At 66.8% G+C, this 57144-nt stretch carries 53 protein-coding genes (1 of these 53 only partly in view); 34 read left to right on the top strand and 19 right to left on the bottom strand.

Going from position 1 to position 57144, the window contains the following annotated elements:
- Both HB677_RS14400 and HB677_RS14395 read right to left on the bottom strand, forming a co-directional pair.
- Positions 1–1200, bottom strand: the 5' portion of a protein-coding gene (locus HB677_RS14400; RefSeq protein ID WP_213816427.1) for an ABC transporter substrate-binding protein. The gene continues 120 nt to the left of window position 1, outside the view; only the first 1200 of its 1320 coding nucleotides appear in the window; it begins with the start codon at positions 1198–1200; its stop codon lies beyond the left edge, outside the window.
- A 174-nt stretch (positions 1201–1374) separates the two neighbouring features.
- Positions 1375–2406 (bottom strand): LacI family DNA-binding transcriptional regulator, encoded by a 1032-nt coding sequence (locus HB677_RS14395; protein ID WP_307852609.1) that lies wholly within the window; start codon positions 2404–2406, stop codon positions 1375–1377.
- A gap of 274 nt (positions 2407–2680) precedes the next feature.
- Between HB677_RS14395 and HB677_RS14390 the strand changes: the two genes are divergently transcribed.
- Positions 2681–3580 carry an SMP-30/gluconolactonase/LRE family protein gene (locus tag HB677_RS14390; protein ID WP_307852608.1) on the top strand — a complete coding sequence of 300 codons (900 nt, stop codon included), beginning with the start codon at positions 2681–2683 and terminating at the stop codon, positions 3578–3580.
- Here the strand turns inward: HB677_RS14390 and HB677_RS14385 are convergent.
- Entirely contained in the window at positions 3577–3987 is a 411-nt protein-coding gene (locus HB677_RS14385) for a carboxymuconolactone decarboxylase family protein (protein ID WP_213816425.1), read from the bottom strand. The genes HB677_RS14390 and HB677_RS14385 overlap by 4 nt on opposite strands.
- A 15-nt stretch (positions 3988–4002) precedes the next feature.
- Complete coding sequence (locus HB677_RS14380) at positions 4003–4752, bottom strand: SDR family NAD(P)-dependent oxidoreductase (RefSeq protein WP_213816424.1); 750 nt, start codon at positions 4750–4752, stop codon at positions 4003–4005.
- Between the two features lie 273 nt (positions 4753–5025).
- Between HB677_RS14380 and HB677_RS14375 the strand changes: the two genes are divergently transcribed.
- From HB677_RS14375 to HB677_RS14330, 10 genes are all read left to right on the top strand, one after another.
- Positions 5026–6354 (top strand): extracellular solute-binding protein, encoded by a 1329-nt coding sequence (locus tag HB677_RS14375; RefSeq protein WP_307852607.1) that lies wholly within the window; start codon positions 5026–5028, stop codon positions 6352–6354.
- Between the two features lie 126 nt (positions 6355–6480).
- Entirely contained in the window at positions 6481–7365 is an 885-nt protein-coding gene (locus HB677_RS14370) for a carbohydrate ABC transporter permease (protein ID WP_213816423.1), read from the top strand.
- A 3-nt stretch (positions 7366–7368) separates the two neighbouring features.
- Positions 7369–8280 carry a carbohydrate ABC transporter permease gene (locus tag HB677_RS14365; RefSeq protein WP_213816422.1) on the top strand — a complete coding sequence of 304 codons (912 nt, stop codon included), beginning with the start codon at positions 7369–7371 and terminating at the stop codon, positions 8278–8280.
- A gap of 15 nt (positions 8281–8295) precedes the next feature.
- Complete coding sequence (locus HB677_RS14360; RefSeq protein ID WP_213816421.1) at positions 8296–9201, top strand: aldo/keto reductase; 906 nt, start codon at positions 8296–8298, stop codon at positions 9199–9201.
- 31 nt (positions 9202–9232) lie between these two features.
- Positions 9233–12262 carry a glycoside hydrolase family 2 TIM barrel-domain containing protein gene (locus HB677_RS14355; protein WP_213816420.1) on the top strand — a complete coding sequence of 1010 codons (3030 nt, stop codon included), beginning with the start codon at positions 9233–9235 and terminating at the stop codon, positions 12260–12262.
- Between the two features lie 107 nt (positions 12263–12369).
- Positions 12370–12585, top strand: a complete 216-nt coding sequence (locus HB677_RS14350; RefSeq protein WP_213816419.1) for a hypothetical protein — start codon at positions 12370–12372, stop codon at positions 12583–12585.
- A 158-nt stretch (positions 12586–12743) separates the two neighbouring features.
- A complete protein-coding gene (locus HB677_RS14345) occupies positions 12744–13361 on the top strand; it encodes a DedA family protein (RefSeq protein WP_213816418.1) in 618 nt (205 codons plus the stop codon).
- Between the two features lie 62 nt (positions 13362–13423).
- Positions 13424–14317, top strand: coding sequence for an ABC transporter ATP-binding protein (locus HB677_RS14340; protein WP_213816417.1), 894 nt, complete (start codon positions 13424–13426; stop codon positions 14315–14317).
- Positions 14314–15294 carry an iron-siderophore ABC transporter substrate-binding protein gene (locus HB677_RS14335; protein WP_213816416.1) on the top strand — a complete coding sequence of 327 codons (981 nt, stop codon included), beginning with the start codon at positions 14314–14316 and terminating at the stop codon, positions 15292–15294. The genes HB677_RS14340 and HB677_RS14335 overlap by 4 nt, the downstream gene beginning before the upstream one ends.
- Before the next feature lie 30 nt (positions 15295–15324).
- On the top strand, positions 15325–17397 hold the full coding sequence (locus HB677_RS14330; protein WP_213816415.1) for an iron ABC transporter permease: 2073 nt from the start codon (positions 15325–15327) through the stop codon (positions 17395–17397).
- A gap of 18 nt (positions 17398–17415) precedes the next feature.
- Here HB677_RS14330 and HB677_RS14325 read toward each other — a convergent pair whose 3' ends face one another.
- Positions 17416–17832, bottom strand: a complete 417-nt coding sequence (locus HB677_RS14325) for a hypothetical protein (protein WP_213816414.1) — start codon at positions 17830–17832, stop codon at positions 17416–17418.
- Positions 17833–18271: 439 nt separating this feature from the next.
- Here HB677_RS14325 and HB677_RS14320 point away from each other — a divergent pair, with 439 nt between their 5' ends.
- On the top strand, positions 18272–18721 hold the full coding sequence (locus tag HB677_RS14320; RefSeq protein ID WP_213816413.1) for a hypothetical protein: 450 nt from the start codon (positions 18272–18274) through the stop codon (positions 18719–18721).
- Positions 18718–19089 carry a transcriptional regulator gene (locus HB677_RS14315; RefSeq protein ID WP_213816412.1) on the top strand — a complete coding sequence of 124 codons (372 nt, stop codon included), beginning with the start codon at positions 18718–18720 and terminating at the stop codon, positions 19087–19089. The genes HB677_RS14320 and HB677_RS14315 overlap by 4 nt, the downstream gene beginning before the upstream one ends.
- Here the strand turns inward: HB677_RS14315 and HB677_RS14310 are convergent.
- The 5 genes from HB677_RS14310 to HB677_RS14290 form a co-directional block, all read right to left on the bottom strand.
- Positions 19086–19937 carry an NAD(P)-dependent oxidoreductase gene (locus tag HB677_RS14310; RefSeq protein ID WP_213816411.1) on the bottom strand — a complete coding sequence of 284 codons (852 nt, stop codon included), beginning with the start codon at positions 19935–19937 and terminating at the stop codon, positions 19086–19088. The two genes, HB677_RS14315 and HB677_RS14310, sit on opposite strands and share 4 nt — an antisense overlap.
- Positions 19938–19963: 26 nt before the next feature.
- Complete coding sequence (locus HB677_RS14305; protein WP_213816410.1) at positions 19964–20356, bottom strand: AraC family ligand binding domain-containing protein; 393 nt, start codon at positions 20354–20356, stop codon at positions 19964–19966.
- Positions 20356–20781 carry a cupin domain-containing protein gene (locus HB677_RS14300; protein WP_213816409.1) on the bottom strand — a complete coding sequence of 142 codons (426 nt, stop codon included), beginning with the start codon at positions 20779–20781 and terminating at the stop codon, positions 20356–20358. The genes HB677_RS14305 and HB677_RS14300 overlap by 1 nt, the downstream gene beginning before the upstream one ends.
- An 86-nt stretch (positions 20782–20867) precedes the next feature.
- Positions 20868–21698: a phosphoenolpyruvate hydrolase family protein gene (locus tag HB677_RS14295; protein WP_213816408.1), complete on the bottom strand. Its 831-nt coding sequence runs from the start codon at positions 21696–21698 to the stop codon at positions 20868–20870.
- Positions 21695–22957: a Tm-1-like ATP-binding domain-containing protein gene (locus tag HB677_RS14290; protein WP_213816407.1), complete on the bottom strand. Its 1263-nt coding sequence runs from the start codon at positions 22955–22957 to the stop codon at positions 21695–21697. Before HB677_RS14290 ends, HB677_RS14295 begins: the two co-directional genes overlap by 4 nt.
- A 216-nt stretch (positions 22958–23173) precedes the next feature.
- Here HB677_RS14290 and HB677_RS14285 point away from each other — a divergent pair, with 216 nt between their 5' ends.
- From HB677_RS14285 to HB677_RS14235, 11 genes are all read left to right on the top strand, one after another.
- The gene (locus HB677_RS14285; RefSeq protein WP_213816406.1) at positions 23174–25801 is read left to right on the top strand and encodes a glycoside hydrolase family 78 protein; all 2628 of its coding nucleotides are present in this window, start codon (positions 23174–23176) and stop codon (positions 25799–25801) included.
- Between the two features lie 90 nt (positions 25802–25891).
- Entirely contained in the window at positions 25892–27469 is a 1578-nt protein-coding gene (locus HB677_RS14280; protein WP_213816405.1) for a sugar ABC transporter ATP-binding protein, read from the top strand.
- 5 nt (positions 27470–27474) lie between these two features.
- Entirely contained in the window at positions 27475–28461 is a 987-nt protein-coding gene (locus HB677_RS14275) for an ABC transporter permease (protein WP_218624727.1), read from the top strand.
- Positions 28454–29497, top strand: a complete 1044-nt coding sequence (locus tag HB677_RS14270) for an ABC transporter permease (protein ID WP_255546634.1) — start codon at positions 28454–28456, stop codon at positions 29495–29497. Before HB677_RS14275 ends, HB677_RS14270 begins: the two co-directional genes overlap by 8 nt.
- A 43-nt stretch (positions 29498–29540) precedes the next feature.
- On the top strand, positions 29541–30599 hold the full coding sequence (gene rhaS / locus HB677_RS14265; protein WP_213816402.1) for a rhamnose ABC transporter substrate-binding protein: 1059 nt from the start codon (positions 29541–29543) through the stop codon (positions 30597–30599).
- A 7-nt stretch (positions 30600–30606) separates the two neighbouring features.
- Positions 30607–30960 carry an L-rhamnose mutarotase gene (locus HB677_RS14260; RefSeq protein WP_307852606.1) on the top strand — a complete coding sequence of 118 codons (354 nt, stop codon included), beginning with the start codon at positions 30607–30609 and terminating at the stop codon, positions 30958–30960.
- A gap of 101 nt (positions 30961–31061) precedes the next feature.
- Entirely contained in the window at positions 31062–32228 is a 1167-nt protein-coding gene (gene rhaI, locus HB677_RS14255; RefSeq protein WP_213816401.1) for an L-rhamnose isomerase, read from the top strand.
- A 205-nt stretch (positions 32229–32433) separates the two neighbouring features.
- Positions 32434–34470, top strand: a complete 2037-nt coding sequence (locus HB677_RS14250; protein WP_213816400.1) for a bifunctional aldolase/short-chain dehydrogenase — start codon at positions 32434–32436, stop codon at positions 34468–34470.
- The gene (locus HB677_RS14245) at positions 34467–35951 is read left to right on the top strand and encodes a rhamnulokinase family protein (RefSeq protein WP_213816399.1); all 1485 of its coding nucleotides are present in this window, start codon (positions 34467–34469) and stop codon (positions 35949–35951) included. The genes HB677_RS14250 and HB677_RS14245 overlap by 4 nt, the downstream gene beginning before the upstream one ends.
- Before the next feature lie 2 nt (positions 35952–35953).
- Entirely contained in the window at positions 35954–36772 is an 819-nt protein-coding gene (locus tag HB677_RS14240; RefSeq protein ID WP_213816398.1) for a nucleotidyltransferase domain-containing protein, read from the top strand.
- 139 nt (positions 36773–36911) lie between these two features.
- Positions 36912–37652 (top strand): SDR family oxidoreductase, encoded by a 741-nt coding sequence (locus tag HB677_RS14235; RefSeq protein ID WP_213816397.1) that lies wholly within the window; start codon positions 36912–36914, stop codon positions 37650–37652.
- 18 nt (positions 37653–37670) lie between these two features.
- On the opposite strand, the gene HB677_RS14230 is transcribed toward HB677_RS14235, so the two are convergent.
- The 3 genes from HB677_RS14230 to HB677_RS14220 are packed head-to-tail and all read right to left on the bottom strand — an operon-like array spanning position 37671 to position 40397.
- Complete coding sequence (locus tag HB677_RS14230; protein ID WP_213816396.1) at positions 37671–38726, bottom strand: aldo/keto reductase; 1056 nt, start codon at positions 38724–38726, stop codon at positions 37671–37673.
- 30 nt (positions 38727–38756) lie between these two features.
- A complete protein-coding gene (locus tag HB677_RS14225) occupies positions 38757–39518 on the bottom strand; it encodes an SDR family NAD(P)-dependent oxidoreductase (protein WP_213816395.1) in 762 nt (253 codons plus the stop codon).
- 39 nt (positions 39519–39557) lie between these two features.
- Positions 39558–40397: an SDR family NAD(P)-dependent oxidoreductase gene (locus HB677_RS14220; RefSeq protein WP_213816394.1), complete on the bottom strand. Its 840-nt coding sequence runs from the start codon at positions 40395–40397 to the stop codon at positions 39558–39560.
- A 121-nt stretch (positions 40398–40518) separates the two neighbouring features.
- On the opposite strand from HB677_RS14220, the gene HB677_RS14215 reads away from it, so the two are divergent.
- The gene (locus tag HB677_RS14215; RefSeq protein WP_213816393.1) at positions 40519–41427 is read left to right on the top strand and encodes a helix-turn-helix domain-containing protein; all 909 of its coding nucleotides are present in this window, start codon (positions 40519–40521) and stop codon (positions 41425–41427) included.
- A gap of 10 nt (positions 41428–41437) precedes the next feature.
- Here HB677_RS14215 and HB677_RS14210 read toward each other — a convergent pair whose 3' ends face one another.
- Positions 41438–41782 carry a cupin domain-containing protein gene (locus HB677_RS14210; RefSeq protein WP_213816392.1) on the bottom strand — a complete coding sequence of 115 codons (345 nt, stop codon included), beginning with the start codon at positions 41780–41782 and terminating at the stop codon, positions 41438–41440.
- Between the two features lie 46 nt (positions 41783–41828).
- A complete protein-coding gene (locus tag HB677_RS14205) occupies positions 41829–42419 on the bottom strand; it encodes a TetR/AcrR family transcriptional regulator (RefSeq protein WP_213816391.1) in 591 nt (196 codons plus the stop codon).
- A gap of 79 nt (positions 42420–42498) precedes the next feature.
- Here HB677_RS14205 and HB677_RS14200 point away from each other — a divergent pair, with 79 nt between their 5' ends.
- Entirely contained in the window at positions 42499–43323 is an 825-nt protein-coding gene (locus HB677_RS14200) for an alpha/beta fold hydrolase (protein WP_213816390.1), read from the top strand.
- Positions 43324–43387: 64 nt separating this feature from the next.
- On the opposite strand, the gene HB677_RS14195 is transcribed toward HB677_RS14200, so the two are convergent.
- On the bottom strand, positions 43388–44167 hold the full coding sequence (locus HB677_RS14195; protein ID WP_213816389.1) for an SDR family oxidoreductase: 780 nt from the start codon (positions 44165–44167) through the stop codon (positions 43388–43390).
- Between the two features lie 156 nt (positions 44168–44323).
- Between HB677_RS14195 and HB677_RS14190 the strand changes: the two genes are divergently transcribed.
- Positions 44324–44998 carry a TetR family transcriptional regulator gene (locus HB677_RS14190; RefSeq protein WP_213816388.1) on the top strand — a complete coding sequence of 225 codons (675 nt, stop codon included), beginning with the start codon at positions 44324–44326 and terminating at the stop codon, positions 44996–44998.
- 91 nt (positions 44999–45089) lie between these two features.
- The gene (locus HB677_RS14185) at positions 45090–45512 is read left to right on the top strand and encodes an organic hydroperoxide resistance protein (protein WP_213816387.1); all 423 of its coding nucleotides are present in this window, start codon (positions 45090–45092) and stop codon (positions 45510–45512) included.
- Between the two features lie 50 nt (positions 45513–45562).
- Here HB677_RS14185 and HB677_RS14180 read toward each other — a convergent pair whose 3' ends face one another.
- Complete coding sequence (locus HB677_RS14180; RefSeq protein ID WP_213816386.1) at positions 45563–46024, bottom strand: iron chaperone; 462 nt, start codon at positions 46022–46024, stop codon at positions 45563–45565.
- 188 nt (positions 46025–46212) lie between these two features.
- Between HB677_RS14180 and HB677_RS14175 the strand changes: the two genes are divergently transcribed.
- Complete coding sequence (locus tag HB677_RS14175; RefSeq protein ID WP_213816385.1) at positions 46213–49056, top strand: alpha-L-rhamnosidase; 2844 nt, start codon at positions 46213–46215, stop codon at positions 49054–49056.
- A gap of 96 nt (positions 49057–49152) precedes the next feature.
- Here the strand turns inward: HB677_RS14175 and HB677_RS14170 are convergent, their stop codons facing one another.
- Positions 49153–49800, bottom strand: a complete 648-nt coding sequence (locus tag HB677_RS14170; protein ID WP_213816384.1) for a TetR/AcrR family transcriptional regulator — start codon at positions 49798–49800, stop codon at positions 49153–49155.
- Positions 49801–49918: 118 nt separating this feature from the next.
- On the opposite strand from HB677_RS14170, the gene HB677_RS14165 reads away from it, so the two are divergent.
- The 4 genes from HB677_RS14165 (at position 49919) to HB677_RS14150 (ending at position 54192) form a co-directional block, all read left to right on the top strand.
- Positions 49919–51412, top strand: coding sequence for a DHA2 family efflux MFS transporter permease subunit (locus tag HB677_RS14165; protein ID WP_213816383.1), 1494 nt, complete (start codon positions 49919–49921; stop codon positions 51410–51412).
- Positions 51413–51668: 256 nt separating this feature from the next.
- Positions 51669–52343 carry a GntR family transcriptional regulator gene (locus tag HB677_RS14160; RefSeq protein ID WP_213816382.1) on the top strand — a complete coding sequence of 225 codons (675 nt, stop codon included), beginning with the start codon at positions 51669–51671 and terminating at the stop codon, positions 52341–52343.
- Between the two features lie 10 nt (positions 52344–52353).
- Positions 52354–53586, top strand: coding sequence for an alpha-hydroxy acid oxidase (locus tag HB677_RS14155; RefSeq protein ID WP_275950912.1), 1233 nt, complete (start codon positions 52354–52356; stop codon positions 53584–53586).
- 204 nt (positions 53587–53790) lie between these two features.
- Positions 53791–54192, top strand: a complete 402-nt coding sequence (locus HB677_RS14150) for a hypothetical protein (RefSeq protein WP_213816380.1) — start codon at positions 53791–53793, stop codon at positions 54190–54192.
- A 24-nt stretch (positions 54193–54216) separates the two neighbouring features.
- On the opposite strand, the gene HB677_RS14145 is transcribed toward HB677_RS14150, so the two are convergent.
- Positions 54217–55422, bottom strand: coding sequence for a low temperature requirement protein A (locus HB677_RS14145; RefSeq protein WP_213816379.1), 1206 nt, complete (start codon positions 55420–55422; stop codon positions 54217–54219).
- Between the two features lie 136 nt (positions 55423–55558).
- On the opposite strand from HB677_RS14145, the gene HB677_RS14140 reads away from it, so the two are divergent.
- The gene (locus tag HB677_RS14140) at positions 55559–57082 is read left to right on the top strand and encodes an HNH endonuclease signature motif containing protein (RefSeq protein WP_213816378.1); all 1524 of its coding nucleotides are present in this window, start codon (positions 55559–55561) and stop codon (positions 57080–57082) included.
- Positions 57083–57144: the final 62 nt, after the last annotated feature.

The following is a 57144-nucleotide window of genomic DNA, read 5'->3' as shown; positions in this document are numbered from 1 at the left end:
CGGTCCCTTGATGGGGCTGAGGAATTCGAGCGCCGGCTGCGTGCCGCCATCCTTGTTGAAGTACGGAAGCAGGTCACCGACGTAGGCCGGGACGTCGGCGGGAAGGTCGCAGCCCTTGATCAGGTACGGACCGGTGACGCCGATCGCCTTGGTCTCGGAGTCGCAGCCCTTGGTGCTGGCGGCGAAGGCGATGAACTCCTTGGCGGCGTCAACGTTCTTCGACGCGGCCGGCACGTACAGGCCGTTCGGGAACCAGGTGGTCAGGGCGCTGCCGGCGGGGTCATCGCCGGGGGTGGCGAACACTCCGATGTCCTGTGCTGCGTCGGGGTAGTCAGCGATGATGGATGCCGCGGCGGAGGTCAGCATCGGATAGTGCACGCCCTCGCCTGTGGCCAGGATGCGCAGACCGTCGGTGTTCGTGGCCGAACCGAAGTCCTTGTTGTAGTACCCCTTGTCGAAGCCCTCCTGGAGGTGCTCGAAGCCTGCCATCGCCACCGGGTCGGTCGCGTACTTGGCCTTGTTCTCGGTGTACTTCGTCGCCCAGTCGGGGTCGGAGGCGAGCACGTTGGCGAAGTCACCCAGCACGTCAAGCTGCGACGTCCAGGTGTCCTTGTAGGTCTGGATGATCGCGGTCTTTCCGGCCGCCTTGATCTTGTCGTTGTTGGCGTTGTACTGGTCCCAGGTGAGCGGAACCGTCAGGCCGAGGTCCTTGTAGACCTTCTTGTTGTAGAGGATGGCACCGGCGAAGGCACCACCAACGGGAACGCCGTAGAGCTTGTCCTTGACCGAGACGACGGGCTTCATGCTGTCCATCACGTTGTCGGCGAACGACTCGTTAGTGAAGTCCACGAGGTTCTTCTCGGGAGCGATCGCCTGGAAGAGCGAGCCCGAGTTGTAGAGGAAGATATCGGTCATCTCGCCCGTGGCCAGGCGCGTCTTGATGATGTTGTCGCCGTCGGATCCGCCGGGACGCGTCTCCACCTTGACGGTGATCTTGTCCTGGGAGGCGTTGAAGTCCTTGGCAAGTCCCTCGGCGAGCGACACGTTGGCCGGAGCGTTGTCAGTCAGGAAGCTCAGCGCGACCTTGCCGTCCGCGGTGGTGCTTCCGCCGCTGTTGCTGCACCCGGTGAGCACGAGCGCGAGTGCGCCGATGCTCGCGGTGAGGGCGATCGCCGTCCGGCGTTTTCCGTGTAAAAGCATTCTCTCTTTACCTCTCTGTAAAGGGGAACAGCAACGTCTCTGTTGCCGATCGTCATTGAAACGGTTCAACGTAGGGCAAAACTAAGGCCGCACCCCGCGGCCTGTCAAACACAAATGGTAACGATCAGGTAACGGGTGGGGGCGATCGCCGGCTTCGAGGTGGGACCCCGCGAACTACGCCCGGGGTGCACCGATCGTTCCGCCCGAGCTCTCCCTGACCACGAGGATGGGCTCAAACACGACCTGCTTGCTTCCGGCGGCGGGGGTCTCCGCCAGCTCATTAATCAACAGCTCGACGGCGGCGATACCGAACTCTTCGTGGGGCGCGCGCACGGACGTCAGCGGAATGATCGACGCCTCACCGAACTCGATGTCGTCGTATCCGACGAGGGCAATCTCGCGGGGTACCTCGATTGACTGCTCGTTGACGAGGGTCTGCAGAATGCCCAGCGCGAGCAGGTCGTTCACCGCGAAGATGGCATCCGGCCGGGTCTCCGGGGAGCGCCGCGCGATGACCCGTGCGATGTCGCGCCCGTCGACGATCGTGCGGTCGGGCACGTTCAGCACCTCCAGGGTCACGTCATCGGCCTCGCGGATGGCATTGCTTGCCCCCTCCAGGCGATCGGCGACCTGCCGGATACCGAGCGGACCACCGACAAACGCGATGCGCTTGCGACCGTGCTCGATGAGATGCTTCGCCGCCAGGTAGCCACCCCGCACGTCATCGATGGAGACGGAGGGCTGGTCGGGGGATGCCCCACGCTGGCCCACGAGCACGATGGGCGTGCCCCGCTGCCGGATCGACTCGAGGCGTTCCTCGATCGGATCGTGCGAGGCGACGAGCATGCCCTGCACCCGGTGCGCCTCGAACATCTCCAGATAGGCGTCCTCGCGCTGCCGGCTCCGGTTGGAGTTCGCGATGAACACCGACAGCCCCGCGGCGGCCGCCTGCTGCTCCACGCCCTCGGCGATGGTGGCGAAGAACGGGTTGCTGACATCCGGCGCAATGTAGGCGATCGCGGCGCTGCGACCGAGGCGCAGCTGGTAGGCGGCGTTGTTGCGCACAAAGCCCAGCTGCTCGATGGCCCGCTGGATGCGCTCGCGCTTTTCCGGCGAGACCCGCGCGGGGTGGTTGATGTAGTGGGAGACGGTGCCCATGGACACTTCCGCCAGCGTTGCGACCTCGCGAATTCCTACCCGTGCCACCGCGTACCCGCCTTTTTTATGATTACGTCACCGTGTACCCGTGGGTACACCGTGTGGGAGCCGACACTACCTGTTGCGCCCCGGGAGGCAACCCCGTGCCCGTTTCCGCGGTGTCCGTTGTTGCCGGTACTGAAACGTATCAAACTGCGGGCCGTGCAACGAGCGGGGACGGGGCGGATGACCCGAGCCGATCCGAATCATGTCGACTCGGGTCATCCGCTTCCCCGGTCATTTTATCGTTTCATTTGTGCACGCCGTCTGGCATGCTTGGCCGGTGAACTCCCTTCTGGCACCCGGCGCGACCCTCGAGAAGCTCTTCACCGGAACCGCGTGGGGCGAGGGACCGGCCTGGATCGCCGGGGCGGGGGCGCTGCGGTGGAGTGACATCCCGAACAACCGGATCCTCGAGTTCGACGCGGCGACGGGGCTCACCCGGGTGCATCGCGAGGACGTCGAGTTCGCCAACGGACGCACCATCGACCTCGCCGGGCGTGTGGTGCAGTGCACGCACGGGCGCCGCAGCGTCGAGCGCGAGGTCGACGGCGAGGTCACGACGCTGGTCGACAGGTTCGGGACGGCGCGGCTGAACTCCCCGAACGATGTGGTGGTCGCCTCCGACGGCTCGATCTGGTTCACGGACCCGCCCTATGGCCTGCATCCGAGCGGGCGCGAGGGCTACCCGGGGCCGCAGGAGTATGACGGCTGCTTCGTGTTCCGGTTCGACGAGGTCACCGGCGAGCTGGTGCCGGTGATTACCGACATGGTGCATCCGAACGGGCTCGCGTTCTCCCCGGACGAGTCGCTGCTGTACGTGTCAGACACCGGCTTCTACGGGGACGCGGCGCACGGGCCGCGGCACCTGCGCGTGTATGAGGTGGATGTCGCGGCGGGAACCACGAGCAACGGCCGGGTATTCGCGGAGGTCGCGCCCGAGGCATCCGATGGATTCCGCATCGACATCGAGGGACGCATCTGGACGTCGAGCGGGGACTCCGTGCAGGTGTACTCACCGGAGGGCGAGCTGCTGGAGAAGGTGCCGGTTCCGGAGAAGGTGGCCAACGTCGCGTTCGGCGGGGCCGACGGACACGACCTCTACATCACGGCGTCGACCAGCCTGTACCGGATCCGCACGGCGACGATGCAGGCCGGGCGGCCGGACGGACGCGTGAACTAGTCCGCGTCGGGCCCGAGGGCCGGCGGCACCTCCACGCCGTAGGCGATGAGCGCGTCCGTCACCACCCGAATGGCGTTGAGTGCCCGGGGAAATCCCGAGTACTGCACCGTGTGGATGACGGTCTCGATGATTTCGGTGGGGGTGCATCCGACGTTGATGGCTCCGCGGGTGTGACCCTGCAGCTGCGGCTCGAGGCCGCCCAGCGTCACCAGCGACGCGATGGTCAGCAACTCGCGCTGGGCGAGGGTCAGTCCCGGCCGCGCATAGATGTCGCCGAAGTTGAACTCGATGCCGTAGCGGGCGAGATCCTGGGCGAGTCCGGTCTGCATTTCGACCAGGCCGTCGGCCTTTCCCTCGCCGTAGACCTCGTTGAACTTCGCCTTGCCCTTGTCGAGACGTGCGCTCATGGTGTGCCTTCGTTTCTAGATCGAGTGTCCGCCGTCGAGCGGCAAGATCAGTCCGGTGATGTTGACGGATTCGGGGGCGGCCAGGAAGACGACTGTCTGGGCGAGGTGTTCCGGCTGGCCGAGCAGACGCGTGGGGATCTGGTCGAGCAGGGCCTCGCGACGCTCCGGGGTGTCGTTGTCGCGGCCCGGCGTCGCCTGCGCTCCGGGTGCCAGCACATTGACCGTGATGCCGCTCTCCGCAACCTCGATGGCGAGCGCCTTCGTGAGCCCGATGACGCCGGCCTTCGCGGCCGCGTACGCGGTCGCACCACGGACGAGCCGGCCACCGCTGACGGCGGCGATCGAGGCGATGTTGATGATGCGGCCGAAGTTCTGGTCGAGCATGGAGGGCAGCACCGCCCGCGTGACGTTGAAGACCGAGGTGAGGTTACGGTCGATCTGGGTCGTCCAGGTCTCGTAGGTCATCTCGTGGAAGAAGCTCACCGCTCCCCCGCCCGCCCCGTTGAGGAGGATGTCCACGCCGCCCCACTCGGCGATGACACCGGCGACGGCGTCCTGCACCGCGTCGAAGTCCGTGAGATCGGTGGCGGCCGAGTACGCACGAACCCCGTGGGACCGAACGAGGGCAGCGGTGTCCTCGAGTCCTGCCGCGTTGAGGTCGAGCCCCGCGACATCCGCCCCCTCCGCCGCCAACGCCTCGGCGATGACACGACCGAGCGCTCCCGCTGCTCCTGTGACGATGGCGCGTTTGCCCTGCAACCTCATGACGTATTCCTTAGCTCTGGGGGTCTGAGAACCACCGCAGTTCGTCTTCTTCGACAGAAGGAACTTTCATCCGACAATGGCTGACCGTTCCGCAATTCTGGACTTTGATTTGAAACGTGTCAACCTGACTCGCGACGGCGCGATCACCGGTCACGCGCTATTTTCTCCGCAGCGAAGGAACGTGCTTGACAGCCACAGGACTCGGGGTTAGCCTCGGCAATTGAAACGCTTCAACACCCGCTTCACACACAGCCACATCTTCAAGGAGGAAATGTGTCCACTGCATTCACCGGACGGCGGAAACGCGTCTTTGTGCAAGTCATCGCAGGAGCGGGTGCGGCAATGCTGCTGCTGTCCGCCTGCTCATCCAACTCCGGTTCGACCGGATCAACGGACTCGGTCACGGAGTTCTCGCTCCTGACACCCGCGGAAAACTCGATCATTCGCGATGAACTCGCCACCCTCTCCACCGACCAGTGCGCGGCCGAGAACAAGGCGCTCCCGCTCAAGAGCGAGACCGTCGCCCAGGCCGACGTCGTTCAGAAGATCACCCTCCTCGCCAGTCAGGACGCACTTCCCGTGATGTATGTCGCGGGCACCGCCCAGGTGAAGCCGGACGGCGACATCGGCAAGAACAACCTCGCCGTGGATTACGAGAAGATCCTCACCGACCTCGGCGTGTGGGACGACATCCTTCCCGCAGCGCAGTCGACGGTGAAGGCCGCGTACGGCGGAAACATGGCGTCGCTTCCCTTCCAGTACAACGTCGAGGGCATCTTCTACAACAAGAAGATCTTCGCTGACAACGACATCACGGCACCGACCACCTGGGCGGAGCTGACCGCGGCGACGACCAAGCTCAAGGCGGCCGGCGTCACCCCCATCACCGAGGCGGGCAAGGACGGCTGGCCCATCACCCGCCTGCTCGGCAACTACATCTTCCGCAGCGTCGGCCCCGACGCGATGGAGAAGGTACAGAAGGGTGAGGCCAAGCTGACCGACCCCGAGTACGTTGCGGCCGCCCAGGCCATCGCTGACCTCGGCAAGGCAGACGCGTTCGGCGCCGGCATCACGTCGCGCGATACCGACACCGCCTACGCGCAGTTCCTCACCGGCAAGGCCGCGATGATCTACAACGGTTCGTGGATGCTCGCCAACATCAACGACCCCGCGCAGACCACCATCGGCGCCGACAACGTGGGCTTCATGCCCTTCCCCGCCGTTGACGGCGGAGCGGGTAACGCAGACCAGTGGCCGGCCAACGCCGGTGCCGCCACGGCGACATCGACCAAGGCGTATGGCCCGAAGGTCGGCGACTGGCTCAAGTGCATCGCCGAGAACTACGGCTCGAGCGTCATGAAGAACCAGTCGGTCATCTCCGGCTTCAAGCTGAACACCCCGGTCACCGGCATCCCGCCGCTGACGGAGGAGCTTCAGGGCGTGGTCAGCAAGGCCACCGAGACGGTTCTCTGGTTCGAGGCCCTCATGGACGCCAAAACCACTTCGGATGCGCAGACCAACGTGTCGCTTCTGGTGACGGGTGCAACATCACCCGCCGACTACATGAAGCTCCTGCAGTCCGACCTCGATCAGGCCAAGTAACACCGAGGCCTGCGAGCAGCACACACCAGGTGGCGGGTCGGTCGCAAACCCCGACCCGCCATCTTTCTGCCGGCAGACGCCTGAGCCCGTGCCTCTACCGGCAGCCCCGTACCGAAAGGAAATACCGTGAACAGCGTTCTCGGCGATAAGAAAGCAATCCTGATCCTTCTGGGTCCGGCGCTGCTGGTTTACACCCTCATCAAGCTCGTTCCCGTCATGTGGTCGCTGGGGCTCACATTCTTTACGGGCAACCCGTTGAGCGGGTTCGAGTTCATCGGCATCGACAACTTCACCCGCTTCTTCGGTGACCCGCAGGCCATCGCCGCCCTCGGTTTCACCCTCAAGTACGCCGTCATCATCACGATCGCCCAGGTCGGACTCGGCTACGCCCTCGCTCTGATGTACGTCTTCGTCCTCAAGAACGCGTCAAGCTTCGTGCGCACTGTCGTGTTCTTCCCGACCGTTCTCCCCACGGTCGCGGTCGGACTGCTCTTCAGCAGCCTCTTCGCCGTCGGCGACCAGGAGGGCCCCGTCAACGCGGCACTCAACCTATTTGGCATCCCCTCCGTCGACTGGTTCTCGACCGGAGGCGGCACCTTTACGGTCGCCATCATCATGGAGCTGTGGCGCTCGATGGGATTCTTCGCCGTGCTTCTCTACGCCGGCCTGCTCGACATTCCCGAGGAGATGCTCGAGTCCGCCCGTCTGGACGGCGCCACCGGCTGGAAGCTCGTGCGCAGCATCGTCCTTCCCCTCTCCCTGCCCGTGTTGCTGTCGTCGCTGATCTTCAGCGCCAACAACTCCCTCAAGGTGTTCGACACCGTGCTCGCTCTTAACAACGGCGGGCCGGGCGGCGAGACCACGCCCCTCACGCTCTACATGTTCCGCACGGTGTTCAGCTACTCCGACTACGGATACGGCAGCACCATCGCGTTTGTTCTGACGATCATGTGCTTCATCGTCACCCTCTTCATCTTCCGCTCAGCACGCCGCGACAACACGAAGGCCTAAGACATGGCAATCAACACCGCACCCGCGCTCCCCCGCACGTCGGCCAGTCCGACCCGTACCACTCCCTCGGCGCCCCGGGCGAGCACCAGCCGGCGCGTGAAGAAAATCATTTCCCGCACGCTCATCACCCTCCTGGTGATCGTCGAGATCTACCCACTCTTCTGGCTGGTGATGGGCTCGTTCAAGACCCAGAACGAGTTCTTCTCTGCCCCCACGTGGGCCCTGCCGCAGAGTCTCAACTTCGACAATTACGTGTCGGCGCTCACGACCGGCTCGATCGGGCAAAACCTCGTCAACAGCATCCTGGTTACGGTTCCATCGCTGTTCTTCATGATCGCTCTCGGCACCGCCGCCGCCTACGCCCTCGAAGTGCTCATCTGGCGCGGCCGCAACACGATCCTGCTCGTCTTCGTCGCCGGCATCATGATCCCCGGCCAGATGATTCTCGTGCCGTTGTTCACCGTGTACTTCAAGTCGGGGCTCACGAACACGCTCTGGCCGCTGATCATCACGTACACCGTCATGGGACTGCCCCTGACCGTCTTCCTGATGACCGCCTACTTCCGGGCCATCCCCCGCGAGATCTTCGAAGCGGCCGCCATCGACGGTTCCGGCATGATCAAGTCGTTCTTCCTCATTGGCGTTCCCATGATGCGCAACGCCATCGTCACCATCGCGCTCGTCGAGTTCTTCAGCGTCTGGAACGATCTGCTCATCGCCCTGACCTTCACCACCAAGTCCGAGCTCGCCACCGTGCAGGTCGGGCTGCTGAACTTCAGTGACGAATATGGTTCCACGCAGTACGGGCCACTCTTCGCCGCGATCAGCATCAACGTCATCGGCATGCTCGTTCTGTATCTGTTCCTCAACAAGCAGATCATGGCCGGGCTCGCGGCCGGTTCCCTCAAGGGCTGATCGGCGCGTGAAGCGATGACGCAGTCCCCGACCGAGCCAACTCCAGCGCGGCTCGGCCCGATCACGATTGGTACCTCCGGACTCGGATCGCGGGCGGATGCCCCGACTCTCGCCACGGCGATGCTGACGTCCCCCATCGGGCAGATCGACACGTCGAACACCTATGCCGGCGGCGAGAGCGAGCGCACGCTCGGGCGGGCGTTGCGCGCATTGGACGGGTTTCCGCACGGGACATCCATCTTCTCCAAGGCGGATGCCGACCCCGACACCGGTGTCTTCGACGGCGACCGGGTTCGACGGTCCTTTGCCGAGACGCTCGAACGGTTGGGAGTGGACAGCCTGCCGATCTACCACCTGCACGACCCGTACTCCCTGTCTGTCGCCGAGGCGTTCGCTCCCGGGGGCGCCGTCGAGGCGTTGACGGCGCTGCGGGACGAGGGCGCGGTGGGCGCCATCGGCATTGCCGCGGGACCGGTCGGCCTAATGACCGAGTACGTCTCGACCGGCGTCTTCGATGCCATGCTCACCCACAACCGGTACACACTGGCCGATCGCACGGCGCTTCCCCTGATCGAGTTGGCAGCGTCGAAGGGCATGACGGTGTTCAACGCGGCACCGTTCGGTGGTGGCATCCTCGCCGGGTCGACCGCGGGCCGCGACCGATACGCGTACCGGCCGGCGCCCGCGCCGCTGCTCGCCTACATCGACCGGGTACGGCAGCTCTGCGACGACGCGGGAGTGTCGGTGGCGGCGGCCGCGCTCAACTTCTCCACGGCGCATCCGCTCATCGACTCCACCGTCGTGGGTGTGTCCAGCCTTGCCTGGCTCGAGCAGCTCTCGGTGCTGGCATCGACCGCGATCCCCGGCGGCCTGCAGGACGCCATCGCGGCCCTCGGTGACCCGCCGCCCTCGACCACATGACGACCGCATAACCCCGAAGCAGGACGAAACCATGGCACCGTACTACGACGACTTCACTCCCGGCGAGGGCCGTCGCACACCGCGGGCCGACGCTCTCTCGGATGCGCCGCGCCTCAGCCTCAACGGCCACTGGCGCTTTCGGCTGTCACCGACCGCCAGTGGCACCGGCGACGCCTTCACCCACCCGGATTTCGACGACTCCGCCTGGGACACGATCCCCGTGCCCTCCCACTGGGTGCTCGAGGGCCACGGCCATCCGCTTTATACGAACACCGCGTTTCCGTTCCCGATCGATCCGCCGTACGTGCCGACCGACAATCCCACCGGTGAGTACCGGCTCGACTTCGAGCTGCCCGAGGGGTGGCGGGCGGATGACACGGTCCTCCGGTTCCAGGGTGTGGACTCCTGCGGAAAGGTGTGGCTGAACGGCCACGAGCTCGGTCACTCGAAGGGCAGCAGGTTGCCCTTCGAATTCGAGGTCGGTCAGCTGGTACATCCGGGGTCCAATTCTCTGGCGGTGCGGGTGCACCGGTGGTCCAGCGGAAGCTACCTCGAAGACCAGGACATGTGGTGGCTCCCCGGCATCTTCCGCGACGTCGAACTGCTCGCGCGCCCGGCCGCCGCGATCGACGATTACTTTGTACACGCCACCTACGACGCTGCGACGGGCATGGGCACGCTGGTTGTGGATGCCACGAGCCCGGGTGTCATCGACATTCCCGAGCTCGACGTTCGCGGCCTCACAACGGGCGACTCCGTCACCATTCCCGTCGCACCGTGGAGCGCAGAACTGCCCCGCCTATACCGCGGCACGCTGCGCGCGACGGGAGCGCAGGACTCCGAAACCATCGAGCTCGCCGTCGGCTTCCGCACGGTTTCCATCGTGGACGGGCGCCTCCTCGTGAACGGCGAGCCCGTGCTCTTTCGCGGGGTCAACCGGCACGAGCAGGACCCGGACGTGGGGCGCGCGCTGTCGGTCGACACCATGCGGCGGGACATCCTGCTCATGAAGCAGAACAACATCAACGCCGTGCGCACGAGCCACTACCCGCCGCACCCTGAGTTCCTGCGCCTGTGCGACGAGCTGGGCCTGTGGGTCGTCGAGGAATGCGACATCGAGACTCACGGCTTCATCTACGCGGGGTGGGAGGGCAACCCGCCCGCCGACCCGCGGTGGCGCGATGCACTGCTCGACCGCATTCGCCGCATGGTCGAACGCGACAAGAACAGGCCGAGCGTCGTGGTCTGGTCGATGGCCAACGAGAGCTGGACGGGCGACACGTTCGGCGAGCTCGAGCGATGGATCCGGGAGCGCGACGACAGCCGTCCGGTCTTCTACGAGCGTGACCCGAGCTACCAGAACTCCGACTTCTACAGCCTCATGTATCCCTCGCTCGAGGACCTCGAGGCGATCGGACGCCGCGAGGAGACGACCCCCGACGGCATCGAGGAGGGGTCGGCGCACGACATCCGCCGCCGCGCCCTCCCCTTTCTGCTCTGCGAATACGCGCACGCCATGGGCAACGGGCCGGGGTCGCTCGGCGACTACCAGCGCATCCTCGAGGCCCATGACCGCTTCTGCGGCGCATTCGTGTGGGAGTGGATCGACCACGGCTTCCGACGAGTGGATGCCTCGGGCCGGGAGTTCTTCGCGCACGGCGGCGACATCGACTTCCGCCCCAACGGCGGCCGCTACTGCCTCGACGGGCTGCTCTTTTCCGACCGCACGCCCTCGCCCGGGCTCGCGGAGTACAAGACCGCGATCCAGCCGGTGGGGATCACGATTAGTGTCGGCGCGACGGACGACGCAGGCAGGACGGACGACGCGGACGGGGCGGATGTCACGACCGCCGACATCCGCAACAAGCACGACTTCCGCGACCTCACGCACCTGACGTTCTCGTGGGTGCTCGAAACCGACGGACTGGCGGTATCGGGAGGCCCACTCGAGGTGCCACCCGTGGCAGCACGATCGACCGTGAGCATCACGATGCCGCAGGTCGCGGTGCCCGACGTCGGCGAGAGCTGGATCACGATCACCGCGACGCTCGCGGAGGCCACAGCGTGGGCGCCGGCCGGACATGCCGTGGCGTTCGGCCAGGCGCGGGTCGGCGATTCCGACGCGGTGGCCACCACGGGAACCGCGCCCATCCCAACCGCCCCGGCCGCCCCACACTCGCGCCCCGACGGCACGATCGTGCTCGGACGTGGCGTCTTCGACGGGTCATCCGGTCGCCTGCTGCGTCTCGGCGATCTCGACCTCGACGGTCCCCAGCTCGACATCTGGCGCGCGCCGACCGAGAACGATCGTGGGCAGGGTCCCCGCAACACGGTGGCGGCGACCTGGAAGGCCGTCGGTCTCGACCGGATGCTGCATCGAACCGATTCGATCGAGCTGTTGCCGGGGTCCCTTGTGGTGACGACGCGGAGCGCGCCCGCCGCGCACGGCCTTGGCTTGCGCGCGGTGTTCACCTGGACGCTCCGGCCCTCGGCAGATCGAGACGCCGACGCCGACGCGCTCCACCTCGCCGTGCACGTCATCCCCGAGGGCATCTGGACCAACACGCCCATCGGCAACCACACCGTCACCCTCCCCCGGCTCGGCCTGCGCCTCGGCCTGCCCGCCTCGTTCGACACGGCACAGTGGTTCGGCCTCGGCCCCGACGAGAGTTACTCCGACAGCCGCGACGCCGCCCGCGTCGGACGCTTCACCCGCACCATCGATGACCTACAGACGAACTATCCGGTGCCGGAGGAGAACGGCAATCACGTCGACACCCGTTGGCTGCGCCTGTCGGCGAGCGCGGGCCCCGGCCCCACACTCCGCGTGACGGGCGAGCCCGCGTTTGACTTCACCGCACGGCGCTGGACCAGCGAGGATCTCGAACGCGCGAGGCATCCATTCGACCTCATCGACACCGGACGCGTCTGGCTCAACCTCGACTACGCGCAGCGCGGCGTCGGTAGCGCGGCCTGCGGTCCGGCCCTGCCCGAGCGGTATGCAGTGCCGCCGATCGAAACGAGGTTCGGGATGACCCTGAGCCTGGCGAACTCCGACTAACGCGAGTTGCTCTCAGACCCACAAAATCCGCTCACAAGCAACCCACCGGACACACACAGGCAGCGCTTCTACGCTGGAGCCACGCAATCAAATGGAGGGAGCGTCACATGGGATTTCTAGACAACGCGAAGGATGCCGCCGAGGCCACCGGTAAGAAGATCGGTGAGTTCGTTGACGACACCAAGGAACGCATCTCCGACAAGGCTGACGAGCTTCACGCAGAGGCAGACGTCAAGAAGGCCGAAGCAGATGTGAAGCACGCGGAGGCGAACCGCGACGCCACCGAAGCAAAGAACGAGTACAAGGAAGACCTGCGTAACTAACGTCTTTCTCCTCGCGGGAGGGTCCGCAGCCGGGATGGCTGCGGACCCTTCTTGCGTTTCGCGACCGAATGTCCACCTTGAGGACGACGCGCGTTCACCCTCGCGACCGATGATGGCTGCATGGATGCTCCGTACCGTGGGTGTCGTGGAGGTACGCGATGGTTGAGGTACTGAACGACATTTTGATGTCGACCGCGTCATCCCCCTGGATCTACGCGGTGCTCTTCATCGTGTGCATCGCCGACGGGTTCTTCCCGCCGGTGCCGAGCGAGACGCTGATCGTCGCCGCCGTTGCGGTGGGCGCGAGCACCGGGCAACCGATGCTCTGGGGCGTCCTGGCGGTCGCCGCCGCGGGCGCGATCACCGGCGACAGCCTGTGTTACCTGCTCGGGCGCCGGGTGGGAATCACCCGATTTAAGTGGATGCGCCGGCCCTCCGCCGAACGTCTGTTCACCTGGGCCGCCCACGGGCTCGCGACACGACCGGCCAGCCTCATCCTGGTGGGACGGTACATTCCCGTGGGGCGCATCGCGGTCAATGTGATGGCGGGAGCGACTGGACTCCCCTTCCGCCGGTTCCTTCCGCTGACGATCCTCGCGGGCATCTGCTGGGCCGCCTATTCGACCATCATCGGCACCGTCGCCGCGGCGACGTTCCACAACAGTCCGCTGCTCGCGGCAGTGGTCGCGGTCATCGTCGCCCTGGCGCTCGGCGTCGTTGTCGACCGCGTCTCGCACCTCATCACCTCGCGACGGGGGCTTCGCCCGCGCGTCTAGCCGACGGTGCGCGGTCCACACAAGCACGGCCGGCCCCTTTCCGGTTAGGTTAGGCTTACCTCATGGTCGCCGCCGCCGCCCCCGACAACGCCCGCACTCCGGGGCGAGTTGCCCTCGGAGCGACGAACATCACCGTGGCCTACGACAACGTCGATGTTGTGCATGGAGCCGCTCTCGAACTGCACCCCGGGCAGGTCACCGCGCTCGTCGGCCCGAACGGCAGCGGCAAGTCCACGCTGCTGCGCACCCTTGCCCGGCTGCAGCGACCGCGCTCGGGCTCCATGACGATCGCCGCGGACCAGGCGGACGGACAGGCGGATGCCCCGGCCGACGTCAACGGTTTCGACCTGACGCTCAAGCACTTCGCGCGGCGCGTGGCACTGCTCACGCAGGGTCGGCCCACGCCCGGCGGACTGAGTGTGCGCGACGTCGTCGAATTCGGCCGGTTCCCGTATCGCGGCCGGTGGGGGCGGGCAGATCCGCACGGGTCATCCGCCATCGACCATTCCCTCATGATCACGGGACTCACCGAGTACGCCGACCGCGGCGTCGATCAGCTCTCGGGCGGCCAGCTGCAACGGGTCTGGCTGGCGAGCTGCCTCGCGCAGGAGACCGGCATCCTTCTGCTGGACGAACCGACCACCTACCTCGACCTTCGGTACCAGGTGGAGTTGCTCGACCTCATCCGCGATCTCGCCGACACACGCGACATCGCGATCGGGGTGGTGCTGCACGACCTCGACCAGGCGGCGGCCATTGCCGACCACGTTGCACTGCTCAGCTCCGGGCGGATCGTCTCCTACGGCACGCCCACGGAGGTGCTCGATGCCGGGCTCCTCAGCGACGTCTACGGAATCCGCATCGACGTGCACACCGACCCTACGAACGGCCAGATGCGCACCCACGCCGTCGGCCGCCACAACACCAGAACCGAAAGGCTCCACTCCTCATCATGAGACTCCGACTCCTTATAGCCACCGCCATCGTCGCGACGGCCGCACTGTCACTGACCGCTTGCGGCACCACCGAAGCGCCGTCCGGCGGTTCCAGCAGCAGCTCCGCCGCGATCACGCTGAAAGACGCGAGCGGAACCGAGATCACGCTCGATGGACCGGCCACCAAGGTCGTCGGAACCGAGTGGAACGTCGTGGAGAGCCTCGTCTCCCTGGGCGTTGACCCCGTCGGCGTCTCGGACGTGAAGGGGTACAACCTGTGGGACTCGGCCGTGCCGCTGACCAACACCCCGAAGGACATCGGAACGCGCGGTGAGCCCAGCCTCGACACCATCGCCGCCCTCGCGCCGGACCTGATCGTGGCGACGACCGACCTGACCCCGGCATCCGTGGCGCAGCTGCGCAAGATAGCCCCCGTGCTGCAGGTGACCTCCGCGGACGGCGCCGACCAGATCGGTCAGATGTTCACCAACCTCGACCTCATCGCCCAGGCGACCGGCACGGAGGACACGGCGAAGGATCTCAAGACCGAGTTCGACGCGAAGATCGCCTCGGGCAAGGCCGCGTTGGCAGATGCCGGACTCGCCGGAGCCAAGTTCGCCTTCGCCGACGGCTATTTCGACGCCAACCAGGTCACCATTCGTCCCTACACGAAGACGTCCCTCGTGGGCGCCGTCACCACAGAGCTCGGCCTCAGCGACGCGTGGACCATCGAGGGCGACGCCGCCTACGGCATGGGCAGCACGGATGTCGAAGCACTGACGAAGCTCGGCGATGTGCAGTTCCTCTACATCGCCAATGACGGCGACGGCGGAGACGTCTTCGTCGATCACCTCGCTACCAACCCCATCTGGAAGTCCCTCGCCTTCGTCAAGGCGGGCACCGTGCACCGCATCGACGATGGCATCTGGATGTTCGGCGGACCGGGCTCGATGATGGCGTACGTCGACTCCGTCGTCGCCGAACTCACCGCCAAGTAGCCACGCGGCCCAGGCAGCTCCGCGCACCCGATGACCGTCACCACCGCCGGCAGAGACACGGCTCCGTCTGCGGCGCGGCCCGCGCGCGCCGTGAGTCTCGCGGCGGTGACGGTGGGTCTCGTGGTGCTCATCGTGGTGCTGGGGCTCATCGATATCACCCAGGGCACGGCGGCCGTGGGACCGTCGCAGATCTGGAACGCTCTGACCGGACATGCCGGCGAGGGGGATGCCGCGGTGGTCGTGGCATCCCGTCTCCCCCGCATGTTCGCCGGAATCCTCGTGGGTGTCGCCCTGGGGTGTGCGGGGGCGGCAATGCAGCTGGTCAGCCGAAATGTTCTCGCCTCGCCGGACACCCTTGCCGTGAACGCGGGCGCGTACTTCTCGCTCACGCTCGTCGCGGTGACCGGCGTCTCATTCCCGGTGCTGGCGTCGTCGGGCGTTGCCTTTGTCGGAGGACTCGCCGCCGCGATCGTCGTCGTCACGCTGTCAGGTCTTGGCAGCGGCACGATCAGGTTGGTTCTGGCCGGCAGCGCCCTTGCGATCGGGATCGGCTCCATCACGGACGCGCTCATCATTCTGTTCCCGGAACGCACCGCCGGCCTCTACCAGTGGAGCGCCGGAAGCATCAGCCAGAGCAGTTCCGATGGTGTGAACCAGATGGCGCCGGTGATCGTGGTCGGGCTGATCGGCCTGCTCGTGCTCGCCCGGCGCATGGACGCGCTGCGGTTGGGCGATGATGCTGCGCGGAGCGTGGGCGTCAATGTTGCGACCACCCGCATCACCACCATCGTGTTCGCTGTGCTGCTGTCGGCGGTGGCCGTGACGATTGCCGGACCGATCGGCTTCGTCGGCCTCTCTGCACCGGCGCTGGTGCGCCCGCTCGCGCGGACATTCCCCGGGCTGATGCGGGCGAGGAGTTTCCTGCCGCTGTCGGGGCTCGTCGGCGTTGTGCTTGTGCTGGGCTCGGACGTTCTGCTGCGTGCGGTCGTCGGCGCGGACAGGTCCGTCGCCATCCCCACGGGGGTCATCACCACCCTCGTCGGAGCGATCTTCCTCATCGTCATGGCGCTTCGCTCGCGCGACTCGGGAGAGGTCGCACCCGCCGACCGCCAGCGCGTCGCGTCGCGCACCCGGTTCGTCGTCACCCTGCTCGCGCTGGTCGCCGCGGTCATCGCCGTGACCGTCGCGTCCATGCTGCTGGGCGACGCCAAGCTGCTGCTGGGGGATGTCACGAACTGGCTCACCGGGCACGCCGGGCGGGTCGTCTCGTTCGTTCTCGACACCCGCGTTCCCCGCGTTCTTGCCGCGCTGACGGCCGGGGCGGCGCTCGCGCTCGCGGGAACGCTCGTGCAGGCAGTCACCCGGAACCCGCTGGCCGAGCCCGGCATCCTCGGTGTCTCCGGGGGCGCCGCCCTTGGCGCCGTCATCCTGGTCACGACGGTGCCGGTGGTGCCGACCTGGGGGCTCGCCGGTGCAGCACTGGTGGGCGGCGCGGTGACGGCGGCGATCGTCTTCGGGCTCGCGGCGCGCGGCGGTTTTCGACAGAACCGGCTGGTGCTCGTCGGAGTGGGCATGTCTGCCGCGACGACCGCGGTCATCACGTTCCTCATCGCCCTGACCGACCCGTTCAACGCCACCAAGGCACTGACGTGGCTGTCTGGATCGACCTATGGGCGCGAGCTGTCGGACATCGCGCCCGTCGTGGTCGTTCTCGCGATCGGGGTGATCGTCGCGATCATGCGGCACCGCCAGATCGACCTGATCTCGATCGACGACGACACCCCGCGGCTCCTCGGGCTCCGGCTCGGGTCATCCCGTCTTCCGCTGCTGGTCGTGAGCGTGCTGCTGACGGCGACGGCGGTATCGGCGGTCGGAGTGATCGGGTTTGTCGGGCTTGTGGCCCCCCACGCCGCACGCGCGCTCGTCGGGCGGCGGCACGCCCGGGTCATCCCGATCGCCATGCTGCTTGGCGCGTTCCTGGTCTGCCTCGCCGACGTGCTGGGACGCACGGTGATTGCGCCCGGACAGCTGGGTGCTGGGCTGCTCACCGCGATCGTCGGAACGCCGTACTTCATCTGGCTGCTGTGGCGGTCCCGGCGCTGACCCGCGGGAGCCCGGACGCTAGGACGTGAGACCGAGGTTGGAGAGCGCCTTCGCCTCGAGCTGAAGCGCGAGCTCGTGCGGACGGTCGGCGGCGAGCGGGGCGATGGCGGTGCGGTCGAGGTTCTCCCGGCGGACCTTCACCACGCGGGCGACCGTGATTGCCATCTCGTTGTCCTCGCGCTTGGCCCACGGCACATTGATGAGCGACAGCAGCACGGACAGGCCCAGTTCTGAGTCGGCGTCATCGTTGCTGATCGCCTTTTCCGTAGCCCAGGAGAACCGCTGCCACCACTGGTCGCGTCCGACCCAGCTCTGCGTCTTGGCGGCGCTGGCACCGGTGACGATCACCCCGACGATGGCGGCGAGCGCGGCGACTACGGCGGCGGCGAGGGTGAACCATCCCTGGATGGTTCCGGCTTCTACGGTGGGGTCCACGTCAGAAACCTACTTCGGGGCGCCGCCGGAGGTCAGGCCTTGCGCTCGGGGTAGCTCGCTGCGCCGGCGCTGTGGCGGGTGTGCGCGCTGTGGCGGGTGTGCGCGCTGTGGCAGGTGAGCGCGCTGTGGCGGGCTGCTCGCGCTGTGGCGGGCTGCTCGCGCTGTGGCGGGCTGCTCGCGCTTCGAGTTCGCCAGATAAGGAGAATGCGGGTCATAGCCTCCCGATCATCCGCACGAAGGTGCAATCTGCCGAAAACTCCTGATCTGACGAAACACTTGTAGCCGCGAATCTGTATCACCCGGTGGACGGGCACGAGTGGCCGGCCAGGAGTGCCCGGCTTGGGACATCCACTCGTCCGCTATGGACACTACTTTCCATATGGGAAAGTTAATGTCACACTGGAATTACCAACCACTCCCTCTGCAGGAAGGCTCTCCCATGACTGTTCACTCCGACATCACTCCCGATGCAGCGAGGGCGCTGCTGGCCACCGCCGACACCAGCGGCGAGCGCGGACGCTCCGCGGGCGATCGCTCCCGGATCGGAGCGGTATTGAGCATCGCTCTCGGCGCGTTGGTCTCGGTGTTCTTTCTCGCATCGGTGTACGTACTGCCCGTGGCGACCTGGCAGGTCGCTCTCGTGGTTTCCGCAGGGTACGTCGTTGGCATTGTCGCCATCGTCACTATCTACAACGTGTTTCGCAGAGTGAGCCCGACTGGCTGGATCGATCGCTATAACAGGGGGCTCGCCGTCTCCCTTGGCATCTTTTTCGTTGGGCTGGCGCTGTCGTTGCTCATCACCGAGCGCTCACCGGTGCTGTGGGTACCGCTCGCGCTGGCGAGCGGACTGCCCGTCGCCATCAACGGTTCACGCCGGGCTTCCCGATGACCGAGCAGACGCGGGCGCACCCCCGGCACCTCGTCGATGACCTGCTGACCGGGCCCGTGCGGTTGAGCATCGTGGCGACCCTCGCGCATCTGGACGAGATGGAGTTCGGCGCCCTCCGCGACACCATCGAGGTATCGGACTCGGTGCTGAGCAAGCAGATCACCCTGCTGGAGGCCGCAGGGTACGTCGAGGCACGCAAGGGCCACGTGGGCAAGCGTCCTCGTACGTGGCTGAAGCTCACTCCCGAGGGCCGGGTCGCCCTCGGCAGGCACCTTGCAGCACTGCGCGCCATCGTCGACGGCGCGATCACCCCCGCCACCGACGACGTGGCGGGCAACCCGTCTGGAGGCCTGGAGGGGCTGGGTTAGCTCAGGCCGAGCTCGGAGCGCCAGAGGTGCTGCGGTTCGAAGCCGAGGCGAGCGCGCGCCTTGTCGATCGACATCAGGGTTTCGAACTGCCCGAGTTGTTTGGTCACGGGGACGCCGGGGAACGCGTCCGCGACGAGGGTGGCCGACGGCACCGATAGTCCGGTGTCCGACGCGGCAATGTTGTACACCTCGAGGCCCGGGGTGGCGGCATCCAGCGCGAGGGACACGGCGGCCGCGCCATCCCGAGCGTCAATGTAACTCCAGATGAGGTCACGACGGTATGCGGGATCGCCCGCCCGCTCGGCGAAGCGGTCGTACTCACCGGCGACCGTCACGTTGGTGTACCGCAGCGCGGTGATGCTGAGGTTCGGGTCCCAGCGCACGAGCTGGGCGACCATTGCCTCCTCCATCACCTTGACGAGACCGTAGGTGTTGTTGGCCGCGGTGGCGGACTCGTCGACGGGGAAGAAGGCAGGCGCCTCCTCGAACGGGAAGCCCATTGCCGTGATGCTCGAGGCGTAGACGATGGTGCTGATTCCCGCGCGCATGGCCGCCTGGAAGACGTTGAACGACACCGTCATGTTGTTGTGGAAGGTCGTGACGTCGGGGACGAGCCCGTTTACGGGGATTGCCGCCATGTGCACGATGGCGTCCAGCCCGGCGTGGCGCGCAGTCACGCCGAGGAAGGAGTCGAGGGTCTGGCCGTAGTCGGTGAGGTCCACCCGGGTGAAACCCTCGCCGGGGGTGCCACCCAGGTCGAAACCGATGACCTCGTGGCCATCGGCACGGAGCCGCTCGACCGTGGCGCTGCCGAGCTTGCCGTTGCTGCCAGTTACCGCGATACGCATGGTGGTGATCCTAGAGGGGGACGGGGTCAGCGGGTGGGGAAGTCGTGCGGCAGTGGCAGTGCGGGGACGTCGTGCCCCGAGGCATCCGCTTCGCTCGCATGCAGGTGTCCGGTACGCCCGCCCGCGGGGTGGCCGGTTTCGGTGAAGAATCCGCGCACCGTCTCGTAGACCTCGAGGAAGTCGTGCGTGTCACCGGCCCGGGTAAGGATGATGTCGCCCGCCTGTACGTAGCGCTCCGCGCCCTCGAGAAGGATCTTTGCCTTGCCCTCCCAGAGCAGCCACACCTCGTGGTCGTCGTGGAAGTGTCGGTCGAAGCGGCCACCCTCTGTAGCGATGGCGAAACGGCCGATGGTGGCGATCTCCGCCCAGTCGGGACGACTGTCGGGATTCAGCCAGGACCCCGGCTCGATGACGGGCACTAGTTGGCCTGCGACCAGAGCGGTGCCGTGCCGGCGTCGAGAATGCGGGCGTCGGGCAGTCCATCGAGGCCGATCTCCGCCCCACCCGGCGTGTAGGTCACCGACAGGCGCAGCGGACGCCACGTCGTGTTGTACGTCGAGTGCTGGGTGGCCTTCGGGATGTACACGGCGTCGCCCTCGCGAATGGGGAAGGCCGGGCCATCGCCGACGGTCTGCTCACCCTCGCCGGAGATGACGTAGATGACCTCTTCCTCGCCCGGGTGGTCGTGCGGGGCGTGCCCCTGGCCGGGGTAGATGATCACTTCACCGACCGTGAGGCCGGCTCCCTCGTCGAGGTGCGGTGTGACGAGCCACTTGATGGTGCCCCACTCGAACGTGCGGGTGGGTACTTCGTCGGGACGGCGGCCTTCTTGTGCGGTGGTCATGTGCGTGCTCCTTTGCGCGATGGTGCGGGGACGGTTCGGGATGATTCGTGCTGGGGTGATGGGCGGATGCGGCCGGCGCGACCGGCTCAGCCGATCGGGATCGACTTGAAGTCGACGAGTTGCTGCTTGATGGCGCGCTCCGTGGGGAGGCGCTCGACGGATGACGCTCCGAAGAAGCCCACGACACCGGTGGTGTTCGCGAGGATGTAGGCGGCGTCTTCGGGTTCGGCGATGGGTCCGCCATGGCACAGCACCAGGATGTCGGGATTGATCTTCACCGCGGCATCCCGCATCTCCTGCACCCTGACCGCGGATTCCTCCAGCGTCAGGGCGGTCTGTGCGCCGATGGACCCACTGGTGGTCAGCCCCATGTGGGGAACGAGCACGTCCGCACCGGCTTCGGTCATCGCGATGGTCGACTCGATGTCGAACACGTAGGGCGCGGTCAGCAGGTCGCGCTCGGCGGCGAGCCGCACCATGTCGACCTCGAGGTCGTAGCCCATGCCGGTCTCCTCGAGGTTGAGGCGGAAGTTGCCGTCGAAGAGCCCGACCGTCGGGAAGTTCTGCACCCCGGTGAAGCCCATCGTCTTCAGTTCGTCGAGGAACTTCTCCATCAGCCGGAACGGGTCGGTTCCGTTGACGCCCGCGAGCACGGGGGTATCGCGCACGATCGGCAGCACCTCGCGACTCATCTCGACGACCACCTGGTTGGCGTCGCCGTAGGCGAGCAGCCCGCTGAGGGATCCGCGTCCGGCCATGCGGTAGCGGCCCGAGTTGTAGATGATGATGAGGTCGACGCCGCCGGCTTCGGCGGCCTTTGCCGAGAGCCCGGTGCCGGCGCCCGCGCCGATAACGGGACTGCCCGCCGCGACGGTCGCCCGCAGCCGGGCGAGGGCCGTTGTTCTGTCCACGGTCATGAGTTCTGTCCAATCAGGCTGTGCAGTTCGTCCGCCGCGCGACGGGCGAGGGCTGCGTCGTTGATATTTCCGGTGTCATCGATGACCACGACGGCACTGCTGGCAACACCGTCGAGCACCGCGGTGAACAGGGCATCGTCCACCGCCGCGTCCCGGAACGGCTGTCCGTCGGCATCGAGGGCCGAGACCCCGCCGCGCGGAATGATCAGCACCGTCGGCGACGTTGCCGCCGCGAGTTTCGCGCCGATCCGCGCGCCGAGCTCCGCGTTTTCGGCGAGCGTCGTGCGCATCAGCGTGATGGTCGGGTTGTGAATGAAGAACTGGCGGTCGTCGAAGTGATGCGGCACAGTCTCGCGCGGCCCGAAATTCACCATGTCGAGCGCACCGAGGCTGACGACCTGTGGGACAGCGGATGACCCGGCCGCCGTCAACCGGTCGGGGCCCGCGCTCAACACCCCACCCACGAGGTCATCGGCGAGCTCCGTCGTCGTCAGGTCAAGCACCCCCACGAGGAGCCCGGACCGGGCTAATCCCTCGAGCGCGCGGCCCCCGGAACCGGTGGCGTGGAAAACGAGCACCTCGTAGCCAAGCTCTTCGAGCCGCTGGCGAGCTGCGTCAACGGCGGGAGTGGTCACACCGAACATCGAGGCACCGATCAGCGGACGGTCATCCGCCACTCCGACGTCCGCCGCGCGGGCCACGCGTGCCTGGGCCATCCCGGCGATGGCGGCGGCGGCGTTGCCGAGTACTGCACGCGAAATCTGGTTGATGCCCGCGATGTCGACAACGCTGTACATCAGGGTGACGTCGCTCGCGCCGACGTAGGGCGACACGTCGCCCGAGGCCATGGTGGAGACGAGCAGTTTTGGCAGGCCGATCGGCAGGTCGCGGACGGCGCGGGCGGCGATCGAGGATCCCCCGCTGCCGCCGAGGGCGAGCACGCCGTCGAGGGTTCCGGCGGCGAGCAGGTCGGACAGGACAACGGCGGCGCCCTCCCCCATGGTGGCGGTGGCGACGCCGCGGTCACCGCGCTCACGCAGGGCGGCGATCGACGTGCCCGCGGCCTCGGCGACCGCGCCCTGCGATCGAACGATCGTGCCGGTGAATCCGTGCGGCTCGCGAATGCCTGTGTCCACGGTGACGACACTCACCCCGAGCGATGCCAGCTGGTCGGCCATCCACTGGTACTCGGCACCCTTGGTGTCGAGTGTGCCGACGAGGGCTACCGTCGGGGCGTGCTTCTGCGGAATTTCCGTCATTGGATTCCTCTCGTACAACTCACGTGCCCGTTCATCTTGTGACAGATTTTGAAACGTGTCAACTAATCGCGGTCGCTGTTGCTATCCGACGGTGATCTCGCTGTACGATCTGTTTTGAAACGTGTCAGAATTCGGATCCGGCTCAATAGCGAGCGGATCGCAGCACCGCCTTTCTGCCCCGTTCTTCCAACTTTGTGAAAGGACCGGTGCCCAACGATGGTCACTCCCGCTCCCCCGCGCTTCGAACACCACCGCACCGCCCTCGGCATCGGCGAGGCGAGTCCGCGCATCTCCTGGAAGACCACCGCTCCCGCCGGCTGGCGCCAGGATGCCTACGAACTCGAAGTCACTCTCGACGGCACCGCGACCACCACCACCGGGCGCATCGCCTCGCCCGACTCGGTACTCGTGCCCTGGCCCGTGCGGCCGCTCGCCTCACGGGAATCGGCGAGCGTGCGTGTGCGGGTGTGGTCGGGAGACGACGCCTCCGGCTGGAGCGATATCGCCACGGTCGAGGCCGGGCTGCTATCGCCGACCGACTGGGTTGCCCGTCCAGCAGGCGGCGCGTGGGCAGAAATTGCGGACTCGGATGACCGGCGCCCCGCGCTCGTGCGCACGAGCTTCGCCACCTCTGGCGCCGTCGTCAGCGCCCGGCTCTACGTGTCGGCCCACGGCCTGTACGAGGTCGAAATCGACGGAAGCCGCGTCGGTAACGATGCCCTCTCGCCCGGGTGGACAGTGTATGGCTCCCGCCTGCGGTACTACACGCACGACGTCACCGAACTGCTGGCCGGACCCGCAAACGAGCACGCCATCGGCGCGTGGCTCGGCGACGGCTGGTACCGGGGACGCCTCGGCTGGCGCGGCGGATTCCGCAACCTGTTCGGCTCCGACCTCTCCCTCATCGCGCAGCTCGAGCTGACCTACGCCGATGGCCGCGTCGAGACCGTCGCGACGGACGAATCGTGGCGCGCCCACGTCGGTCCCATCATCCGCACCGGCCTGTACGACGGCGAGATCTACGACGCCCGCGACGAGCACACCGGCTGGTCGACGGCGGCCTTCGACGACAGCGACTGGTCGGCGGTGCGCCTCAGCGACCGTGACCCCGCGACCCTGGTCGCTCCCGAGGGACCGCCCGTGCGCTGCACCCAGGAGGTCGTCCCCGTCGGCGTCATCACCACACCCAGCGGCGCGCAGATCATCGACCTCGGCCAAAACCTGGTGGGGCGCCTGCGCATCCGGGTCTCGGGCGCCGCCGGCGACACCGTGACCATCCGCACGGCCGAGGTGCTGCAGGACGGCGAGCTCTACACCCGCCCCCTCCGCGACGCGAAGTCCACCGACGTGTACACGCTCGCCGGGCGCGAGCGGGAGGAGTGGGAACCCCGCTTCACGATCCACGGCTTCCGGTTCGCGGAGATCACCGGGTGGCCGGGCGACCTCGCCGCCGCGGTGGCCGCCGGAGACATCGTCGCGCGGGTTTACCACACCGATATGGAACGCACGGGATGGTTCGACAGCTCCAACCCGCTGGTGAACCGTCTGCACGAGAACGTTCTCTGGAGCATGCGAGGCAACTTCGTTGACATCCCGACCGACTGCCCACAGCGTGACGAGCGCGTCGGGTGGACGGGCGACATCCAGGTGTTCGCCCCCACCGCCGCATTTCTCTACGACGTCTCGGGCATGCTGTCCTCGTGGCTGAAAGACGTGGCGGTCGAGCAACTACCCGACGGCACCGTGCCCTGGTACGTGCCGGTGATCCCGGCGAAAAAGATGTGGACGCCGATCCGTCCCGGCGCGGTGTGGGGCGACGTCGCTGTGCTCACGCCGTGGGTGCTCTACGAGCGCACCGGAGATTCGGGAATCCTCGCCGCGCAATACGCCAGCGCGAAGGCATGGATCGATCTCGTCGACCGCCTCGCCGGCGACGACCACCTGTGGAACGACGGGTTCCAGCTGGGCGACTGGCTCGATCCCGCCGCTCCGCCGCAGGATCCCGCCGACGCCACCACCGACAAATACCTGGTCGCGACCGCCTACTTCGCCTGGTCAACGCTGCACCTGGCGAAGATGGCCGAGGTGCTGGGACAAGTGGATGACGCTGCGCACTACTCCGCTCTCGCTGCGGCTGTCCGCGCCGCCTTCGCCGACGAGTACCTCCTGGCCGGCGGCACCATGACCAGCGATGCGCAGACGGCGTACTCGCTGGCCATCACGTTCGGTCTCATCCCGGATGCGGACACGGGTGCCGCCGCTGGCCGGCGCCTCGCCGCGCTCGTCGCCGAAGCCCAGAACCGCATCGCGACCGGGTTCGCCGGCACGCCTCTTGTCTCGGACGCACTCACGCAATCCGGTTCGCTCGCCACCGCTTACGACCTGCTGCTCGAGCCGGAATGCCCGTCGTGGCTCTACCCGGTGACGCAGGGCGCGACGACCATCTGGGAGCGCTGGGACAGCCAGCGTCCCGACGGCAGCGTCAATCCCGGCACCATGACCTCGTTCAACCACTACGCCCTCGGCGCCGTGGCGGATTGGCTGCACCGCGTGGTTGCCGGGCTGGCGCCGACCGCACCGGGATACCGGTCGATCCTGTTCCGCCCGCAACCGGGTGGCGGATTCACCTCGGCGAGCGCGGCGCACGAGACACCCTACGGTCGCGCCTCCATCGACTGGCGGATCGTCGACGGCCGGCTGGAGGTGACCGTCGTCGTTCCCACCGGCACCGACGCCGTGGTGGAACTGCCCGGGTCAGCACCGGTGACCGTGCAGAACGGCGAGCACACCTTCTCCGTGGCCTGGGAGGCAGACGCCTTGACCCTGAACGAGTCCCAAGGATAGAGTCCGTCCACAGATGAATCGTTTCACGCCGATGTGGAACGACGAGCACCATCACAACTGCGTCACCTTCTCACCGTGGAGAAACCGTCAATGTCGACAACGCACAGCCCCTCCGAGCGACCCCGCGAGCCGGGTGAACCTACCCTCGTTCTTCGCCGCGTCGCCAAGTCGTTCGGTCAGGTCGTGGCCCTCGCCTCCGCCGACCTGACGGTGCACGCCGGATCCATCCACGCGCTCGTCGGCGAGAACGGCGCCGGCAAGTCCACCCTCGTCAAGATCGTCGCGGGTCTCTACACGCGGGACTCCGGCGACTTCGAACTCGCCGGCGAATCGGTCAACTTCACCTCGACCGCCGAATCCAAGGCGGCAGGCATCGCCGTGATCTATCAGGAGCCCACGCTCTTTCCCGACCTGTCCGTCACCGAAAACCTCTTCATGGGCCGCCAGCCGGTCTCGCGGTTCGGGCGCATCGACCGCAAGGCCATGCGGGCGGAAGCCCTCCGCCTCTTCGAGCGCCTCGCCGTGCGCATCGACCCCGATCGTCCCGCCGAGGGACTGTCGATCGCCGACCAGCAAATCCTCGAAATCGCCAAGGCCATCTCCCTCGATGCCCGGTTGTTGATCATGGATGAACCGACCGCCGCCCTGAGCGGGGTCGAGGTCGACCGACTCTTCGCCATCGCCCGCAGCCTGCGCGACGAGGGACGGGCCCTCGTGTTCATCTCGCACCGCTTCGATGAGGTGTTCGCACTCTGCGACACGATCACCGTGATGCGCGACGGCCGCTACATCTCCACCGACGACATCGCCGCCGTGACCGCGGAAGAGATCGTGCGCCGCATGGTCGGCCGCGACGTGAGCGATCTCTTTCCCAAGCAGGAGACCACCATCGGCGACGTGCTGCTGAACGTCACTGGGCTCAGTTCCCCGGGCGTCTTCTCCGACATCACCTTCACCGTGCGTTCGGGCGAGATCGTCGGCCTCGCCGGCCTCGTCGGGGCCGGGCGCAGCGAAATCGCTCGCGCGGTCTTCGGCGTCGATCCGTATACGGCGGGCACCGTCACCCTCGGTGGAACCCGCGTGCCGCCGAACAGCCCGACCGCCGCGATGGCGAGGGGCATGGCGCTGGTACCGGAAGACCGCCGCAAGCAGGGACTCGTGCTCGAGTCATCCGTCGCCCGCAACACCACGCTCTCGATTCGTCGCACCCTCGCGAAGGCGGGCATCATCACCTCGGGGTTCGAAAATGCCGCCGCGGCGATCTGGGCAAGCCGGCTCGAGGTGAAGACCAGCGCGCTCGACAGCGAGGTGGGAACCCTGAGCGGCGGCAACCAGCAGAAGGTGGTGCTGGCGAAATGGCTGGCTACCAACCCGCGGGTTTTGATCATCGACGAGCCGACCCGCGGTATCGACGTCGGCACGAAGGCCGAGGTACACAGGCTGCTCTCCGAGCTTGCGGGGCGGGGAATGGGGATTCTGATGATCTCGTCCGAACTGCCGGAGGTGCTCGGCATGGCCGATCGCGTGCTCGTCATGCGGGAGGGCCGCCTCACCGCGGACCTGCCCCGCGCCGAGGCGACGGCCGAGGCGGTCATGCTCGCCGCGACCCATCCCGGTGGCGCCGCCGATGCCCACACGGGCACCCCGAACGAGGCGGTCGCGTCGTGAGCGGGCTGCGCGCATTTGCCCGGGCACGCGAGACCGGCATCCTTCTCGCCCTTGTTCTGGTGGTGGTCGTCACCACCGTGAAGAACCCCTCGTTCGTTTTCAGCGGTGACGGATGGCGCGACCTGCTGCTCACTCCTTCGATCCTGGTACTCGTGGCGATCGGTCAGGCCATCGTTATCATCACCCGCAGCGTTGACCTGTCGGTGAGCTCGGTGCTTGGCCTGTCGGCGTACCTCACCGGTCGGTTGTTCCTCGACGTTCCCGGCATCCCGATCATCCTTGTCTTCCTTATCGGACTGGTGTTCGGCGGCGCCCTCGGTCTCATCAACGGGGCGCTGGTCGCCTTTGCCCGGGTTCCCGCGCTCGTCATCACCCTTGGAACCCTCTACGCCTACCGCGGCATCAACGTGGTGTGGGCCGGGAGCAACAGGATCAACGCGTCCGACCTACCCAAGGACTTCCTTGCACTCGGCACCGGCAGCATCCTCGGCATCCCGATCCTCGCCATCATCGCGCTTGTCGCGCTGGTCATCGCCGGCTGGTACATGCGCAATATCCGCAGCGGCCGCGAACTGTACGCCATCGGGTCCGACCCCGATGCCGCCAACCTCTACGGCTTGCGCGTCACCCGCCGCATCATCTCCGCCTTCATCGTCTCCGGAGCGCTGGCGGGACTCGCTGGCGTGCTCTACGCGGCGCGCTACGGCACCGTCAACTCGCAGGCGGGCACCGGCTTCGAACTGGACGCCGTCGGCGCAGCGGTCATCGGCGGTGTCGCGATCGTCGGCGGCAGCGGAACCGTCTGGGGTGCAGCCATCGGCGCGGTGCTCCTCCTCACCATCAACCGGGCGTTGCCGATCCTCGGCGTTCCCGACTTTTGGCAGCGGGCCGTCGTCGGCGTGCTGATCATCGGCGCCATCGTGCTTGACCGGCTTCTCGCGCTGCGACAATCGCGCCGGCTTGTGGAAGCGAGGGATGACACGAATGTCTGACACCACGACGCGCACCCCGACGCGCACCTACCGCAACTACGCGCATCCCCTCTGGCGCCGCATCCTTTTCACGCGGGAGATGGCCATCATCGCGCTACTCGTGCTCGTCGTCATCTACGCGTCGGCCACCGTGCGCGGCTTCGGCAGCCCGATCACCTTCACCTACCTGATCCTCGATGTGACGCCGATCCTGCTCATCGCCCTCCCCATGACACTCGTCATCATCACGGGCGAGATCGACCTGTCGGTCGCGAGCGTCGTGGGTCTCAGCAGCGTCGTTGTCGGCACGCTCACGCAGGCGGGGTGGCCCATCGCCCTGGTGTTCCTCACCGCCCTCGTGGTCGGCGCCATCGGAGGCGCCATCAACGGATTCCTCATCACCGTCGTCGGGTTGCCCTCGCTCGCGGTGACCATCGGCACGCTGGCCCTGTACCGCGGACTCGCCGTTGGCCTGCTGGGCACGACCGCCGTGACCGACTTCCCCGAGTACTGGACGGCGCTGGCGAAATCCCGTTTCGTCGGGACATCCATTCCGGCCATCATCGTGCCGTTCCTCATCCTCGCCGTGATCTTCGCGGTGCTGCTGCACTTCACCCCGTTCGGGCGCGGCATCTTCGCCATCGGTCTGAGCTCGGACGCGGCGACCTTCTCGGGCGTGCACGTTGCCCGCACGAAGTTCATCCTGTTCGTGCTGACCGGTCTCGTCTCGGCGTTCGCAGGCATCTACTACACGCTGCGATTCGGCAGCGCCCGCGGGGATAACGCGACAGGCCTCGAGCTCTCCGTGATCGCTGCCGTGCTGCTGGGCGGCGTCTCCATCTTCGGCGGACGCGGCGCGCTCCACGGCGTGATCGCCGGCGTGCTGCTCATCGGAGTGCTGGGAAGCGCGCTGCGCCTCGCCAACATCACGAGCGACGTCATCAACATCATCACCGGAGTGCTGCTCGTGCTCTCGGTGGTGGCGTCGAGCCTGCTCGCCTTTCTCCGCACGCGGCGACAGAAACCGAAGGCGGCAACTCCCGTCACCGCCGGCTGATCCCCCCAGGAAATACCCGCAACCACTGAAAGGAAGAACAAAGATGTTGTTTCAGAAAACGGTACGAGGCACCCGCAGGCGCCGCGCGATCGGCGTGATCGCCGCTGCCGCCAGCGTCGCCCTCATTGCGACAGGCTGCACGACCACGACGACCAGCGGAAGCGGCAGCAGCGGCGGTGGTGACACCAAGAATCTCGCCATCACGTTCATCCCCAAGAACCTGGGTAACCCGTACTTCGACACCTCCGACAAGGGCGGCGAGACCGCCATCAAGGAGTTCAAGGGAACCTACGCCCAGGTGGGACCCGCGACGGCGAGCCCCGACGCCCAGGTCAGCTACATCAATACCCTCACGCAGCAGGGAGTTGGCGGCATCGTGATCTCCGCGAACGACCCGAAGGCGATCGGCGACGCACTGAACGAGGCCCGCGACGCCGGAATCAAGGTCGTCACCTTCGACTCCGACACCGATCCCGCCTACCGCGACGTGTTCATCAACCAGGCGACGTCCGAGGGCATCGCCAAGGTGCAGGTGGACGAACTCTCCAAGCAGATCGGTGACGCCGGCGAGGTCGCGATCCTCTCGGCCGCGGCCAACGCCACCAACCAGAACGCCTGGATCGACCTGATGAAGAAGGACATCGCCGACAACCACCCGAACATCAAGCTCGTCGACACGGTGTACGGAAATGACGATGACCAGACCTCCTTCGACAAGACGGCGGCGTTGCTGCAGAGCCACCCGCAGCTGAAGGGCATCATCTCGCCGACCACCGTCGGCATCGCCGCGGCCGCCCGCTACCTGTCCACCTCGGACTTCAAGGGCAAGGTCGCGCTGACCGGCCTCGGCACGCCAAACCAGATGCGCGAGTTCGTGACCGACGGCACCGTCACCTCCTTCGCCCTCTGGAACCCGGCCGATCTCGGCTACCTGGCCGCGTACGCGAACAAGGCCCTGATCGAGGGCACGATCACGGGCAAGGAGGGCGACAAGTTCGACGCCGGCAAGCTCGGATCGTTCACGGTCGGCGCCGACGCGACGGTGCTGCTGGGCGATCCGTACGTCTTCACCAAGGAGAACATCGGCGAGTTCGACTTCTAGAAAATGCGTGGGGGACACCATGCAGCGCGTCTGCTTTCAGCTCCAGGTCAGGCCCGATCACATCGACGCCTACCGCGAGGCGCACGCCCGCGTCTGGCCGGACATGCTCATTGCCCTGAGGGAGACCGGGTGGCACAACTACTCGATTTTCCTGCGGGAGGACGGCCTGGTGATCGGATACTTCGAGACGGAGGATCTGGACGCCAACCTCGCCGGAATGGCCGCCCGCGAGGTGAATGCCCGGTGGCAGAGCGCGATGGCTGATCACTTCGAGCACACGGACGTGCCCGCCGATCAGGCATTTCGGTATATCCCGCAAGTTTTCAACCTCGATGCGCAACTTTTGGCCGCGCAATTGTGAAAGACGATTCCACCCGCTAGCATTCAAAATGAAACGATTCACTTCCGCTTCTGGCGGTCGCGATGTCGGTCAATGACGACGAAACACGAAAGAGAATTCCAATGGTGCAATTCAGCGATATCGCGCCCCTGCTGGCAGAACAGGCCATCGAACTGCCGTCCTGGGCCTTCGGCAACTCCGGCACCCGGTTCAAGGTCTTCGGTACCCCCGGCACCCCGCGCACGCCGCAGGAGAAGATCGCCGACGCCGCCCAGGTCAACACCTACACCGCGCTGTCCCCCACCGTCGCGCTGCACATCCCGTGGGACAAGGTCGACGACTACGCGGCGCTTGGCACGTTCGCCGAGGACCACGGCGTGAAGCTCGGCACCGTCAACAGCAACACGTTCCAGGACGACGACTACAAGTTCGGCAGCCTCACCCACATCGACCCGCGCATCCGCCAGAAGGCGATTGACCACCACCTCGAGTGCATCGACATCATGGATGAGACGGGCTCCCGTGACCTCAAGATCTGGCTCGCCGACGGCACCAACTACCCGGGGCAGGGAGACATCCGCGGACGTCAGGACCGCCTCGCCGACTCCCTCGCCTCGATCTACGCCCGCATCGGTCAGAACCAGCGCATGGTGCTCGAGTACAAGTTCTTTGAGCCCGCTTTTTATCACACGGATGTCCCGGACTGGGGCACCTCCTACGCCCAGGTATCCGCGCTCGGCGACCGCGCGCTGGTCTGCCTCGATACCGGCCACCACGCTCCCGGCACCAACATCGAGTTCATCGTTGCCCAGCTGCTGCGCCTCGGCAAGCTCGGAAGCTTCGACTTCAACTCCCGCTTCTACGCCGACGACGACCTGATCGTCGGGGCGGCAGACCCGTTCCAGCTGTTCCGGATCCTGTACGAGGTCATCCGTGGTGGCGGGTTCGGACCCGATTCCGGCGTCGCCTTCATGCTCGACCAGTGCCACAACGTCGAGGACAAGATCCCCGGGCAGATCCGCTCGGTGCTCAACGTGCAGGAGATGACGGCGCGCGCGCTGCTCGTGGACGGCACGGCGCTGTCCGCCGCGCAGAACGCGGGCGACGTGCTCGGCGCGAACGGCATCCTCATGGACGCGTTCTACACGGACGTTCGCCCCGCGCTCGCCGAATGGCGTGAGTCCCGGGGGCTCGCCGGTGATCCGATGGCTGCCTACGCGGCATCCGGTTACCAGTCCCGCATCGCCGAAGACCGCGTCGGCGGTCAGCAGGCCAGCTGGGGCGCCTGACCGCCAGTTTTTCCGTGTGGCGGGAGAAAACGCAGGGTGTGGCGGGAGAAGAAAGCGGATGGCGGGAGTTATGTCTCCCGCCAACCGCCAGCTTCTCCCGCCGACCGCAACGTCTCCCGCCGAACTCAACCCATGACGAGCGCCGGAACTCCCGCCGGACGCGTTTTCCCCTCCTGACCAGCACCGCAACAGAGAGATCGCAGACATGACCAACCCCACCGCCGCAGAACTGATCGCGCGCAGCAACCGCCTCGGTTCCGACCCGCGGGTCACCAACTACGCCGGCGGCAACACGTCGGCCAAGGGCACGGAGACCGACCCCGTCACGGGCGAGGACGTCGAGCTGCTCTGGGTGAAGGGATCCGGCGGAGACCTCGGCACGCTGACGGAGGCGGGCCTTGCCGTACTGCGGCTCGACCGCCTTCGCTCGCTGGTAACCGTCTATCCCGGTGTCGACCGCGAGGACGAGATGGTTGCCGCGTTCGACTACACGCTGCACGGCAAGGGCGGGGCCGCGCCCTCGATCGACACCGCCATGCACGGGCTCGTCGATGCGGCGCACGTCGACCACCTGCACCCCGACTCCGGCATCGCATTCGCGACCTCCGCCGACGGTGAGGCGCTGACGGCGAAGGCCTTCGGCGGCAAGGTGGCCTGGGTCAACTGGCGGCGCCCCGGCTTCCAGCTCGGGCTGGACATCGCCGAGATCAAGCAGGCGCACCCCGATGCCATCGGCGTGATCCTCGGCGGCCACGGCATCACCGCGTGGGGCGACACCAGCGACGAGGCCGAGGCCAACTCGCTGTGGATCATCGACACGGCCGAGAAGTTCATCGAGCAGAACGGCCGCGCGAATCCCTTCGGCACACCCCTCGACGGCTACGCCGCCCTGCCCGAGGAGGAGCGCCGCGCGAAGGCCGCCGCCCTCGCACCGCACATCCGCGGGCTCGCCTCGACCGACAAGGCGCAGGTCGGACACTTTACGGATGCCTCGGTGGTCACCGATTTCCTCTCGAGCAGTGAGCACGTGCGACTCGGCGCCCTGGGCACCAGCTGCCCCGACCACTTCCTGCGTACCAAGGTCAAGCCGCTCGTGCTCGACCTGCCCGCGACATCCACCGTCGAGGAGTCCATCGCGCGCCTGGACGAGCTCCACGCGCAGTACCGCCTCGACTACCAGGCGTACTACGACGCGTACGCGACCGACGAGTCGCCCGCCATTCGCGGCGCCGACCCGGCCATCGTGCTGATCCCGGGCGTCGGCATGTTCAGTTACGGCGCGAACAAGCAGACCGCCCGTGTGGCGAGCGAGTTCTACATCAACGCCATCAACGTCATGCGCGGGGCCGAAGCCATCTCGAGCTACGCGCCGATCTCCGACGAGGAGAAGTTCCGTATCGAGTACTGGTCGCTCGAGGAGGCAAAGCTGCAGCGCCTGCCGAAGCCCAAGCCCCTCGCGTCGCGCATCGCGCTCGTCACCGGTGCGGCCTCCGGAATTGGCAAGGCGATCGCCACCCGCTTGGCCGCCGAAGGAGCCTGCGTGGTGATCGCCGACCTCGACCTCGAGAAGGCCCAGGCGGCCGCGGCCGAGCTCGGTACCACCGACGTCGCGATCGGCATTCAGGCGAACGTCACCGACGAGGCGCAGGTGCAGGCCGCCGTGGACGCCACGGTCCTGGCGTTCGGCGGGGTCGACCTCATCGTCAACAACGCCGGCCTGTCGCTGAGCAAGTCGCTGCTGGAGACGACCGTCGCCGACTGGGACCTGCAGCACAACGTGATGGCGAAGGGATCCTTCCTCGTCTCCCGGGCCGCAGCACGCGTTCTCATCGACCAGAAGCTCGGTGGAGACATCATCTACATCTCCTCCAAGAACTCCGTCTTCGCCGGCCCCAACAACATCGCGTACTCCGCGACCAAGGCCGACCAGGCCCACCAGGTGCGTCTGCTCGCCGCCGAGCTCGGCGAGTACGGCGTGAAGGTCAACGGCATCAACCCCGACGGGGTGGTGCGGGGATCCGGCATCTTCTCCAGCGGCTGGGGCGCCAAGCGCGCCGCGGTCTACGGCGTGCCCGAGGAGGAGCTCGGTGCCTACTACGCGCAGCGCACTCTGCTCAAGCGCGAGGTACTGCCCGAGAACGTCGCCAACGCGGTGTTCGTGCTGTGCTCGAGCGACCTGAGCCACACGACCGGCCTGCACATCCCCGTGGACGCGGGCGTCGCCGCGGCCTTCCTGCGATGACGGGCGCGACCCCGGTCGCCGCCGTCGACCTCGGTGCCACCAGCGGCCGGGTCATGCTCGGCTACGTGGGCCCCACCGAACTGCGCCTGCAGCCGATCGCGCGGTTCCCGAACGGGCCCGTCCACCGCGACACCGGCCTGCACTGGGACATCGACCAGCTGCGCTCGGGAGTCTTCGGCGGGCTCGCGGTGGCGGCCTCCGCCGAGCCCGGCATCAGGAGCATTGGGGTGGATGCCTGGGCCGTCGACTATGCGCTCATGGCGGGTGGCTCCATGCTGGGCACCCCCCACCACTACCGCGACGATCGCAACGATGCGGGCGTGGCCGCGGTGCACGCGCAGGTCACCCCGGCGGAGTTGTATGCCGCCAATGGACTCCAGCACCTCAGCTTCAACACCCTGTTCCAGCTCGAGGTCGACCGCGCGGCCGGGGCCCTCGACGCCGCCGACACCTTCCTGCTTATCCCCGACCTGTTCGCCTTCTGGCTCACCGGCCGCGCCATCGGCGAGCGCACCAACGCGTCGACCACGGGCCTGCTGCGCGTCGGCGCCGGGGATGCGGCGCAGTGGGATGACGCGTTGATCGCAAAGCTCGGACTCCCCCGTCACCTCTTCCCCGAACTCGTCAGCGCCGGCTCGACCATCGGCACCCTGACGCCCGCCATGGCTGCGGAACTCGGCTTCGCCCCCGATACCGCCGTCACCGCCGTCGGCTCCCACGACACCGCGTCCGCCGTTGTCGCGATCCCCGCGACGGGCACCGACTACGCGTACATCAGCTGTGGCACGTGGGGTCTGGTGGGCGTCGAGCTCGAGTCCCCCGTGCTCACGGAGGCCAGCCGCGCCGCCAACTTCACCAACGAGGGTGGCGTGGACGGACGGGTGCGGTTCCTGCACAACGTCATGGGTCTCTGGCTGCTCAGTGAGTCGCTGCGCGTCTGGGGCGAGGCCGGGCTGGCAGCCGATCTGCCGACACTGCTCGACGCGGCATCCGCTGTCCAGACACCGGTGGCAATTTTTGACGCCAACGACCCCACATTCTTGGCTCCGGGAGACATGCCGGCCCGTATCGCGGAGTGGTGCCGCGGTCATGGGCAGCCTGCCCCCCGGAGTCAGGCAGAACTCGTCCGCAGCATTCTCGAGAGTCTCGCCGACGCGTTCGCGCGCGCCGTCGAGACCGCGAGTGTGCTGTCGGGCACTGCCGTTTCCGTCATCCACATCGTGGGTGGCGGCTCGCAGAACGCGCTGCTGTGCCAGCTGACCGCCGACCGTTCCGGGCTTCCGGTGCTGGCGGGTCCGGTCGAGGCCACCGCGCTCGGCAACGTGCTCGTGCAGGCGCGCGCGCAGGGACTGATCTCGGGATCGCTCGAGTCCCTGCGATCGCTCGTCGCGGCGACGCATCCCGTCGTCCGCTACTCGCCACGCACCGTCGGCCGGCGCTCCGCATCCCCGCGGCCCTCCGCCTCACGCTCCGGCGCCTGACCTTGCGTCACCACGACGAGGCCGTCGCCACCTTCGTTCGCCAGTGCGCCGACGATGACGGGGTGCTGGGCGCCATCCTCACCGGATCGGTCGCGACGGGCAGCGAGCGCGATGACTCGGACGTCGACCTCTGCGTGCTCGTCTCCGACGCCGCGTTCGACGCCGCCGTGCGCGAGCGTCGGGTGATGTTCACCAGCACGGAGGGCATCGGATACGCCGGCGGCTATTACGACATCAAACTGATCAGCCCCTCCTATTTGCTGGAGGCGGTGGAGCGGGCGGATGACCCGACCCGGGCGTCCTTCGTTGGCTCACGGGTCATCTACTCGACGCTCGGCGAGGGCGAACTCGACCGCAGCATCTCCCGCATCCTCACCGTTCGCGACGACGTGTGGACGAAGCACACCCGCTCGTTTCTCGCACAGGTGCGGCTGCACGGCGGCTACTTCCTGCCGCAGGCGTACGAATCCGGCGACCCGTTTCTGCTCGCGAGTTCCGCCCTGCACCTGGCGGGTGCGGCGGGTCGGGCCCTCCTCGCGCGCGCCCACGTCTTCTACCGCGGGCCGAAGTACCTGACCGCGGCGCTCGCGGCGTTGCCCAGCGCGGCAGACGAAACCGTGCCCGCCGGCAAACCCGATGGCTTCGATGACCTGATAACGGCGTTGCTGGCGGCCCCGTCGCCCGCTACCGCCGGGGAGCTGATGACGGCTCTCGAGGGCTTCGCCGACTGGCCCCTCGCGCCCGGGCACACCCTGTCGACCTTCGTCATCGACAACGAGCTGGCCTGGCTGTATCGCGCCGTGCCGCCCGAGTACTCCTGACAACACGCACCTCATCAGGGTGGGGGCACCACTCCCAGGAACACCAGGGACCTTCCTGCCCACTGGTGAGCAGACGAGCATCGTGGGGTACCGGAAAATCGCTCGTGATGGGCCGGTCATCACCAGAAGGAACGCACTCATGGACATCACTGACCGCACCGTTTTCATCGTTGGGGGCACCTCGGGCATCGGGTTGGGCCTGGCGCGACGGTTCGCCGCGGCGGGCAGCACCGTGATCGTCGGAGGTCGCACCACCGGTCGCGTTGACGACCTCGAGACCGTTGAGATCGACGTCGCCGACGGGACATCCGTTCTCCGCGCCCGCGACGAAGTGCTCGCAAACCACCCGGACCTCGACGTGGTGGTGACCATGGCCGGCGTGATGTTGATGGAAGACCTGCGCGATCCCGCCCACTTTGGGCAGGCGGAGACAACGATCACCGTCAACCTCCTCGGGACCATCCGGGTGACCGACGCGTTTACCCCGCACCTCGTCTCCCGGGGTTCCGGTGACATCATCACCGTCACGTCGGGCATCGGATTTCTGCCGTTTCCCCTGATGCCTTCGTACGGTGCGTCGAAGGCGGGGGTGCACGCCTACACCGAGTCCCTGCGCGCCCAGCTGGCCGGGACCGGCGTCGCAGTGACCGAACTCATCCCGCCGGCCGTTGCAACGGCCGGGCAGGAGAAGATCAATCCCGCGGCTCTCCCACTGGAGGGCTTCCTCGACGAGGTCATCGGCCTCCTCAGCGCTACCCCCACGCCACACGAGATCGTGGTTACCGCCGCGAACCGACTGCGCTGGGCCGAGCGCGACGGAACCTACGCCGAGCTTCTCGAGGCACGCTCGCAGTCACTCAGCACCCTTCCCGGGCGCTGACCGACACCGAGCGGCGGTTCAGAAGATTTCGGCGATTGCCTGGTCGCTGGAGTCGACGTAACGGTCGCGCTGCTTCACCCCAAACGGCCCGTATGGATAGTCGTTCGGAGTCGGTGCGCTGACGGCGTCGAGGCGAGTGGTTGCGTCCTCACCAAGATCGAGGTCGGCCGCGACGATGTTCGCCTCAAGCTGCGTGAGAGTCTTGGCACCGATGATCGGCGCGGTGACGGCGGGCCGGTTGATGAGCCAGCTGAGCGCGACCTGGCTGGGCGTGACACCGAGTGAGTCGGCAACGCCGCGAACTGTGTCGACGGTGCGCCAGTTTTGCTCCTTCGCGGCGAGCTCACCAAAGATATGGTCGTTCATCGGGTCACCGGAACCGGCGCGCGTTCCCTCTTCTGCCGTGGCGTTCTTTGTGTACTTGCCAGAGAGGAAACCCCCGGCAAGAGGCGACCACGGCAGGAGTCCAACTCCGTTGTGGAGTGCGGCCGGCACGATTTCATATTCGATCTCACGGGAAACGAGGTTGTACTGGGGCTGCAACGTCACAGGAACCTGAAGTCCCATTGATCTCGCCGTGGAAAGCGTCAGCTGCATCTGCCAGCCGGTGAAGTTCGACAGACCGATGTAGTGGATTTTTCCCGCGTGGACAGCATCATCAAGAAAGCTCAGTGTCTCTTCGATCGGTGTCAGCGGGTCCCATCCGTGCAACTGGTAGAGATCAACCGTGTCTCGACCCAGGCGTCGCAGCGATGCCGACAGGGCCCGGTCAAGGTTGCGTCGGGACGATCCGTTCTCGTTCACGTCAGGGCCGGTTCCGAATCGGGCTTTGCTGGCGAGAACGACACGATCCGTGACGTCTGCAGGTCGGCTGGCAAACCAACGTCCAAGGACCTCTTCGGACGCGCCGCCGCCGTACACATTGGCCGTGTCCACAAAGTTGCCGTCGGCTTCGATGAAGCGGTCAAGGATGGCGAACGCATCAGACTCGGAAGTCTCGGTGCCGAAACCCATGGCGCCGAGGGCGAGGTTGGACACACTGACTCCGGTGTTGGCGAGGCTGCGGTATTTCATCTGATTCTCTCCGTTTCGAGGTGTGCGGTCTTACGCCTGCGATGTGGGCATGGCCCACAGTTCAGCGATGGAAGACCGTCGCGGTCGGGTGACCATGTAGGCGATGCTGTCGGCGATGTCGCCGGGTTCGAGCGGTTCAGCGATGGCATTGGACGCCGCCAGCTCGCTCGTAATTGCGTCATTGTTGTGCGAAACGAGTTCGGTGTTGACGGCTCCCGGCTCCAGCACGCCAACACGGACGTGTTTTTTCGTGACTTCCTGACGGAGCGCCTCGGTAAAGCCGTTGGTGCCGAACTTGGTCATGTTGTAGACGCCGTAATTCGCCCACGCCTGACGCCCAGCGATTGACGAGATATTCACGATGTCGGCGACCTGTCGTAGCTGGTCCTCGGCGGCGGCCAGCAAATGGGGAAGCGCCGCATTCGTCATGTAGAGCAGGCCCTTTTGATTGACGGAGATCATCCGCTCCCACTCGTCGATGTCTGCTCCGACGATGGGTCCCAGCAACATCAGCCCCGCGTTGTTGATCAGGATGTCGAGCCGACCGTAGGTGTCGACGACCTCCCGAACGGCCTTCTCCGCCTGTGCACGATCGGTGATGTCCGTTGCGATGGCGAGCGCGGTACCGCCAGCCGCTGCGATCTCGGCTACGACGGCGTCCAGTCGGTCCTTGCGGCGGGCCACAACGACCACGATCGCACCGTGCTCTGCGAGCCTGATCGCGGTGGCCTCCCCGATTCCGCTGCTCGCGCCGGTGACGATCGCGACAGTTCCGGTGAGTTTCAGATCCATGAGGTTCTCTTCCTTGCTGACGAGTGTGTGACGGGGAATTCAGGCGTCGAAATTCAGCGACGCCGAGAGGTCGCGGTGTGCGTCGATCTGACCCTGGATTGTGGCGAGGTTCTGCTCCACTCCGCCCATCACGTCGGCTCCCGCGAGGAATCGCAGCGGAAGGTCGCCTGAATCGGACAGCGTGACCAGCGCCTGGGCGAGCTTCTTTGGATCTCCGCCCTGCAGCCCGTTCATGCCCTTCCATGCGGCGATCGTCTGGGCGGTGCGCTCGGCGTAGTCCTCGATCTCGAGTTCCGGCCAGATGGTGGAGGAGCCCTCGACAAGCAGCTCCGTACGGAAGAAGCCTGGTTCAACCGCCATGGTGGAGATACCGAAGGGGGCGACGTCGAAGCGCAGGGACTCCATCCATCCCTCGAGAGCGAACTTCGATGCGGCGTACGCGGCAACGAATTCCTGCCCCATGAGCCCGGCGGCCGACGTGACGGTGATGACCTGGCCGGAGCGCTGTGTTCGCATCATGGGCAGAATCGCGCGTGTCACGTTGAGTGGCCCGAAGAAGTTGGTCTCCATCTGCGCGCGGAGCTGCGTCTCGCTGATGTTCTCGAAGTAGCCGGCGTAGAAATTGCCGGCGTTGTTCACCAGCACGTCGATACGACCGAACCGGTCGACGGCGGCATCGGCGGCGGCTCGCGCCGCGGCGGGATTCGTGATGTCCAGCGACACGGGCAGGAGGTTGTCGTGCTCGCCAAGAGCGGCCGTGACGTTAGCCGCATCGCGCGCGGTGGCGACCACCGAATGCCCCGCGGCGAGGGCTGCTGTGGCAATATCGACGCCCATGCCGCGGGCGGAACCGGTGATGAACCAGACGTTGTTGGTCATAGTGAAGCCTTTCTGTTCGTACGACCAGTCAACGGACTCCGCCGGCAGTCAGGCAGTCCCGGTCTATAGGGTTAATCGTGATAACCCCCTCACGGGAGCGCGTCGTCGTAGGGTCGTGGGTATGGATTCATCGAACGAGATCCGTGAGTTCCTGACATCCCGGCGCTCGCGTCTCACACCGGAACAGGCTGGCCTGCCGAACTACGGCGGCCGGCGACGCGTACCCGGCCTCCGCCGCGAAGAGGTCGCACTGCTCGCCGGAATGAGCACGGAGTACTACGTGCGGCTGGAACGCGGAAACGCCACGGGAGTTTCCGATGCCGTGCTCGAGGGAATCAGTCGCGCGCTGCAGCTCGATGACGCGGAACGCTCACACCTGTTTGATCTGGCACGCGCCGCGAACGCGGGCATCCGTCCCCCCGCGCGGCGCCCGTCGCGCACCGCCTCCGTCCGGGCAAGTGTCCAGCAGACAATCGATGCGATGACCACAGTTCCGGTGTTCGTGCAGAACGGTCGCCTCGACGCGGTGGCAGCGAATTCGCTCGGCCGTGCGCTGTTCTCCTTCATGTACGACGATCCCGCGCACCCCACAAATGCGGCCCGGTTTGTGTTTCTCGACGCACGCGCCGCGGATTTCTACCGCGACTGGGAGGGCACGGCGCAGCAGATCGTTGCGATTCTTCGCACCGAGGCAGGCAGGTCGCCCTACGACCGTGCGCTGACCGACCTCGTCGGCGAGCTCTCCACCCGCAGTGATCTCTTTCGCACCCTGTGGGCTTCGCACAACGTTCGCGAACACAAGACGGGAATCAAGAAGATTCACCATCCGGTGGTGGGGGATCTCGATCTCACCTACGAGGGCATGGAGTTGGCGTCAGAAAAGGGCCTCCTCCTGCTCGCTTATTCGGCCGCTCCGGGATCACCGTCTCACGACGGGCTCCAGCTCCTCGCCAACTGGGCAGCGACGAACGTTCGCGCCTCCGCTCCTGCCGACGCGGACACCCCCAGCAATCGTCGGCACGGGCTGTAGCCGAACCAGATCACGAGTCCGCGGGCCCGAGTGACGATGCCGGGTCACTCGACATCACGCTGTGTTTGAGTTCGACCAGGATCGTGTGGGTGGGCGTCGATCCGGTATTGGCGCCGCTGTGCTCCTGCGCGGGAAGCCACACTGCCGTGCCCGCCGGAAGACTGACATCCCGCGAGTGCTCCCCCGTGGTCAACCGGCGGTCGAACCCGGTCAGGGTCACCATCACGGTGTTGGGGTGCACGTGAGGCGTCGTGCCCTGACCGGGCTCGTCGCGATACTCGAGCACCCGAACGTCGTCGTTCTCCCAGAGAACTCGATAAAAGTCGGGATTGCTCACAGCCGGATCGTCGCTCATATCCGGCACCGTAGACCCATTCCCCGGGCGGCGGACAGGGGGTAGGTCAGGTGCGCAGGCTGGCGATGACAGTGCTGACCGCCGCGCGCAGGTGTCGGGCGCTGCCGGTCGCGGCAAGCAACTGGATGCCTCCCTGGATGCTCACCACGAGGGCAGCCGCGGCAATTTCGGGGTTCACGACCGGGCTGATCTCTCCCGCCCGCTGGGTGGCTCGGAGCCCCTCGGCGAGTGCCGCCTCCCAGCTCTCGTACATTCGGCCGATGATCGCGCGCACCTGCGGGTCGTTCGGGCCGAGCTGGCTGGTCAGCGCGCTCAGCCCGCAGTGCACGCCCTCACGCTCGTAGGTCTCGAGGATTCGCTCGGACCACTGCTCCCATGCCGTCCAGCTGGTGAGGGCGTCGAGCAACGGGCGCTGGTCGTCGAGAATCCTCGTCGCCTCATAGTCGGCGACCGCCAGCAGCAATTCCGCCTTGCCCTCGGGAAAGTAGTGAAAGAGCTGACTCTGGCTGGTGCCCGTGCGGGCACGGATCTGGTCGAGTCCCGTGTTGGCGAGGCCGATCTCCCGGATCGTCGCCGCCGAACCCTGAATGATGCGGGCGCGGGTCGCCTCGCCCTTCTTCGTCAGTACGGCAGTCATACCCCCATCATAAATGGACTTGACAATCCAGAACAGTGGTCAGAGGATTGGACTAAGAAATCCATTACTGAAGGACATCATGACAACCGCAGACCGCACCCCCGAGGCATCCGCTCTTCTCACGCATCACGTAGAGGTGCGCGGCGTCGACATCGCGTACTCGGAGCAGGGCGCCGGGCCCGTGGTGTTCTACGCCCACGGAATGGCGGGCTCGCGCGCGACGGATAGACAGTCCGGGCTGTTCGACCTGTCGCCGATCGCCGCGGCGGGCTTCCGCCTGATCTCCTACGACGCTCGCGGACACGGAGAGTCCAGCGGCACGGGCGACGCCGCCGACTACGCGTGGCAGCACCTCGCCGAAGACCTCATCGCCCTCGCCGATCACTTCTCGCCGGATGCGCCAGTCTCGGTCGTGGGTTCGTCGATGGGAACGGGGACGGCGCTGCACGCGGTGACGCAGCGCCCGGATCGCTTCGACCGGCTCGTGCTGACCGCGCCGCCAACGGCCTGGGAGACGCGGGCCGGACAGACCGCGATCTACGAGGGCCTCGCCAAGGCGGTCGAGACAAGCACCGCTGGCGATCTTGCCACCCTGTTCGCTGCGGCCGTGAATCCCCCGATCTTCGCGGACGTTCCGAGTTTTCCGCCCGCCCCGGGCGCGTCCGCCGAGATGCTGCCCATCATCTTCCGCGGCGCCGGACTGTCCGACCTGCCGGACGCGGAGACCCTGGCGACGATCGGCCAGAAAACGCTGATCCTGCCGTGGGCGACCGACCCGGGTCATCCGCTCTCCACCGCGAACCGGCTCGCCGACCTGATTGACGGCTCGGAGCTGTTTGTGGCCGAGACGTCGGCGGACATCGCCACCTGGGGCACGCGCGCCGCGGCATTCCTCGGCCAGTGAGGCCCGGAATGCCGCAGACGCGCAGCGCCGGGCATCTGGCGCCCGGGCGCTACGCGCCACTCAGCTAGGGGCGCTCGTAGTACTGGGCGTTGGTCTCGCCGATGCTGACGGGTGAGCCGGCGGCCCATCCACCGTCGACAACGAACTCCGCACCGGTCGAGTAGCTTGCGTCATCGGAGGCGATGAACAGCACCATCTTGCTGACCTCTTCGGGCAGAGCCATCCGCTTCATCGCGACCTTGCCGACGACGACCTCGTCGCCGAGCGGTCCCAGGATGGGCGTGCGAATGTAGCCCGGGTGCACCGAGTTGACGCGGATGTTGTAGTCGGCGACCTCCATGGCGGTGGCCTTCGTGAGGCCACGCACGGCGAACTTGCTCGTCGTGTAGTTCGCGCTGAAGGGCGTGCCGATGAGTCCGGCGAACGAGGAGATGTTGACGATCGAGCCGCCACCGACCTTCTTCATCGAGGCGATCGCCGCGCGGGTGCCGAGGAAGACGCCGTCCAGGTTGATGCCGAGCACCTTCCGCCAGTCCGCGAAGGTCATGCTCTCGAGCGGACCCCCACCGCCGATGCCGGCGTTGTTGACCATGACCGAGATGGGGCCGAACTCCCGCTCGGTGAACTCCATGAAGTCGGCCCACTCGGCCTCGTCGGACACGTCGAGGTGGTGGTACCGGGCGTTGTCGCCGAGTTCCGTCGCAAGGGCGTTTCCCGCCTCATCGTTGACGTCGGCGATGACGACCTTGCCACCCTCGGCGACGAACGCACGCGCGTGGGTGGTGCCCATCCCGCTCGCGCCGCCGGTGACGACGATGACCTTGTTTTCAAATCTCTGCGGCATGTCCAGCTTCTCTCTCCAGTGAATACAAGCGTGGCGGCAGTGAATGACCCGGTCCGCCGTCATGGCACACTATGCCACTTTGACGGAGTACGCCTAGACTGGTTGATGCGCATCCGCACACCTGCTAGAGAACTCACAAAGAGAAGGGACGACGCAATGAACGTGGCAGAACAGCCCACGCCCGCGGGCGGACACCTCTCCTCCGTGGAGGCAGCAGTGCTCAGCCTGCGCGAACGACGCCGTCGGGACACCGAGATCGAGGTGAGCTCCGCCGCTCTCGACCTGTTCGAAAAGAATGGCGTCGCGGCAACCACGATCGCCGACATTGCGCGCGCCGCGGGAATCTCGGATCGCACGTTCTTTCGGTACTACTCCTCCAAGGAGGAGACGGTGCTGGACTTCCAGCAGTGGTTCCGCACCCCCACGCGGGAGTGGCTGACGACCGGCATCACCGATGGGCCCGTGCTCGAGCAACTCGAAGCCGTCTGCGTGGGCGTGCTGCGTCAGCTCGACGGGCCGAACCGCGATGCAGCCAACCGGCTCCGACGCATCCGGGCCCTCATGAAGACCGAGCCGTCCCTTCGCGCCGTCTCGGCCATGCTCGATGACGAGCGCGCGTATTCACTGGCCGACCAGATCGTCGAGTCCTTCCACGGGCGGGTATCCCTGACGGAGGCGCGCCTCACGGCCGAAATCGTGGGCGTGGGTCTCCGCACCGCCTGCCAGATGTGGTCCGCGCGCCTCGACAACGGCGACGACGCCACCCTCGAGGGCACCTACCAGGCGGTCCGCAGCACCATCCACTCCCTGACCGCCCCGTCCGCGCTCTGACCACACACCCCCACGAGCAGTGCCGCTCGACACATCTGTCCCGCCTGCCCCACCGGCTGTGCAACATCACCACACAATGAACGGAAAACACATGGACGTCATCTACACCGCAGAAGCTCTCTCCACCGGCGCCGGACGCAACGGTCACGTCAGGACCACCTCGGGTCACGTTGACACCGAAATGGCCATCCCGAAGGAAATGGGCGGATCCGGCAACGGAGCCAACCCCGAAGAGCTGTTCGCTGCCGGGTACGCGGCCTGCTTCCACTCCGCCATCCAGAGCGTTGCCCGCACGCAGAAGATCGCCCTGACGGACTCCACCGTCGGCAGCCGCGTGCACGTCATCCCCAACGGTGAGGGTGGATTCGTCCTCGCCGTTGACCTCGAGGTAGTGCTCCCCGAGATCGACCCCGAGGTCGCTCAGGCACTGGTCGACGCCGCCCACCAGGTGTGCCCGTACTCCAACGCCACGCGCGGCAACATCGTCGTTAACATCACCGTTTCCGACGACTAATCCCCACCGGTTCGGCACCGCCGAACCAGCACGTCGCCAATGACGTCGTCTCAGCTGGCCGCCTTCGCAATGAGCGCCGCAATCCGCGCCTCATCGTCGGCGGTCAGCTGCGTCAGGGCATACGCAACGGGCCACATCGTCCCCTCGTCGATCAGCGCGTTGTCGTTGAAACCGAGGCTCGCGTAGCGGGTCTTGAACTTTGCAGCACCCTGGAAGAACACGACAACCTTGCCGTTCTTCGCATAGCCGGGCATCCCGTACCAGGTCTTCGGTGCAAGCTCCGGGGCATTCGCGGCAACGATCGCGTGGATGGCCTCCGCAATCACCCGGTCCGGCTCGGGCATCTCGGCGATCTTCTCCAGGACGTCCTTCTCGTCGGCTTCCGGAGTGCTCTTGCCCGTGCGCTTGCGGCCCGCCGTCGTCTTCAGTTCCTTCGCGCGCTCCTTCATGGCGGCGCGCTCCTCGGCGGTGAAGCCCTCGTCAGGGGCATCTGTCGCTGTCTTCTCTGTCATCGTCGTTCCCTTCGGCGTAGTCGAGTGGATGTCTCTCCACTGTAGAAACCCGTCGCGCAGAAGTCTTCTCCAGACCTGCTCGATGCGTGGCGTCGCGGGGATCTGGCGCGCTGCCGCCTGCCGCCCTAGTATTGAATCGATTCACGCACCGCCGTATCCCCAGTCCCGCTGTACTCAAAGGAGAGTTCATGACTTCCGTTTCGCCTGCCCCCGACATCACCGAGCTGAAGGCGGAATATCGTCTCGATACTCCCGTGGTCGCGACCCCGACGCCACGTCTCAGCTGGAAGGTGGCAAGCACCACGGCTGACTGGCACCAGGTGAGTGCCGAGATCCGGTTGGGCGGTGGCGAGGCATCCGCTTCCGAATCCGGCGCGACCCACACCGTGACCGGCGCCGACTCCGTGCTCGTCGACTGGCCCTTCGCGCCGCTGGAATCGGGCGAGGTCGTCGAGGTGGCGGTGCGCGTGACGGGCACCGATGGTGTGACGTCCGCGTGGAGCGAACCGCGGGAGATCGTGGCCGGGTTCCTCGCACCGGGCCAGTGGACGGCCGGGATGATCGGCCTCTCCGCCCCCGAGCGCATCGGCCAGCCCGCCCTGCTTCGCACGACCTTCGACGTGACCGGCGATGTCGCCGGCGCCACGCTTTACGCCACCGCGCACGGCGTGTACCAGGCGCTCATCAATGGCACCGAGGTCGACGACGAGGTACTCAAGCCCGGCTGGACCGCCTACCAGTATCGCCTCACGCACGAGTCGACCGATGTGACCGACCTGCTCGTTCCCGGCCGCAACGCGCTCGGCATCACGCTGGCCGGCGGCTGGTTCACAGAGAGCTTCGGCTTCCGTGAGGGCGCAAAGCCCTTCTATGGGCAGGATGCCGCGGCCGCCGCACAACTCGTGATCAGCTACACGGACGGAAGCACCCAGGTCGTCACCACCGACGACACCTGGACCGCCACCGGTTCCGGGCCCGTCGTCGCCAGCGGCATATACGCCGGAGAGACATACGACGCGCGCAAGGATCTGCCGGGCTGGGCCTCCCCCGACTTCGACGACTCGGCCTGGGGCGCCGCCCGCGTTGACGGTGGTGGATTCCCCATCCCTACGCCGCGCAGCGCCCCCGCCGTCCGGCGTATCGAAGAGGTCGCCGTGAAGGAGGTCATCACGACTCCCGCCGGCAAGACGGTGGTCGACTTCGGTCAAAACCTGGTCGGACGGCTGCGCATCACCGTCCGGGGTAACGCGGGCGACACGGTCATCCTGCGCCATGCCGAAGTCCTCGAACACGGAGAGCTCGGCGTCCGCCCGCTGCGCAACGCCAAGGCGACCGATCACTACACGCTGGCCGGCGGCGGTTCGGAGACCTACGAGCCGTCGTTCACCTTCCACGGGTTCCGGTACGCCGAGATTGAGGGCTGGCCGGGCGAGTTTGATGCGGCGGATGTCACGGCCGTCGTCATCCACAGCGACATGCAGCGCACCGGCTGGTTCGACAGCTCGGCGCCGCTGATCAACCGTCTGCATGAAAACGTGCGCTGGGGGATGAAGGGCAACTTCGTCTACCTGCCGACCGACTGCCCCCAGCGGGACGAACGTCTCGGGTGGACGGGTGACATCCAGGTATTCGCTCCCACCGCGAGCTTCCTCTATGACGCCGATGGCTTCCTTGCCGGCTGGCTCGAAGACCTCGCCCTCGAACAGAAGGCGAAGGGTGGCATCGTGCCGTTCATCGTTCCCGACGTGCTCGGCGGGTTCTCCGCGCCGGCCGCCGCCTGGGGCGATGCGGCGACCGTCGTGCCGTGGGTGCTCTACGAGCGGTTCGGAGACATCGGCGTTTTGCGCACGCAGTTCGAGAGCATGAAGAGCTGGGCAGACACGCTGCTCGGGCTCGCGGGCGACCGCAAGCTCTGGGAGGGAATGTTCCAGTTCGGCGATTGGCTCGACCCGGATGCCCCTGCCGACTTTCCCGCGGACGCCAAGACCGATCCCGACATCGTCGCCAGCGCCTACCTGTTCCGGTCGGTGGATCTCGTCGCCCGCAGCGCCGCAATTCTGGGCAACACCGACGACGCCGTGAAGTACTCGGAGATCGCCGCAACAGTGCGTGAGGCGTTCCTGCGCGAGTACGTCACCGGTGCCGGGCGCATGCTGTCCGACGCGCAGACGGGGTACGCGCTCGCCATCATGTTCGACATCGCCCGCGACGACGCCGAACGCCAGGTCATGGGCGACCGGCTCGCTGTTCTCGTGCGCTCGGCGGGATACCGGATCGGCACCGGCTTCGTCGGCACGCCGCTCATCACGGATGCGCTGACCCTTACCGGCCACCTCGATGCCGCGGGCCGCCTGCTCACCCAGACCGAGAACCCGTCCTGGCTCTACCCGGTCACGATGGGCGCCACGACCATCTGGGAACGCTGGGATTCCATGCTCGAGGACGGCTCGATCAACCCGGGCGAGATGACGTCGTTCAACCACTACGCCCTGGGCGCGGTGGCCGACTGGCTGCACCGCTCGCTCGCCGGCCTCGCTCCCGCCGCCCCGGGATACCGCGAGATCACCATCCACCCGCACCCGCTTGCCGGTTTCGACTTCGCCAACGCCAGCCACGAGACACCGTACGGTCTGGCCAGCGCCGGCTGGTCGCGCTCCGGCACGGGCACCGTCACCGTGGACGCCGTCATCCCCACCAACACGACGGCCGAAGTCTGGCTGCCCGGCGCCTCGGAAGCGATCACCGTCGGGTCGGGCACCTACAGCTGGGATGTCGAGGTGCCGGATGACGCTGCGCCCGTCAGTGACGTCAGCGCAGAGACATCCCTCGCCGCCATCATGGACGACCCCGAGGCGTACCGGGCGGTCATCGCGGCCATCGCGGAGACCGATGCCGCGGCGTCCACCTCGTACAGCCGCCACACCAAGTGGGAATCGGGACGCTCGCTGCAGGACTCACTGTTCGAGCTGCCGCCGTCGACGCAGGAGCGCATCCGGGAGGTGCTCGGCGAGCTGACCGCCGCCCGCCGGTAACCGGTAGTCGGTAGTCGGTAGTCGGGCGAGCCGCGCGGCCGGACTGGTCAGCCGCGCGGCTCGCCCGATCGGCCTCGCGCTCGTCTGGTCAGCCCGTCAGCCGCGCGGCTCGTACGCCCGGATAAACGCCCGCACTCCCGCGACGATCCGGCGCTGCGTCTCGTCGTTCGTCGTCGTGATGCCCGCGGTGGCCCCGGTCATGGACGGCGTCATCGTCAGCGCCGTGAGATGGTCCGCCGCCATGCGTGGGTCCGGCACCACCAGCAGCCCCTGTTCGGCGAACGCGGCCAGCCTGTCCGCCACCTTCACCTCGGGTTCGACCATCGCCCAGTTGTGCGCGCGCAGCTCGGGCAGGTTTGCCGCCTCGTTCGAGACGAGCCTGATCAGCGCAACGTAGTCCGCGGAGCCGATCGCCGTCTCGGAGATGCTACGGGCAAAAGCGATGAGGGATGCCTCGAGGTCCTGCACCTCGGTGAGGTGATCGGCGATCGCGCGGTCGACCACGGACATGAGCGTGCCGAGCGCCTGCTCGACAACGCTGAGCAACAGCGCGCGCTTGTCTCCGAAATAGTCATAGACCGTGCGCTTGGACACCTGGGCGAGGGCGGCGATCGCGTCCACGCTCGTTCGCTCGAATCCCTCGGCAAGGAACAGCCCCCGCGCCGCGCCGAGAATGGCTTCCCGCTTGACGGCGGACCCCTGCCGCAGCGTCTTGCCACCGTCGGTCACGGTCATGTCGGCCATGCTGTCCTGCCTTCGTCCGGTGATGCCGCCTTGTGACGGGAGGGCCGCGCCCCGTGGCATCCATCAAATCTTACTCCTCGGTGTACTTAACTACACTGCACGGTGTAGTGTCACGTACATGACCACATCAATCGCCCCCGATGGGCTCGTCAGCGACCGTCGCCTGACCCTGCTCAGCCTTGTCCTCCTCCTCGGCGGGATCACCATCCTGCTCGATACCACCGTCGTCAACGTCGCCCTCGATCACCTGCACGTCGTGTTTCACGCGTCGGTCGCCGACACCCAGTGGGTATCGAGCGGCTACCTGCTCGCGTTGGCCGGGGTCATCCCCCTCACCGGCTGGGCGGCCGAGCGCTTCGGACCCAAGAACGTGTGGATCACCGCGACCGTGATCTTCTTGGTCGGCTCGGTGCTGTGCGGGTTCGCGTGGAACCTCCCCAGCCTCGTGGGCTTCCGCGTGCTGCAGGGCATCGGCGGAGGGCTGGCGACGGCGACCATGATCACGATCCTCGCCCAGGCCGCGGGGCCCGCCCGGCTGCCGAAGGCGATCGCAACGATCATGATCCCGGCGAACCTCGCACCGATCTTCGGCCCGATCGTCGGCGGCGCGATCATCGATTCCATCTCGTGGAACTGGCTCTTCTTCATCAACGTGCCGCTGTGCATCGCCGCGATTGCGCTTGCCCCGAAGCTGCTGCCGGCGTCATCCCCCAACCGCGTGCACACGCTGGATCTGATCGGCTTCCTGCTGCTCACCCCGGGGCTCGTTGGTCTGGCCTACGGGGTCAGCGAAGCCGGTGCCGCGGGTGGTTTCGGCGCGGTGCGATCGTGGCTGCCGATCGTCGGTGGGGTCATCCTGATCACCAGCTTTGTCATCTACTCCACTCGCGAGAAGCTCTGGGCGCGCAAGTCGGGCACCCCGCTCGTGGACGTGCGGCTCTTCAGCCGCCGCAGCTTCGGCCTCGCCTCGATCGTGATCTTCGTCGCCGGGTTCTCGAGCTTCGCGGCGATGTTCCTGATCCCGCAGTTCTACCAGGTGGCGCGGGGCGAGACGGCGTTTGCGACCGGTCTGCTACTGATGCCGCTCGGCGCCGGAACCATCACGTTCGTGTTCCTCAACAAGTGGCTGTCGTCGTTCGTACAGACGCGGTTCATTGTGGCCGGAGGCATCGGACTCACCATGCTTGGGATCCTGCCGTACGCGTTCGCGGGCGCCTCGGGCGGCGACGCACTGCTCCTTGTTTCGCAATTCGTGCAGGGCTTCGGGGTCGGCGCTGTCGTGCTACCCATCTCCACCCTGGCGTTCGTGAACCTCGCGCGGCCGGAGATTCCGCGCGGAAGCGCCGCCTTCAGCATCGTGCAGCGCGTGGGTGCTCCGTTCGGGGTGACGGTAGTCGCGGTGATCCTGCAGGCCTACATCACGTCGGCGGGGGCCGGGGCGACCGGCACGCAGATCGCGGGCGCCTTCGGCGCGGCCTTCTGGTGGATCTTCGCCTTCAGCGCCGTGCCGCTCGTGCTGGCGTTCTTCCTGCCATCGGCCACCGGGGCCAGCGCGCACGGGGCCCCGGCTCCCGCGTCCACCGTGGCGACCGAGGTCACCCCGGTCGCCTGACCGCCGCCGTCCGCCCCCCTATTTGGTTCGGCGGGAAAACGCGCAGGTTTCGGAGGGAGAAGTAAGCGCGCGGCGGGAGCTACGACTCCCGCCGCGCGCTTTTTTCTCCCGCCGGTCAGGTTTCGGGCGGTGGTTGCGCCTGCGCCGGCTCCCCCTGCCTGCGCCGGCCCGGTTCATCCCGGAAAACAACCTCCTGAATCGTTTCACTTTCTGCTAGATTGTCTGACAATCGTCACGGCAATGGAGCGGAGGGGTGATGAGCGGGAACACGCCGAACTCCCCCGTGCTGCCCGGGGCGATCTACACGGCTCTGCGCTCGAGCATCCTCGCGCAGCTGGACCCGCCCGGCTCCACCATCACCGAGGCCGCCGTCGCCGACCGGTTCGGGGTCGCCCGGCCCACCGCGCGCATCGCGATCGACCGGCTCGTCACCGAGGGGCTGCTGCGCCGTGAGCCGCATCACGCGGCGCGCGTGCCCGAGCTGGGCCGGGACGACATCGCCGATCTCTTCGATGTCCGCGCGGTCGTGGAATCCGCCGCCGCCGCGCTGCTCGCCACGTCCGCCGAGCCGCCCGCCGCGACCGTCGAGGCTCACCACGCGCTGCTGCGGCGATCGAGGGCGACCACCGGCGGGGCATCCTTCACCGATGAAGACATCGAATTTCACCGGTCCCTCGTGCTGGGCCAGTCGAGCAACCGCCTGGCCCGGATGCACGCGCTGATCATGGGTGAGGTCGAGCTCTGCATCGCGCAGCTCGACTCGCAGCGACTCATCGGCGTGCACGAGGTCATCGCCCAGCATCAGGGAATCCTCGACGCCATCTCCGACGGCAACGTCGACCTTGCCACCGCCCGCACCCGCGCCCACATCTGGGGCGCCCGCGACAAGCTCATCGCTCGTTACGACGCGCTCCATCCCACAGAAAGTTGACCCCATGAAGATGCAGAGAAGAATCCCGAAGTACAAGGACCTTCGTCCGCTGATGAACTTCAAGAGCCCCGAGCTGAACGCAAAGAAGCGTCGGCTGGACTCCGCCCTCACCATCGCCGACCTCCGCGACATCGCGAAGCGCCGCACCCCGAAGGCCGCCTTCGACTACACCGAGGGCGCCGCGGAGGCCGAGATCTCGCTGGCCCGCGCGCGCCAGGCGTTCGAGGACATCCAGTTCACGCCGTCGATTCTGCGGGATGTCTCGACAGTCGACATGACGTCGCAGGTGCTCGGCGGACCGGTGGCCCTGCCGTTCGGTATCGCTCCCACCGGATTTACCCGCATGATGCAGTCGGAAGGGGAAATCGCCGGCGCAAGCGCTGCGGCGGCCGCGGGCATCCCGTTCTCCCTCTCGACCATGGGCACGACCGCCATCGAAGACGTCAAGGCGGCCAACCCGACCGGGCGCAACTGGTTCCAGCTCTACATGTGGAAGGACCGCGACCGGTCGATGGCCCTCGTCGAGCGCGCGGCGAAGGCCGGGTTCGACACGCTGCTGGTCACCGTCGACGTGCCTGTCGCCGGCGCCCGACTGCGAGACAAGCGCAACGGCTTCTCCATTCCGCCGCAGCTGACCCTCGGCACCGTGGTCAACGCGATTCCCCGTCCGGAGTGGTGGATCAACTTCCTCACCACCGAGCCGCTCGCGTTCGCCTCACTCGACCGCTGGTCGGGCACCGTCGGCGAACTTCTCGACACCATGTTCGACCCGACCGTGACCTTCGACGACCTCGCCTGGATCAAGGACCAGTGGCCAGGCAAGCTGGTCGTCAAGGGCGTTCAAAATGTGGATGACGCGAAGAAGCTGGCATCCATGGGCGTCGACGGCATCACGCTGTCCAACCACGGCGGTCGCCAGCTGGACCGGGCGCCGATTCCGTTCCACCTGCTACCGGAGGTCGTGCGCGAGGTGGGAATGGACACCGAGGTGCACCTCGACACGGGCATCATGTCGGGCGCGGACATCGTTGCGTCCATCGCCCTCGGCGCCAAGTTCACCCTCATCGGACGCGCGTACCTGTACGGGCTGATGGCCGGCGGCCGCGAGGGCGTCGACCGCACGATCGGCATCCTCTCGGAGCAGATCGCCCGCACCATGCGGCTGCTCGGTGTGGCCACCCTCGAGGAGCTGGAGCCACGCCACGTGACACAGCTGGAACGACTCATTCCGCGGGCGAAGTAGCCAGCCACACGCGATGGGCCCCGCCGCACCACAAGGTGCGACAGGGCCCACTGTGTGTTCACCGATGGCGGTGAGGTGGAGTTACTTCACCTTTGCCGTCGAGGCGCTGATGTTCGCAACCGAGACGTAGCCGGGCTTCGTCGACGTCACCTTGGCGGTGATGCGCATGCCCTTCATGGCCTTGGTCAGCTTCAGCGTGGCGGTGTGTTCTCGGACACGCAGGATCCCGACCGCACGGCTCCCATCGTCGCCACGCGCGACATTGCGGCGACCGCGACCGACCTGCTGCTCGACCACTCCTGGTCTGGCGTCGGCAGCGTTCCGCTGGTCGGGCCACAGGACCTCTCGCAGAACGACCTGGCCCGCATCATGTCGGAGGTGCTCGGCACTCCGGTGCGCTACGAGCGCACGTCGCTCGAGAGTTTCGGCGCCAGGCTGCGCGGCTTCGGCATCGGGGACGCCCACGTGCAGGGTCTCGTTGACATGATGCGCGCCAAGGACGCCGGGCTCGACGAGGGAATCGAACGGACAGCGGATGCCTCGCGCCAGACAACCTTCGCCGAGTGGTGCGAGACCGTGCTGAAGCCCGCGCTCTCTCGGAACTAGGCCCGGACTAGGCCGGGGCTCCGTCTAGGCGGAGGCGCTTCCCACCTGTCGGGCTCGGCGCAGCTTGCCCACGATGGTCGCGGCAATGACCAGCACGCACACCAGCGCGATGCCGGCGATCACGCCGGCAAGTGTCAGCGCCTGCGCGGCCAGCGGGAGAAGCAGGATGACAGCGGCGGCGGGGAGGATTACGGCGGGGCTGATCACTAGTTGCAGTACCAGCGGAGCGTGCACGGCCCACAGGCAGATCAGGAAGACGCCCACGGGAATGGCGACCGCGTAGCCGACCGTGACGTTGGACACTTCGAGGTGGTGGCCCGCCGCCTCGACGGCGACTTCGAGGCCTCCGCCGAGGGCGGCGAGCGACCCGAAGACGAAGTAGTGTCCGTATCCCCAGAGGAAGGAGCGTGTGCGGCGGGCCTCGAGCCCGTCGCCGGCCGGCTCGAGGTAGTACAGCCACCAGAGCGCGAACAGCAGCACGACTCCCGATATCGAAATCGTGATGAGGCTGCCGCTCAGGCCGTTGATCTCGAGCGCACGCTGCAATCCGGTCGTGGACGCGAGCACGCTCTCCCCCAGCAAGATGATCGTGAAGAGCCCGTACCGCTCGGCGATGTGGTGCGGGTGCCAGAACGTGTCGCCGCTCCGCTCGGCCCAGATCGGTGCGCTGAGTTCGAGGATCGCCAGGATAACGAAGGTCACCACCGTGGACTCGACAGGCAGTGCGAGGCGGATGAGCCAGAGAACCTGGATCACGGTGATCGCCACTGCATAGCGGAGAGCGGTCGCCCGGCTTTGCTGTACTTCGACCGCGACGCGGACCCATTGCGCGACCAGACCCAGACGCATGATGAAGTAGCCCACGACGATCGCGGTGAAGTCGTTCTCATTAAAGGCAGCGGGAACACCGGCCGCCAGCACGAGAACGCCCACCATCTGCACCATCGTGAGAATGCGATAGGGAACGTCGTCGGTGTCGTATGACGACGCGAACCACGTGAAATTCATCCACGCCCACCAGATGGCGAAGAAGACCATCATGAACGGCACGATCTTGCTGCCGGCATCGCCCTCCACGATGCCCTTCGCCAACTGAGCGGCGATCTGGGCGATGGCGGCGACGAAAGTCAGATCGAATAACAGTTCGAGGGGGCTGGAGACCCGACCGCGCTCGGTCGTGTCCCGGGCCGTGGCGCGGGTGTGAATGCGAAAACGTGGGGCCAGCGTCATCCGCCCAGCATAGGGATCCGGCGCCGCCCGGCGCGATCGCGCGCGTCTTCTCCTCCACAGGTGCCGGACTTATCCCCCATTCCACCGATCAACCGAACACCCGTTTCATTACGTCCCCCTCGGCTTGAATTGATGTGTGACCGCTACTCCCGACCCCCAGGACCCCACCGGTGTGCCCGGTGGTGCGCCCATCGACCGGGTCGAGCAGATCAACCAGCACGTTGGCTCACTGATCGATCTGCTGCAGGACGACGAGCGAGCAATACGTGCCCTGACGGCACGGCGCGCCTCCTCCATCGATCAGATCCGCCGGCTCACCCTCGAACGCAACCGCCTGACTGTCGCGGTGGGGCGTCGCGACGGGTGGGACTTCGCCGATGCCGCCGTAAAGGAGACCGCGGCCGAAATCCGCCATGCACTTCTCATCTCATCGAAGGCGGCTTACACCCTGATCAGCGAGTCCGAATCGTTGATCCACGACCTGCCAGATACCCTCACGGCGCTGGCGACGGGGCAGATCAGCCACCCCCATGCCGCCGTCATCGCCAAGGAGTCCTGGTTCCTGCCGGACGAGTGCCTGCCCGCGTTCGAGCAGGCGGCCATTCCCGAGGCGCAGACGAAGATCCTGCCCCGGTTCCGCGATCGGGTGAAGGTGATCCGGGAGCGCATCCACCCCGTCCCCCTGGAGGTCCGCCACCAGCGTGCCCTGAAGGAGCGCAACGTATGGGTGGACAACGGCCCGGATGGGATGGCGACCCTGACCTATACCGACTCGGCGGAGAAGGTGATCCCGATCTACAACCGGATCGACAAGACCGCCCGCGCGCTGCGGGGTCCGGACGAGGAACGAACCCTTCCCCAGCTTCGCGCAGACGCCCTCGGAGACCTCGGACTGCACGGCACACCCTCCCCGCAGTACGACAGGGGCGTGCAGCCCACAGTCCTCATCGCCGTGCCGGCCCTGACCGCGATGGGCGAAGGTTCCGAGCCGGCGATGATGGACGGCTACGGTCCCATCGACCCCGATACCGCCCGCCGTCTGGCCGCTAAGGCCCCGTCGTTCTTCAGGATCCTCACCCACCCAGAAACCGGCGCGATCCTCTCCCTGGGGCGCACCGTCTACAAGGTCCCGGCCGACATGCGCCGGTTTCTCCAATTGCGGGACGGCACCTGCCGCGCCTTCGGCTGCTTCAACCGCGCAGACCAGTGCGACATCGACCACACCATCGAGTGGCAACACGGCGGTGAAACGGACGTCGAGAACCTGGCCCACCTCTGCCGCAGCCATCACCAGTTCAAGGCCTACAGCGCCTGGACCGTGGACCAGATCGGCGGTGGTCGCCTCAAGTGGACGAGTCCGTCCGGCAAGACCTACATCACTGAACCCAACAGCTTCATCGGGCCGATGCCCTTCACGATGCCCACCACGGCGCCGGATACCCCGCCGGACCTTCTCGTCCCTGCCGACCTTCTCGACCAGGCCCACCATGACGCTTACGAAGACTCCGACAACGACTCCTCCGACGGGCCGCTCGACGACCCCAGCGAGCCCGACCCCCAGACGTGGACCATCCCCGACGACCCGAACCCCGCATCAGCCCAGTGGTGGCAACCGCCCGAGCCGACTAATCCGCCGGATGACGCCCAACCTCCCGGCTAACACTCGCCAACCCGCTGGCGAACGACCCACTCGCCCCGCCCCTGGCGGACTACCGGGCTAGC

The sequence above is a fragment of the Glaciihabitans sp. dw_435 genome (assembly GCF_018449675.1).
Classification (GTDB): domain Bacteria; phylum Actinomycetota; class Actinomycetes; order Actinomycetales; family Microbacteriaceae; genus Glaciihabitans.
Note: the sequence above shows the minus strand (reverse complement) of the source record. Positions and strands in the feature narration are given on the sequence as shown.

What these genes read in the sequence shown, in the direction of transcription:
- HB677_RS14335 (WP_213816416.1), top strand. Translation starts at nt 14,314, where the DNA reads ATGAGACTCCGACTCCTTATAGCCACCGCCATCGTCGCGACGGCCGCA.
- HB677_RS14320 (WP_213816413.1), top strand. Translation starts at nt 18,272, where the DNA reads ATGACTGTTCACTCCGACATCACTCCCGATGCAGCGAGGGCGCTGCTG.
- HB677_RS14310 (WP_213816411.1), bottom strand. Translation starts at nt 19,937, where the DNA reads ATGCGTATCGCGGTAACTGGCAGCAACGGCAAGCTCGGCAGCGCCACG.
- HB677_RS14300 (WP_213816409.1), bottom strand. Translation starts at nt 20,781, where the DNA reads ATGACCACCGCACAAGAAGGCCGCCGTCCCGACGAAGTACCCACCCGC.
- rhaS (WP_213816402.1), top strand. Translation starts at nt 29,541, where the DNA reads ATGTTGTTTCAGAAAACGGTACGAGGCACCCGCAGGCGCCGCGCGATC.
- HB677_RS14200 (WP_213816390.1), top strand. Translation starts at nt 42,499, where the DNA reads ATGACAACCGCAGACCGCACCCCCGAGGCATCCGCTCTTCTCACGCAT.
- HB677_RS14175 (WP_213816385.1), top strand. Translation starts at nt 46,213, where the DNA reads ATGACTTCCGTTTCGCCTGCCCCCGACATCACCGAGCTGAAGGCGGAA.
- HB677_RS14155 (WP_275950912.1), top strand. Translation starts at nt 52,354, where the DNA reads ATGCAGAGAAGAATCCCGAAGTACAAGGACCTTCGTCCGCTGATGAAC.
- HB677_RS14225 (WP_213816395.1), bottom strand. Translation starts at nt 39,518, where the DNA reads ATGGATCTGAAACTCACCGGAACTGTCGCGATCGTCACCGGCGCGAGC.
- HB677_RS14185 (WP_213816387.1), top strand. Translation starts at nt 45,090, where the DNA reads ATGGACGTCATCTACACCGCAGAAGCTCTCTCCACCGGCGCCGGACGC.
- HB677_RS14365 (WP_213816422.1), top strand. Translation starts at nt 7,369, where the DNA reads ATGGCAATCAACACCGCACCCGCGCTCCCCCGCACGTCGGCCAGTCCG.
- HB677_RS14270 (WP_255546634.1), top strand. Translation starts at nt 28,454, where the DNA reads ATGTCTGACACCACGACGCGCACCCCGACGCGCACCTACCGCAACTAC.
- HB677_RS14210 (WP_213816392.1), bottom strand. Translation starts at nt 41,782, where the DNA reads ATGAGCGACGATCCGGCTGTGAGCAATCCCGACTTTTATCGAGTTCTC.
- HB677_RS14295 (WP_213816408.1), bottom strand. Translation starts at nt 21,698, where the DNA reads ATGACCGTGGACAGAACAACGGCCCTCGCCCGGCTGCGGGCGACCGTC.
- HB677_RS14220 (WP_213816394.1), bottom strand. Translation starts at nt 40,397, where the DNA reads ATGACCAACAACGTCTGGTTCATCACCGGTTCCGCCCGCGGCATGGGC.
- HB677_RS14235 (WP_213816397.1), top strand. Translation starts at nt 36,912, where the DNA reads ATGGACATCACTGACCGCACCGTTTTCATCGTTGGGGGCACCTCGGGC.
- HB677_RS14215 (WP_213816393.1), top strand. Translation starts at nt 40,519, where the DNA reads ATGGATTCATCGAACGAGATCCGTGAGTTCCTGACATCCCGGCGCTCG.
- HB677_RS14165 (WP_213816383.1), top strand. Translation starts at nt 49,919, where the DNA reads ATGACCACATCAATCGCCCCCGATGGGCTCGTCAGCGACCGTCGCCTG.
- rhaI (WP_213816401.1), top strand. Translation starts at nt 31,062, where the DNA reads ATGGTGCAATTCAGCGATATCGCGCCCCTGCTGGCAGAACAGGCCATC.
- HB677_RS14170 (WP_213816384.1), bottom strand. Translation starts at nt 49,800, where the DNA reads ATGGCCGACATGACCGTGACCGACGGTGGCAAGACGCTGCGGCAGGGG.
- HB677_RS14350 (WP_213816419.1), top strand. Translation starts at nt 12,370, where the DNA reads ATGGGATTTCTAGACAACGCGAAGGATGCCGCCGAGGCCACCGGTAAG.
- HB677_RS14145 (WP_213816379.1), bottom strand. Translation starts at nt 55,422, where the DNA reads ATGACGCTGGCCCCACGTTTTCGCATTCACACCCGCGCCACGGCCCGG.
- HB677_RS14180 (WP_213816386.1), bottom strand. Translation starts at nt 46,024, where the DNA reads ATGACAGAGAAGACAGCGACAGATGCCCCTGACGAGGGCTTCACCGCC.
- HB677_RS14340 (WP_213816417.1), top strand. Translation starts at nt 13,424, where the DNA reads ATGGTCGCCGCCGCCGCCCCCGACAACGCCCGCACTCCGGGGCGAGTT.
- HB677_RS14355 (WP_213816420.1), top strand. Translation starts at nt 9,233, where the DNA reads ATGGCACCGTACTACGACGACTTCACTCCCGGCGAGGGCCGTCGCACA.
- HB677_RS14315 (WP_213816412.1), top strand. Translation starts at nt 18,718, where the DNA reads ATGACCGAGCAGACGCGGGCGCACCCCCGGCACCTCGTCGATGACCTG.
- HB677_RS14195 (WP_213816389.1), bottom strand. Translation starts at nt 44,167, where the DNA reads ATGCCGCAGAGATTTGAAAACAAGGTCATCGTCGTCACCGGCGGCGCG.
- HB677_RS14330 (WP_213816415.1), top strand. Translation starts at nt 15,325, where the DNA reads ATGACCGTCACCACCGCCGGCAGAGACACGGCTCCGTCTGCGGCGCGG.
- HB677_RS14245 (WP_213816399.1), top strand. Translation starts at nt 34,467, where the DNA reads ATGACGGGCGCGACCCCGGTCGCCGCCGTCGACCTCGGTGCCACCAGC.
- HB677_RS14345 (WP_213816418.1), top strand. Translation starts at nt 12,744, where the DNA reads ATGGTTGAGGTACTGAACGACATTTTGATGTCGACCGCGTCATCCCCC.
- HB677_RS14160 (WP_213816382.1), top strand. Translation starts at nt 51,669, where the DNA reads ATGAGCGGGAACACGCCGAACTCCCCCGTGCTGCCCGGGGCGATCTAC.
- HB677_RS14380 (WP_213816424.1), bottom strand. Translation starts at nt 4,752, where the DNA reads ATGAGGTTGCAGGGCAAACGCGCCATCGTCACAGGAGCAGCGGGAGCG.
- HB677_RS14280 (WP_213816405.1), top strand. Translation starts at nt 25,892, where the DNA reads ATGTCGACAACGCACAGCCCCTCCGAGCGACCCCGCGAGCCGGGTGAA.
- HB677_RS14290 (WP_213816407.1), bottom strand. Translation starts at nt 22,957, where the DNA reads ATGACGGAAATTCCGCAGAAGCACGCCCCGACGGTAGCCCTCGTCGGC.
- HB677_RS14285 (WP_213816406.1), top strand. Translation starts at nt 23,174, where the DNA reads ATGGTCACTCCCGCTCCCCCGCGCTTCGAACACCACCGCACCGCCCTC.
- HB677_RS14250 (WP_213816400.1), top strand. Translation starts at nt 32,434, where the DNA reads ATGACCAACCCCACCGCCGCAGAACTGATCGCGCGCAGCAACCGCCTC.
- HB677_RS14190 (WP_213816388.1), top strand. Translation starts at nt 44,324, where the DNA reads ATGAACGTGGCAGAACAGCCCACGCCCGCGGGCGGACACCTCTCCTCC.
- HB677_RS14205 (WP_213816391.1), bottom strand. Translation starts at nt 42,419, where the DNA reads ATGACTGCCGTACTGACGAAGAAGGGCGAGGCGACCCGCGCCCGCATC.
- HB677_RS14230 (WP_213816396.1), bottom strand. Translation starts at nt 38,726, where the DNA reads ATGAAATACCGCAGCCTCGCCAACACCGGAGTCAGTGTGTCCAACCTC.
- HB677_RS14385 (WP_213816425.1), bottom strand. Translation starts at nt 3,987, where the DNA reads ATGAGCGCACGTCTCGACAAGGGCAAGGCGAAGTTCAACGAGGTCTAC.
- HB677_RS14360 (WP_213816421.1), top strand. Translation starts at nt 8,296, where the DNA reads ATGACGCAGTCCCCGACCGAGCCAACTCCAGCGCGGCTCGGCCCGATC.